Origin of the sequence: Mucilaginibacter sp. UYP27, from assembly GCF_040547175.1 — a bacterium.
Classification (GTDB): domain Bacteria; phylum Bacteroidota; class Bacteroidia; order Sphingobacteriales; family Sphingobacteriaceae; genus Mucilaginibacter.
Genome location: NZ_JBEPPE010000004.1, coordinates 1 through 57,546 on the forward strand (window position 1 = coordinate 1; position 57,546 = coordinate 57,546).

General features: G+C 41.5%; 61 protein-coding genes and 1 pseudogene (1 of these 62 only partly in view). 27 read left to right on the forward strand and 35 right to left on the reverse strand.

Annotated features, from left to right (window positions below; translation table 11 throughout):
* Positions 1-151 precede the first annotated feature (151 nt).
* Entirely contained in the window at positions 152-613 is a 462-nt protein-coding gene (locus ABIB39_RS14130; protein ID WP_354430810.1) for a VOC family protein, read from the forward strand.
* Between the two features lie 129 nt (positions 614-742).
* Here the strand turns inward: ABIB39_RS14130 and ABIB39_RS14135 are convergent, their stop codons facing one another.
* Positions 743-1,534, reverse strand: a complete 792-nt coding sequence (locus tag ABIB39_RS14135) for an alpha/beta hydrolase (RefSeq protein ID WP_354430811.1) — start codon at positions 1,532-1,534, stop codon at positions 743-745.
* A 705-nt stretch (positions 1,535-2,239) separates the two neighbouring features.
* Between ABIB39_RS14135 and ABIB39_RS14140 the strand changes: the two genes are divergently transcribed.
* On the forward strand, positions 2,240-3,220 hold the full coding sequence (locus ABIB39_RS14140) for an SLAC1 anion channel family protein (RefSeq protein WP_354430812.1): 981 nt from the start codon (positions 2,240-2,242) through the stop codon (positions 3,218-3,220).
* A gap of 200 nt (positions 3,221-3,420) precedes the next feature.
* On the opposite strand, the gene ABIB39_RS23305 is transcribed toward ABIB39_RS14140, so the two are convergent.
* The 3 genes and pseudogenes from ABIB39_RS23305 to ABIB39_RS14155 all read right to left on the reverse strand — a co-directional run bounded on the left by ABIB39_RS23305 (position 3,421) and on the right by ABIB39_RS14155 (position 5,316).
* Entirely contained in the window at positions 3,421-3,588 is a 168-nt protein-coding gene (locus ABIB39_RS23305; protein WP_502916205.1) for a transposase, read from the reverse strand.
* Between the two features lie 350 nt (positions 3,589-3,938).
* Positions 3,939-4,205 (reverse strand): annotated as a pseudogene (locus ABIB39_RS14150) (DUF4372 domain-containing protein).
* Positions 4,206-4,725: 520 nt separating this feature from the next.
* Complete coding sequence (locus ABIB39_RS14155) at positions 4,726-5,316, reverse strand: hypothetical protein (RefSeq protein WP_354430813.1); 591 nt, start codon at positions 5,314-5,316, stop codon at positions 4,726-4,728.
* A gap of 597 nt (positions 5,317-5,913) precedes the next feature.
* Between ABIB39_RS14155 and ABIB39_RS14160 the strand changes: the two genes are divergently transcribed.
* Complete coding sequence (locus tag ABIB39_RS14160; protein WP_354430814.1) at positions 5,914-6,465, forward strand: carboxymuconolactone decarboxylase family protein; 552 nt, start codon at positions 5,914-5,916, stop codon at positions 6,463-6,465.
* A 597-nt stretch (positions 6,466-7,062) separates the two neighbouring features.
* Here the strand turns inward: ABIB39_RS14160 and ABIB39_RS14170 are convergent.
* On the reverse strand, positions 7,063-7,332 hold the full coding sequence (locus ABIB39_RS14170) for a hypothetical protein (RefSeq protein ID WP_354430815.1): 270 nt from the start codon (positions 7,330-7,332) through the stop codon (positions 7,063-7,065).
* Positions 7,333-8,595: 1,263 nt separating this feature from the next.
* Between ABIB39_RS14170 and ABIB39_RS14175 the strand changes: the two genes are divergently transcribed.
* On the forward strand, positions 8,596-8,910 hold the full coding sequence (locus ABIB39_RS14175) for a hypothetical protein (protein ID WP_354430816.1): 315 nt from the start codon (positions 8,596-8,598) through the stop codon (positions 8,908-8,910).
* 1,601 nt (positions 8,911-10,511) lie between these two features.
* Here ABIB39_RS14175 and ABIB39_RS14180 read toward each other — a convergent pair.
* The 4 genes from ABIB39_RS14180 to ABIB39_RS14195 all read right to left on the reverse strand — a co-directional run bounded on the left by ABIB39_RS14180 (position 10,512) and on the right by ABIB39_RS14195 (position 11,732).
* Positions 10,512-10,748, reverse strand: a complete 237-nt coding sequence (locus ABIB39_RS14180; RefSeq protein WP_354430817.1) for a hypothetical protein — start codon at positions 10,746-10,748, stop codon at positions 10,512-10,514.
* A gap of 18 nt (positions 10,749-10,766) precedes the next feature.
* The gene (locus tag ABIB39_RS14185) at positions 10,767-10,907 is read right to left on the reverse strand and encodes an alpha/beta fold hydrolase (protein WP_354430818.1); all 141 of its coding nucleotides are present in this window, start codon (positions 10,905-10,907) and stop codon (positions 10,767-10,769) included.
* 451 nt (positions 10,908-11,358) lie between these two features.
* On the reverse strand, positions 11,359-11,493 hold the full coding sequence (locus ABIB39_RS14190; protein WP_354430819.1) for a hypothetical protein: 135 nt from the start codon (positions 11,491-11,493) through the stop codon (positions 11,359-11,361).
* Positions 11,494-11,561: 68 nt separating this feature from the next.
* On the reverse strand, positions 11,562-11,732 hold the full coding sequence (locus ABIB39_RS14195) for a hypothetical protein (protein ID WP_354430820.1): 171 nt from the start codon (positions 11,730-11,732) through the stop codon (positions 11,562-11,564).
* Between the two features lie 247 nt (positions 11,733-11,979).
* On the opposite strand from ABIB39_RS14195, the gene ABIB39_RS14200 reads away from it, so the two are divergent.
* The 10 genes from ABIB39_RS14200 (at position 11,980) to ABIB39_RS14245 (ending at position 20,362) form a co-directional block, all read left to right on the forward strand.
* Positions 11,980-12,837: an SDR family oxidoreductase gene (locus tag ABIB39_RS14200; protein WP_354430821.1), complete on the forward strand. Its 858-nt coding sequence runs from the start codon at positions 11,980-11,982 to the stop codon at positions 12,835-12,837.
* Positions 12,838-12,903: 66 nt separating this feature from the next.
* Positions 12,904-13,485: a Crp/Fnr family transcriptional regulator gene (locus ABIB39_RS14205; RefSeq protein ID WP_354430822.1), complete on the forward strand. Its 582-nt coding sequence runs from the start codon at positions 12,904-12,906 to the stop codon at positions 13,483-13,485.
* A gap of 207 nt (positions 13,486-13,692) precedes the next feature.
* Positions 13,693-14,712 (forward strand): LLM class flavin-dependent oxidoreductase, encoded by a 1,020-nt coding sequence (locus tag ABIB39_RS14210; RefSeq protein WP_354430823.1) that lies wholly within the window; start codon positions 13,693-13,695, stop codon positions 14,710-14,712.
* Positions 14,713-14,944: 232 nt separating this feature from the next.
* Positions 14,945-15,202, forward strand: a complete 258-nt coding sequence (locus tag ABIB39_RS14215) for a hypothetical protein (RefSeq protein ID WP_354430824.1) — start codon at positions 14,945-14,947, stop codon at positions 15,200-15,202.
* 5 nt (positions 15,203-15,207) lie between these two features.
* Positions 15,208-15,465 (forward strand): hypothetical protein, encoded by a 258-nt coding sequence (locus ABIB39_RS14220; protein WP_354430825.1) that lies wholly within the window; start codon positions 15,208-15,210, stop codon positions 15,463-15,465.
* Between the two features lie 315 nt (positions 15,466-15,780).
* Positions 15,781-16,491: a DUF4397 domain-containing protein gene (locus ABIB39_RS14225; RefSeq protein ID WP_354430826.1), complete on the forward strand. Its 711-nt coding sequence runs from the start codon at positions 15,781-15,783 to the stop codon at positions 16,489-16,491.
* Between the two features lie 61 nt (positions 16,492-16,552).
* The gene (locus ABIB39_RS14230; protein ID WP_354430827.1) at positions 16,553-17,164 is read left to right on the forward strand and encodes an RNA polymerase sigma factor; all 612 of its coding nucleotides are present in this window, start codon (positions 16,553-16,555) and stop codon (positions 17,162-17,164) included.
* The gene (locus ABIB39_RS14235) at positions 17,164-18,327 is read left to right on the forward strand and encodes a hypothetical protein (RefSeq protein WP_354430828.1); all 1,164 of its coding nucleotides are present in this window, start codon (positions 17,164-17,166) and stop codon (positions 18,325-18,327) included. Before ABIB39_RS14230 ends, ABIB39_RS14235 begins: the two co-directional genes overlap by 1 nt.
* Before the next feature lie 266 nt (positions 18,328-18,593).
* Positions 18,594-18,671, forward strand: a complete 78-nt coding sequence (locus ABIB39_RS14240) for a hypothetical protein (RefSeq protein WP_354431161.1) — start codon at positions 18,594-18,596, stop codon at positions 18,669-18,671.
* 1,004 nt (positions 18,672-19,675) lie between these two features.
* On the forward strand, positions 19,676-20,362 hold the full coding sequence (locus ABIB39_RS14245) for a Crp/Fnr family transcriptional regulator (RefSeq protein ID WP_354430829.1): 687 nt from the start codon (positions 19,676-19,678) through the stop codon (positions 20,360-20,362).
* 418 nt (positions 20,363-20,780) lie between these two features.
* Here the strand turns inward: ABIB39_RS14245 and ABIB39_RS14250 are convergent, their stop codons facing one another.
* Positions 20,781-21,167 (reverse strand): RidA family protein, encoded by a 387-nt coding sequence (locus tag ABIB39_RS14250; RefSeq protein ID WP_354430830.1) that lies wholly within the window; start codon positions 21,165-21,167, stop codon positions 20,781-20,783.
* A 310-nt stretch (positions 21,168-21,477) separates the two neighbouring features.
* Here ABIB39_RS14250 and ABIB39_RS14255 point away from each other — a divergent pair, with 310 nt between their 5' ends.
* Positions 21,478-21,663, forward strand: coding sequence for a hypothetical protein (locus tag ABIB39_RS14255; RefSeq protein WP_354430831.1), 186 nt, complete (start codon positions 21,478-21,480; stop codon positions 21,661-21,663).
* Between the two features lie 74 nt (positions 21,664-21,737).
* Here ABIB39_RS14255 and ABIB39_RS14260 read toward each other — a convergent pair whose 3' ends face one another.
* From ABIB39_RS14260 to ABIB39_RS14285, 6 genes are all read right to left on the reverse strand, one after another.
* The gene (locus ABIB39_RS14260) at positions 21,738-22,538 is read right to left on the reverse strand and encodes a nucleotidyl transferase AbiEii/AbiGii toxin family protein (protein ID WP_354430833.1); all 801 of its coding nucleotides are present in this window, start codon (positions 22,536-22,538) and stop codon (positions 21,738-21,740) included.
* Positions 22,539-22,540: 2 nt separating this feature from the next.
* Complete coding sequence (locus ABIB39_RS14265) at positions 22,541-23,371, reverse strand: type IV toxin-antitoxin system AbiEi family antitoxin domain-containing protein (RefSeq protein WP_354430834.1); 831 nt, start codon at positions 23,369-23,371, stop codon at positions 22,541-22,543.
* Positions 23,372-23,942: 571 nt separating this feature from the next.
* Complete coding sequence (locus ABIB39_RS14270; RefSeq protein ID WP_354430835.1) at positions 23,943-24,170, reverse strand: hypothetical protein; 228 nt, start codon at positions 24,168-24,170, stop codon at positions 23,943-23,945.
* A 934-nt stretch (positions 24,171-25,104) separates the two neighbouring features.
* Complete coding sequence (locus tag ABIB39_RS14275) at positions 25,105-25,686, reverse strand: TetR/AcrR family transcriptional regulator (protein ID WP_354430836.1); 582 nt, start codon at positions 25,684-25,686, stop codon at positions 25,105-25,107.
* A 69-nt stretch (positions 25,687-25,755) separates the two neighbouring features.
* Complete coding sequence (locus ABIB39_RS14280) at positions 25,756-26,505, reverse strand: SDR family NAD(P)-dependent oxidoreductase (protein WP_354430837.1); 750 nt, start codon at positions 26,503-26,505, stop codon at positions 25,756-25,758.
* A 180-nt stretch (positions 26,506-26,685) separates the two neighbouring features.
* Positions 26,686-27,186 carry a cupin domain-containing protein gene (locus tag ABIB39_RS14285; protein WP_354430838.1) on the reverse strand — a complete coding sequence of 167 codons (501 nt, stop codon included), beginning with the start codon at positions 27,184-27,186 and terminating at the stop codon, positions 26,686-26,688.
* 98 nt (positions 27,187-27,284) lie between these two features.
* Between ABIB39_RS14285 and ABIB39_RS14290 the strand changes: the two genes are divergently transcribed.
* Together ABIB39_RS14290 and ABIB39_RS14295 are read left to right on the forward strand one after the other, a co-directional pair.
* Positions 27,285-28,193: a Nif3-like dinuclear metal center hexameric protein gene (locus ABIB39_RS14290; protein WP_354430839.1), complete on the forward strand. Its 909-nt coding sequence runs from the start codon at positions 27,285-27,287 to the stop codon at positions 28,191-28,193.
* An 84-nt stretch (positions 28,194-28,277) separates the two neighbouring features.
* Positions 28,278-30,995: a hypothetical protein gene (locus tag ABIB39_RS14295; RefSeq protein WP_354430840.1), complete on the forward strand. Its 2,718-nt coding sequence runs from the start codon at positions 28,278-28,280 to the stop codon at positions 30,993-30,995.
* 16 nt (positions 30,996-31,011) lie between these two features.
* Here ABIB39_RS14295 and ABIB39_RS14300 read toward each other — a convergent pair whose 3' ends face one another.
* The 4 genes from ABIB39_RS14300 to ABIB39_RS14315 form a co-directional block, all read right to left on the reverse strand.
* Positions 31,012-31,314: a hypothetical protein gene (locus ABIB39_RS14300; protein WP_354430841.1), complete on the reverse strand. Its 303-nt coding sequence runs from the start codon at positions 31,312-31,314 to the stop codon at positions 31,012-31,014.
* A gap of 124 nt (positions 31,315-31,438) precedes the next feature.
* A complete protein-coding gene (locus ABIB39_RS14305; RefSeq protein ID WP_354430842.1) occupies positions 31,439-31,696 on the reverse strand; it encodes a DUF4342 domain-containing protein in 258 nt (85 codons plus the stop codon).
* Positions 31,697-31,739: 43 nt separating this feature from the next.
* Positions 31,740-32,171, reverse strand: a complete 432-nt coding sequence (gene arsN2 / locus ABIB39_RS14310; protein ID WP_354430843.1) for an arsenic resistance N-acetyltransferase ArsN2 — start codon at positions 32,169-32,171, stop codon at positions 31,740-31,742.
* Positions 32,172-32,219: 48 nt separating this feature from the next.
* The gene (locus ABIB39_RS14315) at positions 32,220-33,995 is read right to left on the reverse strand and encodes a tetratricopeptide repeat-containing sensor histidine kinase (protein WP_354430844.1); all 1,776 of its coding nucleotides are present in this window, start codon (positions 33,993-33,995) and stop codon (positions 32,220-32,222) included.
* A 157-nt stretch (positions 33,996-34,152) separates the two neighbouring features.
* Between ABIB39_RS14315 and ABIB39_RS14320 the strand changes: the two genes are divergently transcribed.
* Positions 34,153-34,575, forward strand: coding sequence for a secondary thiamine-phosphate synthase enzyme YjbQ (locus ABIB39_RS14320; RefSeq protein WP_354430845.1), 423 nt, complete (start codon positions 34,153-34,155; stop codon positions 34,573-34,575).
* A 197-nt stretch (positions 34,576-34,772) separates the two neighbouring features.
* Positions 34,773-35,099 (forward strand): pentapeptide repeat-containing protein, encoded by a 327-nt coding sequence (locus ABIB39_RS14325; RefSeq protein WP_354430846.1) that lies wholly within the window; start codon positions 34,773-34,775, stop codon positions 35,097-35,099.
* 17 nt (positions 35,100-35,116) lie between these two features.
* Here ABIB39_RS14325 and ABIB39_RS14330 read toward each other — a convergent pair whose 3' ends face one another.
* Genes ABIB39_RS14330 through fdhD form a run of 3 tightly spaced genes read right to left on the reverse strand, consistent with a single transcriptional unit; the run spans position 35,117 to position 38,632 of the window.
* Positions 35,117-37,429 (reverse strand): FdhF/YdeP family oxidoreductase, encoded by a 2,313-nt coding sequence (locus ABIB39_RS14330; protein ID WP_354430847.1) that lies wholly within the window; start codon positions 37,427-37,429, stop codon positions 35,117-35,119.
* Positions 37,429-37,779, reverse strand: a complete 351-nt coding sequence (locus tag ABIB39_RS14335; RefSeq protein WP_354430848.1) for a DUF7009 family protein — start codon at positions 37,777-37,779, stop codon at positions 37,429-37,431. Before ABIB39_RS14335 ends, ABIB39_RS14330 begins: the two co-directional genes overlap by 1 nt.
* Complete coding sequence (gene fdhD, locus ABIB39_RS14340; protein ID WP_354430849.1) at positions 37,757-38,632, reverse strand: formate dehydrogenase accessory sulfurtransferase FdhD; 876 nt, start codon at positions 38,630-38,632, stop codon at positions 37,757-37,759. Before fdhD ends, ABIB39_RS14335 begins: the two co-directional genes overlap by 23 nt.
* Positions 38,633-38,730: 98 nt before the next feature.
* On the opposite strand from fdhD, the gene ABIB39_RS14345 reads away from it, so the two are divergent.
* Together ABIB39_RS14345 and ABIB39_RS14350 are read left to right on the forward strand one after the other, a co-directional pair.
* The gene (locus ABIB39_RS14345) at positions 38,731-38,973 is read left to right on the forward strand and encodes a MoaD/ThiS family protein (protein WP_354430850.1); all 243 of its coding nucleotides are present in this window, start codon (positions 38,731-38,733) and stop codon (positions 38,971-38,973) included.
* The gene (locus ABIB39_RS14350; protein ID WP_354430851.1) at positions 38,974-39,393 is read left to right on the forward strand and encodes a molybdenum cofactor biosynthesis protein MoaE; all 420 of its coding nucleotides are present in this window, start codon (positions 38,974-38,976) and stop codon (positions 39,391-39,393) included. It abuts the gene before it with no gap.
* A 58-nt stretch (positions 39,394-39,451) separates the two neighbouring features.
* On the opposite strand, the gene ABIB39_RS14355 is transcribed toward ABIB39_RS14350, so the two are convergent.
* The 10 genes from ABIB39_RS14355 to ABIB39_RS14400 all read right to left on the reverse strand — a co-directional run bounded on the left by ABIB39_RS14355 (position 39,452) and on the right by ABIB39_RS14400 (position 50,104).
* Positions 39,452-40,504 carry a ThiF family adenylyltransferase gene (locus ABIB39_RS14355; protein WP_354430852.1) on the reverse strand — a complete coding sequence of 351 codons (1,053 nt, stop codon included), beginning with the start codon at positions 40,502-40,504 and terminating at the stop codon, positions 39,452-39,454.
* Positions 40,494-41,675: an NTP transferase domain-containing protein gene (locus ABIB39_RS14360; RefSeq protein ID WP_354430853.1), complete on the reverse strand. Its 1,182-nt coding sequence runs from the start codon at positions 41,673-41,675 to the stop codon at positions 40,494-40,496. Before ABIB39_RS14360 ends, ABIB39_RS14355 begins: the two co-directional genes overlap by 11 nt.
* Positions 41,656-42,135: a cyclic pyranopterin monophosphate synthase MoaC gene (gene moaC / locus ABIB39_RS14365; RefSeq protein WP_354430854.1), complete on the reverse strand. Its 480-nt coding sequence runs from the start codon at positions 42,133-42,135 to the stop codon at positions 41,656-41,658. Before moaC ends, ABIB39_RS14360 begins: the two co-directional genes overlap by 20 nt.
* 74 nt (positions 42,136-42,209) lie before the next feature.
* Positions 42,210-43,403 (reverse strand): molybdopterin molybdotransferase MoeA, encoded by a 1,194-nt coding sequence (locus tag ABIB39_RS14370; protein ID WP_354430855.1) that lies wholly within the window; start codon positions 43,401-43,403, stop codon positions 42,210-42,212.
* A gap of 12 nt (positions 43,404-43,415) precedes the next feature.
* Complete coding sequence (gene moaA / locus ABIB39_RS14375; protein ID WP_354430856.1) at positions 43,416-44,405, reverse strand: GTP 3',8-cyclase MoaA; 990 nt, start codon at positions 44,403-44,405, stop codon at positions 43,416-43,418.
* A gap of 87 nt (positions 44,406-44,492) precedes the next feature.
* Entirely contained in the window at positions 44,493-45,671 is a 1,179-nt protein-coding gene (locus tag ABIB39_RS14380) for an aldose epimerase family protein (RefSeq protein WP_354430857.1), read from the reverse strand.
* Entirely contained in the window at positions 45,655-46,737 is a 1,083-nt protein-coding gene (locus ABIB39_RS14385) for a glycoside hydrolase family 43 protein (protein ID WP_354430858.1), read from the reverse strand. Before ABIB39_RS14385 ends, ABIB39_RS14380 begins: the two co-directional genes overlap by 17 nt.
* A gap of 30 nt (positions 46,738-46,767) precedes the next feature.
* Positions 46,768-47,637, reverse strand: coding sequence for an HAD-IIA family hydrolase (locus ABIB39_RS14390; RefSeq protein ID WP_354430859.1), 870 nt, complete (start codon positions 47,635-47,637; stop codon positions 46,768-46,770).
* 11 nt (positions 47,638-47,648) lie between these two features.
* On the reverse strand, positions 47,649-48,683 hold the full coding sequence (locus tag ABIB39_RS14395; protein ID WP_354430860.1) for a hypothetical protein: 1,035 nt from the start codon (positions 48,681-48,683) through the stop codon (positions 47,649-47,651).
* Positions 48,684-48,745: 62 nt separating this feature from the next.
* Positions 48,746-50,104 (reverse strand): glutamine synthetase family protein, encoded by a 1,359-nt coding sequence (locus ABIB39_RS14400; RefSeq protein ID WP_354430861.1) that lies wholly within the window; start codon positions 50,102-50,104, stop codon positions 48,746-48,748.
* 214 nt (positions 50,105-50,318) lie between these two features.
* On the opposite strand from ABIB39_RS14400, the gene ABIB39_RS14405 reads away from it, so the two are divergent.
* Positions 50,319-50,729, forward strand: a complete 411-nt coding sequence (locus ABIB39_RS14405) for a gamma-glutamylcyclotransferase family protein (RefSeq protein WP_354430862.1) — start codon at positions 50,319-50,321, stop codon at positions 50,727-50,729.
* Positions 50,730-50,764: 35 nt separating this feature from the next.
* Here the strand turns inward: ABIB39_RS14405 and ABIB39_RS14410 are convergent, their stop codons facing one another.
* Together ABIB39_RS14410 and ABIB39_RS14415 are read right to left on the reverse strand one after the other, a co-directional pair.
* A complete protein-coding gene (locus ABIB39_RS14410) occupies positions 50,765-51,775 on the reverse strand; it encodes a glutamine synthetase beta-grasp domain-containing protein (protein WP_354430863.1) in 1,011 nt (336 codons plus the stop codon).
* Positions 51,776-52,050: 275 nt separating this feature from the next.
* Positions 52,051-52,572 (reverse strand): hypothetical protein, encoded by a 522-nt coding sequence (locus ABIB39_RS14415; protein ID WP_354430864.1) that lies wholly within the window; start codon positions 52,570-52,572, stop codon positions 52,051-52,053.
* Between the two features lie 266 nt (positions 52,573-52,838).
* Here ABIB39_RS14415 and ABIB39_RS14420 point away from each other — a divergent pair, with 266 nt between their 5' ends.
* The 5 genes from ABIB39_RS14420 to ABIB39_RS14440 form a co-directional block, all read left to right on the forward strand.
* Positions 52,839-54,335, forward strand: coding sequence for a malate:quinone oxidoreductase (locus ABIB39_RS14420; protein ID WP_502916206.1), 1,497 nt, complete (start codon positions 52,839-52,841; stop codon positions 54,333-54,335).
* Positions 54,336-54,483: 148 nt separating this feature from the next.
* Positions 54,484-55,434, forward strand: a complete 951-nt coding sequence (locus ABIB39_RS14425; protein ID WP_354430866.1) for a glycosyltransferase family 2 protein — start codon at positions 54,484-54,486, stop codon at positions 55,432-55,434.
* A gap of 124 nt (positions 55,435-55,558) precedes the next feature.
* Entirely contained in the window at positions 55,559-56,527 is a 969-nt protein-coding gene (locus tag ABIB39_RS14430; protein ID WP_354430867.1) for a glycosyltransferase family 2 protein, read from the forward strand.
* Positions 56,528-56,536: 9 nt separating this feature from the next.
* A complete protein-coding gene (locus tag ABIB39_RS14435; protein WP_354430868.1) occupies positions 56,537-57,265 on the forward strand; it encodes a hypothetical protein in 729 nt (242 codons plus the stop codon).
* A 1-nt stretch (position 57,266) separates the two neighbouring features.
* On the forward strand, positions 57,267-57,546 hold the 5' portion of the coding sequence (locus ABIB39_RS14440; protein ID WP_354430869.1) for a GH3 auxin-responsive promoter family protein. The gene runs 1,220 nt beyond the window's last position; 280 of the gene's 1,500 nt are visible here — the first part of the coding sequence; it begins with the start codon at positions 57,267-57,269; its stop codon lies beyond the right edge, outside the window.

The window sequence follows — 57,546 nt, forward strand, 5'->3', positions numbered from 1 at the left end:
TTGTGCATATAAGAAAGCGTCAGATACTCTCTTAAGATACTGAATTTCAGTATCATGCACAACTTATTTGATCTTTTTTAAACCGCACAACGGGTTAAAAAATGAAAAATTTCAAAGCACTAGCAGCACAAAGAAAAAAACGCATATCACTATGGATCATATTGGGATAAATGTACCTGAAATTGACTTTGCAACTAAATTCCTTCAAGAAGCATTTGGCGCAGAAGTTATATACGAGTCCTACAGTAAGCAGCAACCGCCCTTAAATCTTTCTGGCATTGAAAGCACATTGAACGTAGCCCAGGGAACGAAGATTTACGCATGCCGAATGATAAAAATTGGATACGAACCAATAATCGAACTTTTTGAAATTCATGTTGATGGTCAACGAAATGCCATAATGTCCAGCGATCTGGGATTACAACATTTATCTTTATATACGGATGATATTTTCCAATCAATTCAACAGTTTGAACTGGCCGGTGGAAAAATGTTGTCTGCTCCAAATCCTATTTTATTCCTCATGGAAAAAGGGAACCTTAATTATTTCTGTTATTTGCCCCTGGGGAACTTCAATAGAATTTATTACGTATCCGGAGGGGATGCCGTATGAAGTCAATACCTCATTGCGAAGATGGAAAGGTGGTTTAGAATATATGCTTTGAAGTCTGTTGTATTATCCTTAACCAGTTAAAAATCCCTTAAGCCACATGACCTAAGGGATCTTCTTTCGATAAAATCATTATTGAAATGCCCCTTTTTTCGCAGCTGCAATAATTACAGCGGAGACTTCGGTTGGATGGGTTATAAAAACCACGTGGCTGCCTTTTATTTTAGTAACTATACTTCCCGATCTTTTATACATATTCATCGTAATTTCAGGGTTGATGCTTTTATCATCTGTCGAGGAAATGCCAAATGTAGGTTTGCTTTTCCAAGCTGCTTCAGTAACAGGTGTGCCGAAGGCAGCCCCGGGGATGAATCCTTGTGAAGCGAACATAAATTCTGCAAGTTCCTTGCTTACGTCAGCGCAAAAACCTGCATGAAATTTTGCCTTGTCATAATAAACGTTGCCCTTCGCATCCGGAGGCAGAAGACCGTTTTCTGGCTTAGCCGGCAAACTGCTTGCCCAGGTTACTGTATTTTCGCCGCTATCAGGCTGAAAGGCGTTAACGTAAACGAGGGCAACTACCTTTGGGTTGACCCCTGCCTGTGTAATCACAGTTCCGCCCCAGGAATGACCGACAAGAACTACGGGGCCATCCATTTTGTCGATTGCAAAATTGGTGGCATCAACATCTTCCTTAAGTGAGGTGCAGGGGTTTTGAACAACTGTTACGTTATAACCTTTTTCGGTTAGGATTTTAAATACCCCCTGCCACCCCGAACCGTCGGCTAGCGCACCGTGAACGATAACCACGTTTTTCACGGGATTTCCCTGAGCTTCCACCCTGCCTGCAACACCAAGGCAGATAATTAGTGCCGTCAGCAATAACAGATGTCTTGACCACTTGGTCAGTTTTTTTGTTTCCATTTTAATTAATTTTAAGATTTGTAAACCATGTGATATTATCGAGTAACAGTAGTCAAACCAAAAGCCAAATTGTATTTATCACATATACAGATAATTAAGCAAATTATTAACGAATACATGTCGTGATATTTCGATATTATCTACTTTTTTGTTCAAATATCAATCGGGGAGAAATGTCTTATTGACTGTTTCACAGCCGTTTCGGCCACTAAGGTTTTCAGGCAAGATAACCAGTTAATTTAACGACGACTTTCCTGCAGCCAACACCGCATGTTATAGAATACTATCCTTCACCTTCAATCTCAGCAAATTGGCGGTATTTCAAGCTTAGGTTAGCAATTCGTGAAATATCGTATACAGCACAATCGATTTATTCCAATAAATAACTGATTATCAATTATATAATTTTCGGCACTAAAATTCTTTAAAAATATATGGAGGCATAAGAGATATCCGACTATTCCTTTGTTTCGCATATTGATACCGAAACTATAAAAGGGAATGGCTCTGGGCTCAAGGAATGAGAAAACAGAATTTTGAAGCCAATGGGTTGATGTAAAAATATTCGCAAGAATTGATGACATACAAATCAAAGAGAGAAATTGCCACTGTGGAGTACCGAATTATTTAAAATACGAATATATCTTGTGCTTATCATTATCTCCATATTATTATGACCCTATTAGTATTTAAAACGTGTAAATTATGAAATATAATCAACGACTAAGTTTTCTTGAATTTTTGCCTATAAGCCTCTTTGGAGGCGTTATGGCGTTGTGTGGGTTATGTTTCTCTTGGCGCCTGGCCGCAACGCACTGGCATATGAATTATTTGATAGGTGAATCGATCGGTGTACTCGCCGTTGTAGCCTTTATAACACTAACTGTTACGTATTTCATCAAGTGCTTAAAATATTCGTCAAGCGTAACTAAGGAATTTCAAAACCCGATATCTGTTTGCTTCTTTGCGACTTTCATTATTTCCGTGTTGTTGCTGCCCGGCGTTTTATTGCCTTATTTCCCAAAAACGGCCGAAGTAACCTGGACCGTTGGCGCAGTTTTAATGTTTGCTTTTGCATGGTATGTATTACGGAAATGGTTCGATCAAAGACAGGAGTCGGAAAACGCTGTTCCGGCATGGCTACTGCCGGTAGTTGGAACTTTAGATATACCCATTGTTGGTAACCATTTACCATTAAAGGGCGTTCATGAAGTATCACTAATTGCATTTGGTATAGGATTGATTTTCTCCATCATTCTTCTAACAATTATTTTTTCGAGATTGCTTTTTCAAATTTCTTTGCCTGAATCGGTTCAGCCAACACTTTTGATCTTAACAGGCCCGTTGGCCCTTGCTTTTTCAGTTTACCATGGATTGACTGGTGTGTTGGATCTGTTTGCAGGAGTACTATTTTATTTTAACTTATTTATATTACTGCTATTTGGCAGCAAGATCATGTTAATACCTGCCGCCTGCCCGTTCAAGGTTTCCTGGTGGTCTGTGAGCTTTCCTCTCACTGCTGTTACCTTTTCAACCCTGGTTTATTCAGAATACCACGCAGACCTGGCGCATCAATTATTAGCGATATCAATGCTATTTATTACTACAATAGTGATCGCGTACATTCTTTTCTTAACTATTTATATGATCATCACTCAAACGTTCGCACCACTGATAAACAATTAAGCATATGGTCTGCTCATTAAAAATTGTGGTTATATTTTTTGCAAGCATCATTTTCATTCGCCTTGCAATGATTTTTACCAAGCCTGGTAGCGTGTTGCACATTACACGAAAAAATCAAATCAAAACAATTTATAAAGCAGATCAAACCGTCAATAAGCGACACGTAATATTGCTATGACCAGATACGTGCAGATAGCAGTCTAAACGTGGATATTCACAGCATTTTTCTGATTGTCCCCACAGGATTTGATAGTTAGGTTCTGTTTTATCCATTTAAAGAAAATCTCTATCTGCCATCTGTTTCGGTATAATCTTGTAACTTCCAAAGCGGAGACATCTTTGCCCTGGTAATAAAAGATGAACCACAATTTTGGATATTGTATAACGCCTTACAATCAACATAGGCTTTATCATAAGGTATATTGTCCCCGTAACCAATACATCAAGGACGTTGCTGTAATGATATTTCCATCAGTAACCAGTATAAAGGCAGGTATATTGCTCCTTAAGTCCAATAACGTATGGATTTTGATCACACCAAGTGAATACTTTCCGGGTGCCCAACTGAAAAGTTTCGGGCTTAGGGAATTGTTGTGGAATCCAAAGCGAATACATCGTTGCTGGTATCTACATTAGCAATAGGTTCATTGACATACATAGGCCTCACCTCTCCAATCAGGCAATTACCAAAATCGGCGAATATCTGACAATTCCTGTTTTAATTTGCACGGGACAAGGTAGACTGGTTTACATATTTCCTGATCCCCAAATGGTACAACTTGCTTCCATGGGCCTTGAGGCAAACACCAATATCCCGGAGCGAGTTACGAGAAGTTAACTGGCCAAAGAACAGTTGGATGAACTGCTTCCATCAATTAAAACACCTTGTCCTCAAATCACCGTTATACTTTGTAACGTATTTCTCAAACTTATACCTGTCTATAAACTGCAAAAGTTGCGCAAAAACATATTTCCCTGAATTCATAGCCTTTAAATAAAAAGGCCAAAACTAAAAGGTCAAATCAAATCAAAAATGTCTATAATGTATTTATTTTTAGATATTTAAAACGATTTAAAAAATCTTATCTGTAAACATTGAATATCAAAACCGCATTCGAATAGGCGATCCGAATTTTCCGGGCTATTAAAGGGGTAATATTAAATTGTTTCACATCCTCGGACTATACAAAATCACCTAAAAAAGAGGTAAGCAACTGAGCATAACCGAAAATAATCTTCAATAAAAGCAACTTAAAGGGTAAATTCGCGTCATTTGCCTCCTATCTACGGGAGATCGCTGCAAGACCGGTTGGGAAAAGTTTACCTCTCATCTGGTATGATTAGTTTTTTTTGTATGGATAGCAGGCAGGATTGAACATTCGAATTCAGTAACTCTACCGACACTTCGAGTTGGCGTAGTAATACAGCACGTATTTGTAAATCACCTTCGGAATAACTACCGCCATTTTTAAAAAGCAAATCAAGCGTACGGCTATCCGCCCCATTTAACTCGATACCCGACCATCTTTTTTTATATTTTGCTGTACAGACAACTGGCTATTACCGATATTGAGCTCTTTTCTATTCATTAATTGCCAGCTAAATTCAGGATATTGGTTTGAAAATTGCGGCTCTGTCCAAATATCTGAAAGCAAGTTCCTTTCATATGTAAAGTTTACTTTATTGTGCCCGGACGTCAAAACCTTTGCACCTAAATAGGCAGATAAAATTGCGCCCCCAATAACTATCGTATTTTGGGGCTTGATGTTTTTCACAAAAATGGGTGCGGCGGTAGTTACAGATCCGGCGAATATTGCTCCTATAGTTAAATTATTTGTCCTTTTCTTTTCGTAGCCTTCCAGGTAACCAGTGGCTCTTTTAGTCCTTTCCGTTTCGCAATTAAGCTCTGAAATAAGTTCATCGAAAATTGATTTCACCTCAAATAAATGTTCCTGTAATTGTACCAGTTGTTTTTGGGCGGTTATCTTGTCCGCTGCAGACTGATTTTTTTGAATAATAAATAGCTGTTTGACGAGCGGTAAAATCCCGGTTGCGTTTGCTACCAGAATCTCCCTCCGTGAAATTATACCGTTCAACAATGAGTCATTTTAAATAATGAATCCGGGCTGTTAAAGTAAGGCGTAATTCCTATAAATGCGGCATTAATATTTGAAATGCAATAATAATCCTTTAAAATCAGGCGAAAGTGTGATGCTTGCTTTGTTACAGTACATGAAGTGTTTAGTGTCGAAAAAAACATTAATAAACCGGAGCATCCAAGTAATTTTATCGACTTCATCATTTCCTGCATATATAAGTATTGAATTCAATCCTGCCTTACTTTTGACAACCACCCTCCACCTCTACCTAAACAGGATATCTCTACATTAATACATTATCGAGCCAAAATCTAATTGACTGATTAATAGTGCAATCAATCACATTCTGTAAAAATCAGGTAATGAAATTTCGCAACTTTCCTTAAGAATAATGTTATTTGAACAACTAATATTATTTACACGCTCCATTACTTCATCCTTTTCAACTGTCCGGGAGGTGAATAAAGGGCTTGAAAATAGATGGGATTCAGATGGCTGTTAAACATATAGATCACCTGATTTGTGCAAGCCTAAGACGCTTCCGTCCATGGTAGATGCCTATCCTTCAAGGTATTTTTGAATAAAAACAAGGACATGAAAACCCATATAAATGTACCCTTACCAGAAGAGGTAAGCCCCGAATCCCAGATACTGTTAGAGAATATAAAAAAGCGCGCGGGTAAAATCCCAAATCTATACGCAACCATAGGCCATTCTTCACATGCACTAAAGGGATTTTTAAATTTTGAAGAATCTTTAAATAAGGGAGCCTTCAGCGCCAAAGAACGAGAAGCTATAGCCCTGGTTGTTTCTGAAGTAAATCATTGTGATTACTGTTTAGCGGCGCATACAATTCTTGCCATTAAACATGGATTCAGCAAGGAACAAACCTTATTGATACGCAAAGGGATCGCAAAAGAAATGAAACTCAATACCATTATTCAATTGGCTAAATCCATTGCCGAAAATAAAGGAGAGGTAAGCCCCTTACTGCTCGATTCCTTTTATAATGAAGGTTATACACAAAGCGCTTTGGTTGAGCTGACCGGCCTTGTAGCCGTTCGAGTTTTCACCAATTACGTATATGCTTTGTCTGACATTCCGGTGGACTTTCCAGCTGCCGATGTTTTATTTTATAATAGGTAATGGTACAAATGCAAATTGGTCTAATCAATAATTTCTTATTTCACATCAAGTTTTGATTAAAAAAATTAGAAAAATCTGATGAAAGTACAATAAGCCACCTTAATGGTAATTCATAATTAAAAAAAACCGCTTTACCGCTAAACTGGACCGTCTCTCCGTTTGAATAATCAATTATCAATATCCCAGCGATGGGGTTTATATGAAAATTACCCAGCATATTGAACATGCTGTTGCCCTCATAATCTGGCAACCGGATAGCTCTCTCATCGAGAAATGTTATAAAATCCGTCTCACCGCCCCTGTGCGACATATCCAAATTACCCTGACAGTCTGTACTGCCAACAAATATGGTATCCGCCTTTTCGATCCATAACCTTATTTCTTTTGGTGATTCCCTATGGTCAGCCTTTTCAGTGACCAGTTGCCTACGTTGAATATACTTAGGACAATTCGGGTAAGCTTGTTCGATCTGGATAGGCCACCTTCCACTATCATAGCTGATTTTACCGTTTATACGAACGCGGCAACGTGTCAGTAAATCAATGAAAAGTAAACCTATCCCAGATGTGGTGCGTATATTTTGCGAAAAAACATCGTTTAGGTTGGAAGGTGTGATGCAGGGTCCAGATAAAGTTGTTGATTTTCATCAAATTGCAAAAAACCGGGTTTACCCACTAAAACAGAAGACCATAGCATTCCATCCCTATCCAAGGAAGAAACGTAGAAAAAACTTTGGCTGTGTAAAAATGTCACCGCACTCGCAGACAGCTGATTGCTGATCATACCGCCGTTACGAAGTGCAATATTTCTTTCGCCGGATTGTTCCTGGACAAATTTCTCGACTGAGTGAAATATACTTTTTGACATATAACATATATTTGTTTGGTATCAATTATAGCGAAGGAGAACCCAAAACCCTTTGTGCCCCTAAGCAGTGGCTTAAAGATGGTGCCAGGTTATAAATAACTAACAATCAACATCCTACATAAAACCAATAAAAATACCGCAATGATATTCCGATAATCTTCACATAATGATGAAATATCAATAATAACAATGACGGTCATCAAAATAGTGTCACGTTGCGTATTGCGGCACAAATAGAAAGTTCAGATAATTAAAAAATATCGCCTAATCCCGTATTGTTCAAATATGTATCTCCTTTAGTTGTATAGGCGGTACTGAAAATGGTGATAACGCATCCCGCCATAATAAGTCTTGTTACTATAAAAATAAATGTTTCCATAATTGAGGATTTTTATAAGTGCTACAGATAAGAAATAAAAAGTCCCGTATGAGTTTCTTCTTTCCATTTCTAGGGTTGGTTATTTTAGTTTAAATGATTAGGCAACGCAGTTGAATACAAGTCATCCTACAAAGAAATACCCTCGGCACATAGCCACCAATTTTTCAACGATAAACGTCATTAAAGCTCTTACAGCTAATGATTTTTAGGTGAATCATTGGTTAATTACCTATATAATATATAAAGCAGTTCAAGACAATACAGGTAAATTGCTAATAGCCTACTGACAATGTATTTTATCAAATTCTCGATATAAACATCAGAAATTCGAGAAAGGTATTGTGGTCTTCGGGTAAAAGGCAAACGATACCTTTCGCGGGTATCAACCTGATCATTCGGCGACATTAACATTACTGTTATTGTGACTTGTGTGCTTTCCATAACTGACATTTTCTACTTGAGAATTCTTTTCGGAATGTCTATTCACACAGCGTGCCGGTTTCTTAACTAATTATACTACAATACTTTATGAATCTATCTTTAGTTTTGACCTAATGCTATATCATTGATTGACAGGTATTCGATGATATTTAAACAACAATATACCATTGCATAGCAAGTCAAACCGGTATCGACTATGATAAATTATTGCGAACAGGTTTAAAACTTGTCCAATAGGCGTAGCCACAACCTGAACCGCGTAGTGACATTTCGCTAATGGGTTTGTTATTAGCGATGTACAGTCAGATGAAAAAAAAATGAATTGAATAAATAGCTCATTATCAATAGATTAAAAACTGGCATGTATTTTTAATTGCATTTAAGGGCTGTACAGGTCTGCATTGGCCACAATATTTAATCATGACTAATTAAAACTTAACGATATGAAATATTCAAACACAAAAGCAGAGGTGATCATCAGCTTGCAAAAAAAGGGTTACGACCTTGACTTTACCCTCAATAATGAATTTCTTCGTTGCGTTCAGGACGACGAACTGATCAGCCCCGACGACTTTGAAGTTGCCGAGACCTATTTATTTGAAAGCGAAGATCAACAGGGAATACCTTTTGTAATCTACGCGATAGTTTCCCTGCAAAACGGGATAAAAGGCATACTGATGACCTCCTATAGTGCTTTCACCAAGGGGCTTTCGATTCATCTGTGGTCAAAACTGGCGAGAAAACTTAGTTATGCATAATCAGAATTTAGCTCTGATAAATTTCAGGTTATAAGCCTCTTCCCTGTTCTGTTTTATATAATCGCAGGCTTGTTAAAAATTGCGCAGGCTTTTATACCTAGTTAAGAAACAAAGATAAATGGGTGGGAGAACATTCGCCTTGAATATGATGATTTAAAAGCCCTGTAAAGCAATTTATTACACAATTATTGATTTATTAGGCAGAATTTGAATTTATAAGGGAAGAAATCGGAGGTGGTGTTCGATGAATGGCATATCATTATTCACCAGGTTCAGCTAAGAAATTATGCCAGTTTAGTTGAGTAAAACCGAGCCTTTTATACCTGCTTTATATAAAATCCCAGACGCTCTTATTGACTTTAAATATTCTAATAATGGAATTTATAAAAACTTGCTTTACCTATTGCATATGTTTTTCGACCATCAATATCAACGCGCTGTAGAAATACTTATTGAGGAAATAGAGATCCGGTTAACTTACAGGACATAGGATATCTGAAACAACCAAGTGAATTTTAGTATTACTCCTTAGAGCATTTGTCTTATCAATGATAACTGGTGATGGCCCGCAACTTAAAACGCTGAAGGACGAGCCATGCCTGCTTCAAATTCTTTCAGATTTTCATATCGCTATCTTTATCAATATTTCCCACAATCACGAAGCCGGCTGATAAAAAAAACCTCTTCAAACCCAGAATTTAATATTGACTCATCCCGCTGATCAAATCCATTTTAGTCAGGCCAGCGGAGCAAAGTAAATGACCTTTATTGGGGTGATTACTCGACTCAGTATATCGTGCCGCATTTTTTTATCCAGAATAATACCTCAGAAAAACATCATATCAATTTTTCATTTTATTAAAAAAGAGGGTATTTATGCTTTACTGCTGGTGAAACAGTTTCTGGCACAAAGTAAATTTAAGGTCTACTCTTTCTATTATTCTCAATTTTTTACAGGCTGGCATTCTAATAATTTAAAGTAATGCCGCCACCAACGCTCATGTCGCTATCATAATGACCCGATACCTCAAAATATTTGGAAATGATGTACCTTAACCTTGCTGAATATTCTTTGTCCGTATTACCCATAAGCTTCATGCGGAACCGTTTGGTTATCAATATATCTCACGCCTCAGCTGCAGCCTTAGTTTTGCATTACCGTCGATCCTGGCTTCAGCCAAAAAAAAATGGAAGCGTATATACCAAGCCACCTATGATCGTTTTACGGTTATCTTTATGCTGTCCTGACCAAAAAAGTTCTTACCCTGCTTTTCATCACCAGTTTTACGATGATAGTGAAAACCAAGGTATCCATAAAGCCACTGTGTATTGTCTAAATACCTACCTAAAGTTGTTTCGCTTTCATATCCTTTTGCACTACTCGTACCTAAGCGCCAAGTACTGAGCAGTGCCCATCGAGCATTCACCAGACCTATACGGCCGTAACTACCATCGCTTACGAGTAATACTTTGGCCGTTGCAGCAAACTTCCATCATCGGAACATACTTTTCTCAGGGCTCTAGCCGTATCGCCTAACTGTTGATTTACGGGCGAATTCTTATAACTAAAAATCCTGTCCATTCCCGGCCTAATCAACGATCTATATGTAAGGGCTGATCCGTGTGGTATCGCCAACACCGTTTATATACTGCCACTTGGTAACCGTAATATTTGATATCTTTTTCATCCCATCAATGTTATCTTGATTTTTTGAGTCCTTCCATAGCGCGCGGAAGTGTTTCCAGAACTCTTCCAGCCCTTTATCATACGCAGTGGTGTTTTGGATAATCAGTGCCTGCACTTTTTCGGGATGCATCGTGGTCAACGGGAATCCCATCGGTAATCAAAAGTTTAATCAAACTCCGTGACAGAAGGGCATCGAACTGGCACCATAACCTGGATAATCAGGGGCTACTAGGTGATATTTATCCTGCAGGGCTAACATAAGGTTCCTGAACATGTGCGATGACGTTGGGAATCCATGCAATAGCAGCACGTCGGCTTATCGGGTGAACCCGCTTCCCTATAAAAATTGTTCAACCCTTCGATCTTTACATGCCGTACTTCACCCCTATTACGTCGGGGATTGCGCTCATAATGTTTACCGGCAACAGAAGCGTCAGTATAATATTAGTATTCTTTTCACGAACTACTTTTAAGAGTGTTTTAATTTGAACTCGGTTATATAGATGGCCGCCGTTTGCATCTATTGACTTCCTGGATTCATTATACACCGGCTTATCTCAACAAAACACAATTGAAAATTATGACACCATTGCTCAAATACCTAACAGTCAACCAATCAATTACCAAGGAAGGAGTAGCATCGGGGTCGTTCTTGGAATAACTGTTACGGCCCGCCTGCTGTTTTTTCTGTTCATCGTATTTGGACAGGTTGTCCGGCCAGTTCTTTAGGGCTTAGTTCACCTTTTGCTTTACCATATTATCTACATCTTCCTATCATCCAGGACGATATCGATATTTGCTCTTGCTTCCTTTACTTTCTCCGGGCTGATCTCCTCAATGGTTAATGGTGCTGTGTCTTTCAGTTCTTCGGCTGCAATATCTGGGCATATTTCCACAACTCATCTAACTGGCTTTTGATCTCTCCTTTATGGTGCTTCATACTTTTGCCCATAAAAAGGTGTATTTACTGGCTACCGCCATTGTGCTTGCGGTTGATCGGTTTGGTGTCGATCTTGTCGATGACATCTTTTACGATCCGAACAGGGTGGTTTAAAGGTACCAGTTCATCTAACTTATAAGGTAATAAGGTTAGCTGGTCAGGATCATAAAGCTCAAATACTACTTTCGCCCCCATGACCTTAAAATACGAAATTCTCACTTCAAAACAAAAACAGGCTGCCCTTTTTAAGACAGCCTCGTCGGATTTTGTTACATAATGCTCGAAATAAAACTAACCTGCAAATAACAATCCGGGGTCGCTACGGTGAACTCCAGCTAATAACATTTATTGACAGCTTGATAAAAGTCAAAGTTTTTCTTAACAAAAATCAATGTGCAGATCTTATTAAAGAGGTAATTTTGACTAATCAAAACAACATAAAATGTCAAAAACAATTTTTATAACAGGAACAAGCACAGGGTTTGGGAAATTAACTGCTATAACCCTGGCTGATGCTGGTCATATCGTAATAGCTGGTATGCGCGGAACGAATGCCAAAAACCAAGCAGTAGCAAAGGAATTGTCTACCTTTCCAAATATCGAAGTAGTAGAGGTGGATATTACAGATGACCAATCTGTAAAAAAAGCTTTCGAATACACGTTGACTAAATACAGTCATATAGACGTGCTGGTAAATAATGCGGCTGTTTCAGGTTATGGGGTGCTGGAAGGCTACTCGCTTGATCAGATCAGGCAAATGTTTGAAGTGAACTTTTTCGGAACGCTACGTACCATTTTTGCGGTATTACCCGGCATGCGTACAGCAAAAAAAGGATTGATCATCAATATCACATCAGGTGCAAGTGGTCATACTTTGCCATTCATGATTCCATACCTGGCTTCAAAATTTGGCGTGGAAAGTATCACAGAAGGCCTGCAGGATGAGCTTGCCCAATACAACATTGAAAACGTCAGCATCCAGCCTGGGGTATATCCAACTGAAATGAATACAGGTGCAAAATCTGGTGTAAATGCAGATAAGCCCGATATTATAGCGGAATATGGAGAGACCTCTGCCAAACATTTCGAAGCTATGGGTGCTGCGCTGTTCAGCAAGATGGCAGAATTTAAAATGGATCCGCAAACTATTGCCGATGGGATCTTAAAACTTGTTGAAATGGAAAAAGGCAGTCGCCCATTGCGTTTCCCGCTTGATGCTGTCGCTCAAGGCACTGATCAGGAATTTATCGACTCCCGAGCTACCATTAAAACAAAATGGCTGGCTAAATACAGCGCATAGTTTAACTGTAAAATAATGGCTTATGTTAATCAAATATCCCTAAATAAAAGGGATATTTGGTTAACCATGTTTGAAACATTTCAAAAATACATAAGCGAAAAGGCCAACCTAACGGATGCTGATTATGATAAAATAAAAGCTGTCTCCATCATTAAAAAACTTCGCAAAAAGCAGTATTTATTACAGGAGGGTGATGTTTGGAAATACAATGCCTTTGTGATTAGAGGGCTCGTACGATTTTATAGTATAGATCAAAACGGGCGGGAAAACATTGTAAGTTTCGCCAAAGAGAACTGGTGGACCGGTGACCGCGCCAGTCTACTTACCGGAGAGCCTTCTAAAAATAATATTGATGCCATTGAAGATACAGAATTGATATTGATCACTAAAACAAATTTCGATTTGCTTTGCAGGGAGATAACGGCTTTTAACGATATGGTGAATGCCATCCTCAACAAAAGTTTTATTACCAGTCAAAACAGGATTCGTACTGTTATTGCCTATACAGCCGAACAAAAATACCTTGATTTTGTAAATAAATATCCTGATTTGTCAGTTCGGCTACCCCAAGCTATGATCGCTTCTTATTTAGGGATCACGCCAGAAACCCTAAGCCGTGTAAGAAAGGAAACCGTAAAAAAGCATTAATCAGCGGGGTTATGATTCGAATCTGGGCAAAAGATGATTTAACCTGACTTATAGTGATGTGTCAACTTACACAGCATTTTTTGGAACTTGATAATTGGAGCAGCAATGAAGTTATATGATTGATAGGATGTAAATATTAAACTTCGTGCTGGCAAATCATTACAGTAGGTTATTTTGCATATCACTAATTACGATTAAAATAAGACAATGGAAATAGGAATAGACAGTTTTGCTTCGGCTATGTACGGGAGCAATACACTTAGCGCTACAGACTCAATGCATCAATTGCTGGATAGAATAGTTACTGCAGACCAGGCGGGGTTAGACGTTTTTGGTATCGGAGAGCACCATAAAAAAGAATTCCTGGACTCTGCCACGGCAGTAATACTAGCCGCAGCCGCATCGAGAACCAAACAAATTCGCCTGACCAGTGCGGTCACGGTATTAAGTGCCGCCGACCCGGTACGGATATTCCAGAATTTTGCCACCTTGGACCTGATATCCAAAGGACGTGCCGAATTAGTAGTCGGACGCGGGTCATCTGTCGAGGCATACCCGTTATTCGGGTTCAGCTTGAATGATTATGACGCATTATTTAAGGAGAAACTGGATTTATTGATTAAAATACGCGACGAGGAGTTCGTGACCTGGTCGGGCCGATTTAGGCCCGCTTTGGATAACCAACCCGTCTATCCCAGGCCATTGCAATCAAAACTACCCATTTGGCTGGGCGTAGGTGGCACCCCAGAATCGTTTCAGCGTGCCGGGAGATTTGGCCTTCCGTTGATGGTCGCTGTCATCGGGGGCGAAACACACCGTTTTCGTCCACTGATAGATATGTACCGGGAAGCAGGCCGAAAGGCTGGATTCACTCCCAATCAATTAAAAGTGGGCCTGCATTCACCCGGCTACACGGCTGCGAGTAATGAGCAGGCGGTGGCAGAATATTATCCAGGATATGCAGAGCTATGGACAAAACTTGGCCGCGAACGCGGCTGGCCTGCCGTAACAAGGGCGCAATTCGATTCTCTTACAGCGCCTAAAGGGGTGCTTGTTGTCGGCGGACCTGAGCAGGTGGCAGAAAAATTACTCCGCCATAGCGAGGCTTTGGGTGGGATTGACCGTTTTACTTTTCAAATGGATAATGCAGGTCTTACCCATGAGCAATTAACATGCTCCATTGAGTTAATTGGTACTAAAGTTATTCCGCTGATTAAAAGTAAATGAGCCTTGACCCGCAGGTGTATCTAAGGGCAGCCGAACTTAACATAAGTTGAAGCTTTACATTAAAAATATGGTTTGCCCGCGTTGAATAAAAGCAGTGGAACAGAGTTTGCAAACGTGGGTGCAAAAGTGATATGTGTGCCTTTGAGGGAAGTGTTGCTAACGGAGCAGCTTTTAGAGGAGAAATTGAAGGGATTTAAGAACCAATTAGTACCGTTAGGCTTTGAACTGCTGGATGACAGCCTTAAGCAGCAGATCGATCAAATCTACTATTATTACTCATATCCATTACCTGGGAGACAAGAAATTTAATTTCCCGGAAGTCTTGGCTGACGAACTGCATAAAGATTACTCCGTTTTGAGTAATCTGTTTTCCGAAAAGGAACGGATCACCATCGAACAAAACGTCATTAACCAAACGATAGAAAAAGTAAAGAAATCATTGGCTTATAATGAATTAAGTCTGAATGAAATCCCCTACCGGCTAAACTAACCAGTGTGGCACATTTATCAGCACAATTTAAAAATGACATTGTCGCCAAAAAATTCAGGCCAAGAGGTTGCCTGTATTCCTATGTGGAACTGGCCTTAGGTTTGGCTTATGCATCAAATTATCAAACCGTGATCACCAGTTATGCAACCCTTCGGGTTATGACGGTCAGCATTGTGGGTGTATTACAAAGTGTGCTTAACAAGCGCAAGATCAAATGTGCCTGCCTGGGCGCGGTATTTAACTTGCCGATGAGCACGGATTGAAGATGAGCTGATGATCGGCATGAGCGTGGCCATGTTGCTGATCATGTTACAATACCGACCCATTAGATCTGGATTAATTGAAAATTTGTCGACGATCATTCACGCACAGCCATAATACATCAAACCATTGATGGTTACAACAATGACCGGGATTACCATTAAGTATTAAATGGATCAATCGATACTGGTAACCAGGTGGGCACCAGGTAGGATCGCAAAGAATCCGATTAAAGTTTGATTTATATCTGTTAACGCCTGTTGCCTTTACATTTCGAGGCTCGTTATAGGGAGTAAATCAAAAAAAATTCAATACATATGAAACAATTCAAAAACACCTCATTCTCTATTTTAAAAACTGTAGTAGCATTATTTGCTGTAGTATTAACCATCACTGCCTGTAACAAAAACAATGAAAACACTCCTGCTCCGGGTGTTGCCGGCCTGGCTCTTATTCATGCTGCCCCAGGGACGCCGGAACTATCATTCCAGGTAAACGGTATTAAAAACAATATTAAGGCGCTGACTTTTGGCAAATTCATCAATTATGGCAACATTTTAGAAGGCACGTATTCATTAACAGTAACGAAAAAGGATTCAACAAAAGTCCTGGCAACAACATCTTCTACTTTTAAAAATGGCAAGATCTATTCTTTATTCATTGCTGATGTGCCTACTAAAACTGGCCTGACAGTTATTGAAGATGACCTGACCAGCCCCGTGGCAGATAAAGCCAACGTAAGGTTTGTTAACATGAGCCCTAATGCGGGTATCCTTGACCTTTCAATCACAGGCCAGGCTACACCGCTATTTACTAAGACTGCATTCAAAGCCGCCACGGCATTTTTAGCCGTATCACCGGGCACTGAAGTAAATTTCCAAATCAATGAAAATACGAAAACAGAAGTGCTTGCTAAAATTGAAAAAGTGAAGATCGAAAAAGGAAAAATCTACACGATCTGGGCTAAAGGCCTGAAGGCAGCCACAGACTCGACCAAGCTATCGATTGGCATGATCACCAACAAATAATTAAATTTTATAATCTGAAACAGCCATTCATCAATCGCTTGATGGATGGCTATTGTTTTCAATGAGATCCAAAGTCCTGTTCTCTCCGTTCATCCGGCCGGCAAAGGTTAAACCTATCAGGAAACTGGAGGAAATACTTGCGGGGTGTTTGGCGAACGATGAAAATTCCAAAGAGTGGCTTTACAGATCATTTTACGGTTACGTAAAGGGGGTCGTGATCAGGTATCATAAAGAACCCTTACAGGTGGAGGAACTCGTCAACGATAGTTTTATTAAGGTCTTTTACCGTCTGCACACTTTTATTTATTCGACAGACAGCGAGGACTTACCGAAGCTTTTTAAAGGATGGATGGCCAGGATAGCCTCGAGAACGGTGATTGATCATCTCCGGGTCGCTAAAAATCATTGGAGGTTTGAGGAGATTAACGAAATACACGCCCCGGTAAACGCCGTAACCGTGCTGGATAAAATGAACGTAAGTGACATTTTGAGTTTATTAAATGAACTACCTCAATTGCAGCAGGTGATTTTTAATATGTATGAAATCGAAGGGTTCAAACATGAAGAAACTGCAACGTCCTTGAATATTCCTGTAAAGCACAGCCGCGTATACCTGGCAAGAGCCAAGGAACGGTTGCGCGCCCTGTACTTAAATCAAATTAAAGAATCTTGATGATGAACCAGGAATTGATCGAACATTTAAAATTCCAGTTAGGGGAACTGGAGGTGGATTACCGGGACGGGGCTTGGGAGACCTTCAAAAGAAAAGAATACTATAACCAAAGAGTAATTTATTGGCGACGAGTGCTCAGCGCTGCGGCAGTTCTTTTGTTTCTTGGGCTGCTCATGCCCGGCCAACTAGACAAAGCAGAAAGAATTAAGACTGGTGGGAGTTACTTGTCTTCCATTTCAAAACCTACACAGACAATTAAGCACATCGGGCAAGCAACAGTAAATACTCAAAATTCAAACTTTAAGGTAGATGAGAAGGCTAAACTTACGGTTGAACATTCGAAAACCTTTCCGGCATCGGCTGAAAACGATATAATGGCATATGTAGTTGCCGCAGCAAAAAAAATAGCTCCCCCGCTTTCCAAACAGGCTCAAACAGCAAGTCCGTTAACGGCTATCTCCGGAAATAAAAGTAGGAAAAATATGACAATGGCGGAGTTATTCGCAGACGACTCTAATGAGACCACAAACTTCACGAAAGGAGCCACTACATTAAATAAATGGACTTTTGGTGTTTCTTTAGGGCAGGCGATGGACACCCGTTCAAAAGCGGACTTAAGCATCGGAACGCATGTAGCCTATGCTATAAACAGCAAAATTTCTATCTCCTCTGGGCTTGCATTTAGTCAGTTGGGCGGGGCAAAGAAATATGGCTTGACTGATATCGCAGGCAGGACCGGCAAACTTCAAAGTGGCTCACAGGTTAACTTATCAGGCATAGAGCTGCCTGTAGAGGTGCAAATAAGTACCGGCAAACAAATTTATGCGCGGGTTGGCTTATCTGCTTTTGCAGTGATAGCACAGCGTCAAACGATAGATTATAGTGAACAGAAAATAGTCTCCACTAATTTTATTGACGAGAACGGCGCTCCTCAAACTGACTTGGTCACTTCCAAAGAAGTATCTACAGAACTCGTCGGTGGTGGAAATTCAAAACAGACTAAAATGATGGCATTCTATAACCTGTCTTTGGGGTACCAGCAAAAGATAAGCAAGCGAAATACCATCGCGCTGGAACCTTATGTTAAAGTACCACTGGTTAGCTATAGCGAGCAGCAATTGAACCTGATTCAAGGCGGGCTTCGGATCAAATTGGGCTTTTAATTCTAGTAAATGATTCTACTTTATGTTTAAAAGGTAAACTTTCCCGATTAGTTTTACAGCATTACAATTTTTGCCACTTGGTTTAAGCTAAAAATAAAAAACACAGGGAAAGATATGTTTATGTGCATATTTTATCACTCGAAACTATTTTTAACATATGGAAAAGTATAGCGCACTAAAGGAATTGATAACGAACGCAGAACATGATGCCGGAGCATTTACGGAAAAGGCAACAAGGGGCTGAAGGTAACAGGCTACGAAAAACCATGCAGGATGTTAAAGTTACAGCAACCGAAGTCCGGAAAGAGGTCACTGATAAGAAAAAACCAAAGTATGGTTTTTAGAATAAGGCATTTATAAATACTAAATTATTAGTATAATAATACCGAACGAGGTATTAATAACAAATAAGATGTTTAAAGGACTAAACATAATAGATTTTTTTGAAAGGTTTGCAACGGATATGAGAGCGCGGTAGAATACCTGAAATCAAAAGGGGTTAAAGTACTTGGCGATCCATTCCTGATGCCTTCAGGAGATACCGAAGGTAAAAACTGGGTATATTTCATGAGCCCATAGGGTTCAAAGTTGGAACTGGTGTTCTACCTAAATGGAAAATGCTATCAAATACATAGTACTAAAACGATATGGTGGTCTCCTAAAGATGCGGCCGTAAATCATGTTCAAAGCGCCGCAATCAGTGAGGAAGCAGTCAATTCAATCGTTGAGCGCCACCTTTTACTTTGGAACGAGATGGATGAAAGCAAACGTCTGCTTATTATTAAAGAGGTCTACGCAGAAAATATTGAGATGGTAGATCGTCATTTTGCATCGCCCGTCTACATTGGCAGGTGGGCTCGAAGGAAAGCCCTGCAGCCGTTACCGGTATGGATTTGTTTGTAATCGTAAACAGTAAGGCTTCCAAATTACATGTGTTTGTTGATCCTGCAAAATAAACGCTCAATCTTTGGATTACAACCTAATGAAGAGAGTAAAAGATCTTAACAATGCTTTTTCCCTACTTTTTTAAAACTGTTTATTATAATAGATAAATATTAAAAACAGCCATTTTAGATGATCCAAAATTCGTTTACCTATTTAAGAAAAGAAATTCTTAAGCTGCGCAGTTTATTAAGGTAAATAGCCCTGCGTATAAAAAAAAGATCGACAATCCGATCAGCTTTTTATCGCTATACTCTTGAGATATCATTAACATGAATTCTTAAAGCGATATATCGTTAATCTAAATTGAACCTTATAAGAACTAACTATTTAATAATCAGATGTTCATATTTGCGGCCTGAGATTTGAACTATTGCTATTAGCATACGTTATAAAATAAGACCCTATGAATACTAACACAATCACTACATCAGTTTCTTTAGCCTCAGTAAATCCGCTGGCTGATCGTTTAGCCATTCAAACATCCTCCGCACTTGTTTTAAAGCCACTGATCGATCACAATAACTGGATGTTCTTTAAGTACATTCAGGCGGTAACCGGGCAGGCATTAAATGATGATGAAGAAAGGATAATCAGCAATAATTTGAAAATAAAGAAGCTAAGGAAAAGACAGTTTTTCTTACAAGCTGGCGACGCCTGCAGATATCTTGGGTTTATTGTTAAAGGTGCAACAAAGATGTATTCCATTAACGAACGGGGACAGGAATCAATCATAACATTTTGTATGGAAAATGATATCATTACAGATATGGAGAGTTTCCTAGACGGAAAAGAATCCTGTTACCATATAGAGGCGCTTGAGGATTTAGAGATGGTGGTATTTGAGCGCAATCAACTTTTTCAGTTATTGGTTTCGGTTCCCGCCTTAAACCTGATGTTTTGTCAATTTCAGATGCGTCAACTGATTGACTCTCAAAAAAGGATTAATGCATCTTTAAGCATGAATGCTGAAGAGCGCTATATGGATTTGCTAAGTTCAAGGCCTGATTATTCTCAGCGTTTTTCACAAAATATGCTGGCTTGTTACCTTGGATTAAAGCCAGAAACTTTATGCCGTATTAGAAAGCGTTAATCAATTTTTTCAATCCTGGTCGATTAGCACTGTTGCCAGTTGAATTGATTGATCATATCTGCCAGGGAATTGGAAGGACTCCATATGAAATACCAAGAAGGTTTCTGGGAACATTTTCAACAGTGCCGCCAAAAAAAAGAAAGGTTTATTTGGTTTCCTGCGTCTTGGCATGCGGCAATTCGGCTGATTATTTCAGAAGCCCTTGTTTTTATTCCCAGGTTACTGCCGTACGTACGTTGTTTTAGGCCCAGAATTACAATTTATAAATTGCTTATGCCCGGATAATAAGCTTAATAAATAGAGATCGTCTGCCTTATTGCTGAAGAATCGTATTCATTCGTGTTTTTTTCTGGTTATTTCATAGGAATGTTTATCCCCCATCAAGAATTAATTAAAAATTCTTTTCCTCAATATCTAGTTACATGTCTGAAACAGCTATCCCATCGATTTCTACTAAAAGCAAAGGTAAAGCCAGGGCAGAAACAAATACTAGTGTGGACGCATTTTTGTTGCCCAGGCTAAGTTCTTCACGGATTGCGTTAAAAACAACACGATCCTCCGGATTAATCAGATATACGGTCGACTTAACCAAGTCGGAGATTTGCATATTTGCTTCCTTTAAAATATTGGTAAGGTTCGCAAAAACGGCACGTGTCTGCGCTTCGATGCCATCTGGGATACTGCCATCTTCTGCCATGCCAATTTGACCAGCTATATACAATGTACGCCGATTGCCAACCACTTCAATACCATGATGATATGTTTTTGGTTTTTGGGTTTGCTCCGGATTATGGATGATTTTCATGTTGAATTCGTTATGGCTAATCTCTTGCTTAATGTTTTCGATTCCTGATTATTTTATTAAATTTTATTGACCACTATAACTATCTTTTAACCAGAGTTTCTATTTGTACCATAATCCCTTAATCAAAAACGATAACTTTATATGATCATTAGTCGAGTAACTCAACAAATCTTACAAGTCAAAGCACGTTTATGCATCCGCCCTGTCGAAACCTACCGTTTCTCGGTAAGTTAATGGTGAAACTGACACGTTACTTCTAAAAAAGCGACTGCAATAAAATTCATCATTGAATCCCAATTCGAGACAACTAATGGCCGATATTTACCTTGGTGAGTTCATGCGCCTGTTTTCGCACTTCTCCTTCCGTGAATCACTGGAATGGAGAAAGCCCAACGACCCGCCAAAGCCACTGAGAACAGACGACTGGTGGAAAGATAGTTTTGGTGACACGCCGCGCTTTTCCAGAAGGAAGTTCTTTGCATTGTTAACCGAATAACTATTTACCTTGGATTGGGTAAAACCAAACGCCCCGCGTCCGGAGCAATATTTTTGGTTGGGTTATTACCCGCTTTATTTCAGATGTCTTTTCGTCTTTCGAAAAACTTCTTCAAATCTATCAAGATCGTGTATTTGGTTCTGAAGCTTTTTAACCCAATCCTTACCAAATACGCCTTCTTTTGAAAGTACCTTTTTAGCAAATTCAGCTGGATCATGCTTGTGTCGCGCCGCCTTCTGCTCAAATGCTCCCCAATGTTCGTTCAGATCCATTCTTTCGATTTCCATAAAATACCAGAAATCGTAGAAGTCCCGTGGTTCCGTTCTTCCCATAAGTGCGGCCATTTTTTCGATTAGCACCTCTGAGAGCGGATAGCATTGTAATTCACAAGAAAGATCTTCCATATCTGAATAATCTGTAAACAACATTTTTTGCACCGGTTCGTATACCAGTACTTCGCCACGGGTAATATCCACTTTAATATCGCGGCTTCCTATATTGCCGCCTAATGGCCCAATATAATCAACGTAGAACTGCGAACTTCCGCTTGCTGCATGAATATTTGTCTCCTTCATTTGAAGGGTTATATTCGTCTCCTCTTTCACCCATGCGAACACTTCATTGAAATATCCGACCAGATCTTCATGAGTTAAGCTGTAGTCCAATAAGGTAAAATCCAGGTCCTCCGAAAAGCGATAATCGTCAAAATAGCATTTCTTTAAAACAGTACCCCCTTTAAAGGTCAATGCCCTTTTTAATATATTGTGGTCAGCTATAGCTGTCAGTACCCAGGTTAAAACGTAATCCTTTTCGATTTGACGGTCATTGACGCGATTTTCAGCTGCTCGCTTATTGATTTCTTTCGGAGTGATCATGGTTAGGTATAAAGGGGTGACAAAATTGACTGTCTATCTACGTTTTCCTGTATGTGCCAGCGCGAATTCATTTTACCGGCCCTGGGCCGATTGGGTTCTAATAGATAATAGGCTTTGACTTCCTTCTTTTGCAATTGTTCGCTGATCGGGTTAACGATATCTAATAACTCCAGCAGGTAACCGAGGCGTTTAAATACGGCCAGGGTACCAAATTTTTCAAGGTAGACCAACATTTTTGAGTAATCGAGTTTATCCTTAATTTTATACAATGCTTTGGCAATTTCCGTAATTCCTCCGGCATATTCCGGTTTATATAAAGCATCAACAAATGTTTTCTCCAGATCAGAACAGGCTACTTTGTGAAAACTGTCTACCCATGTATTTTTTCCGCCAAAGAAATGTTCCTTGTTATGGTAAATAAATTGGAACGTCACATCTTTTATTTTCAATGTTGATGGCTTAATTTGCTTATCCACTACAATCTGTTCTGATAAGGCCGGTTGGGTAATCAGGCTATGGATCTGCATTGCGGAATAATATCCTATATAATGCCTGGCATTTCCCACCAGGTATTTGGCCAGCAGGTGCCAGTCAGGCATAAATTCATCAGCCGGTGTTTCGTAGGGAATTACATAAAACAAGCCGTCCTTAATACGCATTAATAGTCCCCGGTTCACCATCGCGCCTACTAATTGGCGGACTGAAAACTTCGTTGCCGCGGGTAGTCTTTGATAAGCCTCGCCCAAGGTAAATGCTTTCACATCGTCACCATGGAGTAAAGCAAGCAACTGAGCTGACTGTTTATTTAATGTTTTATCTTTTATATCCTCCATGTCATGCTAAAAGTCACACCTAAGATACGATATATAATTAAGCTAATTTAAATTATATATCGTATCCCAAATGATTTTTCATAAATCACAGAACAGATATAAAGTATAATAAACAATACAAAATGCTATTCAGGAAAGCGATTTTATTATGCTGCACCTGGCATAAAATGAACGACTCAAAGCGGTCATGCAAGCAAAATATTTGCAATTGGTGAAACCTACAATTTAACCGGCATGCACTTCTTGCGGACCTCTGATTGAAGAAACTGGCTTGATTGAAATTTTTTAAGGAGGGAATGGCGGGAACCGCGCTTCATATATTTGATAAGAGCTGCTTGATGAGCAGCATTCGTTCAAAACGTTGGAGAACGTTTGGGTTACGCCGCCTACCGGATGTGTAACGGACGCAACTTATCCGGATGTCCCCGGATACGGTTAAAGCCATTGAGGAATGGCCGGAATAATAGCATAATAGAAAAGCCCGTACATTGCACTGCCGGGCTTTTCAAACCTAAACCTTATCACAAGTTGGCAAGAAGCCAACGTAAATAGAACTAAGATAGTTAAAATACTATCTGTTTGGATCACGGTATTGTATCCGCATGTGGCTTTGGAACAAACGTTCGCGGCTTTGACGCTCGGCCGCTTTTTTGGAGCGGCGGATATAACCCCAAACGAATAAGCCCCAGATGCCTAAGGCTACTGCAAAGGCCGGAAACGGATTTTTCAGATTCAGCGCGGCCATAAAAGCGCCGGTTGAAATAACACAGGTCAGGATGAAATAGATCGTCGTTTTCATAACATTCAATACTTAAAAATACTAAAATAGTTAGTTATCTGCAAGAATTTCCTCAACTTATTTCGACGATGCGGTTAAGTAACCTGGCCTGCTGTGATAACTTAACAATTAGAGTTATTTGCTATTGCGTCATTCGTAGAGTAAAGGACTTTTTAAAATGTAAAACGCTGATTACCAACATACAAGATTGAATGTTCGCAAATCTAACTCTCCGCCAAAGGTAAAATGAGAAAAACGCGCTATTCGTAGCGTCCAAGTTCAAAAAGCACCAACAATGTCCTCAGTGAAGCGGAAACGCAATAGGTTCAAAACCCTAGCTGGTCCAAACATTATTCATATCCCGCGCTTTGATTAAGAAACTTTGGCTAAACCATTTAGATTAAACATTTTTTGTATTACCTTTGAAAGTCGTCGGAATATTCGACAATATGTTTATTGAATGATTCGTTGAGTAGTTTAAAAACTACTTTATAATAAATTGATAATAAGGTATTTACATAACGGGTTCGATTCCCGCTCTGAGTACAAAGCCCGATGCATGTCCGCATTGGGCTTTTTTGTTTTAGGTTCGAGCCCTATCATTTACCCATTGTAACGGTATTTGGAGATCGTTATGTAAACGACCTATATATGTACGATGTGTTCACGTTCACGCGTGAACACTCATGTCTTTTTTATAAAAATCTGATAATCAAATGTTTAATTTTTAGACAAGTCTAAAAATTAAACTAATTACCTGTTACATAGGTTTTTATGATTACCATCATTATTATATTGTCATCAAAAACTATCAGATAACACCATCTGGACACATGGATGCCGGTTTGTTGGTTACAACAAATATTTTATCATTTTGGCAAATAAGGTAGAAAAATCAATCGTATAAAGCTTGTACAATACAGCCAGTGATAGGTATTATCACCACAAAACTACCCTACCCCAACACCCCCACCGCCAAATTAATAATATCGTCAAACACCTCCCTATCGGTGGTTGATTTGGCGGTTACCTGGATGCCTTTTACGGTATTGAACAGAAACCTGGCTAAGGCACGCGCGTTTTGTGGGTTAGTAATCTCGCCGCTCTCCTGTCCTTTCTGGATCACACGGAAAAACGCGTCTTCCACGTTCTGGTCGTTCTTTTGGATCATGTCGCCAACTTCCTTATCGTGCAGGGCTACTTCCACCTCGGCATTTACAATAAAGCAGCCTTTTTGGCTTTTATCGTTCAACAGGTTATCAGCAATAAATTTAAGTAATTCTTTTATAGTTTCTTTAGCAGGTTTCCCGCCTTCAATAATTTGCACAAACTTGCCGGTATTGGTACACTGATAACTTTCCAGCGCCTTAATAAACAGCGAGTGTTTATCGCCGTAGGTATCGTACAAACTGGAGCGGCTGATGCCCAGCCCATCTACCAGGTCTTGCATAGACGTAGCATTATACCCCTTTAGCCAAAAAAGGTCAACAGCTTTCTTCAGCACTTCATCCTCATCAAAATCTTTCGTTCTTGCCATAACAGAAATAGCTTTGCTTAATTTTAAGCAAAGCTATTCATTTTAAAATACTTATTTAAAAACCGGGGATTATCTCACACCGCCACCTGCAAGCAGGGTTTCGTTTGTTAACCAGCGAGAATCTTCTGACGCAAGGAAAACCGCGATCAAAGCGATATCTTCCGGCTGACCTATACGGCCCAGTGGCGTGGTTTTAACTGCTTCGTGATGGAAATCGCTACCGATAAAACCTGCGGTGTGCGTACCTTCGGTTTCTACCATGCCGGGGTTTATGGAGTTTACCCTGATATTTTTAGCACCAAGCTCTTTAGCCAACACGTGTGTAATAGCATCGACAGCGCCCTTTGTAGCGCTGTAAACAGCACTGCCTACCGGGGTAATTGCACTTACTACCGACCCAATATTAATAATGCTGCCACCACTTGTATTAAAGTTTGCTACCGCCGCTTGTGTGGTTAACAATAAACCAAGTACGTTCGTATCAAACTGTTTGTGGAAATGCTCCTCACTGATCTGCTCAATAGCTCCAAACTCATATACACCGGCATTATTTACCAGGATGTCTGTAGGGCCAAAGGCTTTAGTGGTTTCATCGAACAAACGGGTTACGTCAGCTGTGTTTGATACGCTTGCCTGCACCGCTATGGCTTTACCACCTGCCGCTACTATCTCGCTTACAACTTTATCGGCACCCTCTTTAGATGATGAGTAATTTACTACTACCGATGCGCCTGCTGCTGCAAGGCTTTTGGCTATGCCCGCGCCAATACCTTTAGAGGCGCCGGTTACTACTGCTACTTTATTTTCTAACTTTTTCATTTTGCGTGAGCGATTAATTTTTGTTAATTGGAATAATCGTTCCGCAAATATATACCAATAACGGAACAACCGTTCCGTTATTTTAAAAGATCATTTTGGGATGACAAATAGGGCAAAAAAAACGCCTTTAGTTTAAATAAACCGAAAGCGCTTTTAGCCAATAAATTGATATACAGTAACCTATCCCAAATAGTCAGGCGGGAATAACTTTTGCCCGTGCTTTTCAGCAATGGCGGTAAATTTCTTTAAGGTTTCTTCGTCCATGGGTTTTGGGGGGATAAATTCACCGGCTTGTACGGGTTTGCCAAGTTCAAGAAACATCTCTTCGAGCCCGGCAGGTACTACCGTGCACAGTAGTTTGGCCAGGTTGTCTGATTTGTTTTTGAAACAGTGTACAATACCACCTAAAGGAATGTTTACGAATGCGCCTTTGGTGGCGATGAAAGTTTGCTCTTCGGTCTTTACTTCTACCTCCCCTTCTATCACATAAAAAGATTCTTGGAACCCCGCGTGCGCATGTGGCCCGGGCCCGCCACCAGCAGGTACCGACATTTCTATCACTGCAAACTCGCCATTGGTTTGCTTGCCGCTCACCAGTATCCGATAAATGCCGCCAGCTACAGAAAGGTTATCACCATCTTGCGGGCCGGTTGCTGTTAAAACGTTGTTTGAGTTTTCCATAATAGTTAAGCTACAAAAAGCTCTCCACTTATCGTGAAACATCACGCAAGCACCGTCTAATAACATAGATTTAATATATTGCAGCACATATCACGATCATGAAAAAGCCCAATGCCATTTCCCGTAGAAAATTCATTACTGCTTCGGCTCTCTCCGCCGGGGGGTTAGCTTTACTGTCAATCAAACCTGCCTTTGCACATGGTCTATTATCGGTACAAAAGCGATATACAGTACAGCAGGTTATCGATCTGATATTAAATGAAGGTAACCTTACCCCCATTGCCAATACCGTGGATACTTTAAAATCCGGCGACGGCAATATGGTAGTCACCGGGATTGTTACCACCATGTTTGCTACGGTTGATGTGATCAAACAAACCGCTAAGCTTGGCGCCAACTTCATTATAGCACACGAGCCTACCTTTTATAATCATTTAGACGACCCGAACTGGGTGAATGATAATAATGTTGTAAAACAAAAACAAGCGCTGCTTAAAAAATATGGCATTACCGTTTGGCGTTTCCACGATTATATCCACAGCCTAAAACCTGATGCTGTGGAGTATGGCGTGATGAAAAAGATGCAATGGCTACCCTATTGGAAAGCCGACAGCCCAACCTTTACCATCCCAAAGATTAACCTGCAACAAATTGTACAAAACCTTAAAACAGCATTGGGCATTGCGCACCTGCGCGTTATTGGCGACCTGAAACAATCTTGCAGCCGCGTTACCTTTTTACCGGGCGCACCGGGCGGCAAAATGCAGGTTGGCTTTGCAGAATCTGATAAGCCGGATGTACTGATTGTAGGCGAGCTATCTGAATGGGAAACTGCCGAATATATCCGTGATGCGCGGCTATTAGGATCAAACATCTCGCTCATTGTATTGGGCCATAACTTTAGCGAAGACCCTGGTATGGATTATTTTGTTGATTGGCTAACACCAAAACTTACAGGCGTAAAAATAACCCACCTAAAATCCGGCGATCCATTTACGTGGATGTAGGGCAAAATAGCCCTTTTTGATCAAATAACATTGTTTTTTTAGGGATTATATATACCTTAATGGCTTAAACCATATCACGCCTTTATGAGCCAATTAGCAGGTAAACCAAACACGCCGGGTTTTGTACTTAACATCATAGAACCCAACCAATGGCCATCGGTTGCTGTGCGGTATTCTTTTAATACCATAGATGCAACACCTAACCTGCAATTCAATTTCGCATTCGATGGCAGCCAATATGACGGCGCTGAAACGGAAAAAATAGAGCTTGACCTTGCTACATTTAAGATCATAAACGATCAGCTGAACTGGCAGTATACAACCGACGACGCGCCGGATGTATCCATAAACACATTACAATATTGGGCCACATGCAGCATTGCCCCTGGCGAGCATTTGATATTTGGCACCGAACAGCTCCGCGCGTTAAAGAACTACACAAGCGTTATTATATCCTGGTTGGAATTATTATTGATTCCCGGTGAAGATGGATTTCCGGACAGTCCTTCAATCATGGCAACATCGCTTCCAATAGAAGGTGAATATGAAACTCAGGATATATTTGAACTTAATGTAACTATTTGTGTCGCCCGTACCGCCTCAAATGAAAAACAGCGTTTTATAAACATCTTACCCGATTTGACTAAAACCAATCAGGTAACTTTTGCCGGGAATTTTGAAAACGCTTTTGCAACTGGTGATAGCAAACTAAAATTGGCCACCGGTTTAAGCGCGTCTAACGGTAATAACGCTAACCAACTTTGGGTTATCCGGATGGCAGATGCCGCAGATGGCAAAGGCATTTATTACGACGTATTAAACGATAACCCCGTGGCCTTCGCGCCAACCCCGCTTTCAACGTCCTTGTTTAACGGAAATGTTGGAATCAGAGAATATATAAGCAAAATAGGGATAAATTGGAATGACGCAGGTGTTAATACAACTGTTGAGCAGATAGACCCTGACAAATGGCTGCAAATGTTTTTGCTTGGTATTGATGATGTACTATCGCCCGCTAATACCGCAGTGATAGAAACCATAACAAATACCTACAATAAAATAGATAGGTTCTCCGTGTTAAAGGACTTGCTCGACGCAAGGTCTGTCATTGTCGAAAAATTATCGGAGTTGCTTATACAGGTTGTACCTGAACAAACCGGCGACTTAACTAATGCCCGCCAACAGTTAAAGGATCAATTGCATAACAGCATGTTTAACTTTTACAAAGGCACAGCTACCATTCAGTTTAAAACTATTGTAACCGTTACAAACATCATTGGCAGTTTTGAATTACTGGGCACTGTAACACCTACCGGGAAATCGAACGATGCTACCTTCTCAAATGCCCGCATCAAAAATGATACTGAAGGTTTTATGTCATTCACCGTTTTTGCCAATGCACCTGCCGAACAGGGTTACCTCCCTGTAAATGTAAACTATCAGCTTAATAGTCTACTGTACACTGTAAATGAAAACACAGCCGTAACGCTTAGTTTGTTAATAGAACCTGCGGCTAAGCCCCTATCTGTAAATGCACCTATGGTGATACGCAATTATCCCATACCGGCGCAAATTGTTAACCAGATTATAGATAAAACAAATCCAGATCCGGTAAAGTCAGAAGATGCCAAAACATACAACTATAATTACGAATTTAATAATCATCTTATAGCACAAGATGTTTTAGAAACCTACATTACGCTTAACCCGGCTAATAAAAATATCATCGGGTTAATAAGGCAACCTGTAAATAGCCTGTTAGAGAGCCTTGCACAATTCATTAACAGCTACTCGATTATAAAGGCAGATCTGGATGAAAACCTTACACTTATTAATGATACCACTGATATATATACCAACGCTTACAGCGTTGCCGTGTCGGCGCTAACTACTTTTAGCGAACTGGCTAACCATGTAAAGGACGCGTTAGCTATTAACAGGAATGTTACAGCAACTACTAATCCCCCTATCCCTAAGGGCTATATTTTCAAATTAACAGCGGGACCGGTTAGCCCGGTAATTGATCCCCGCTTAATAATAACGGTAAGTGCCACTAAAAATGACATTGGCAAATATCCTTTACCGACAATTTCGATAGATGGATATGCCATGATGCTGCATCAAAACATGGCTAATGAAACTGTTGTGAACGCTTCTTACACCTACCTAAATGCAAATGGGGAACCTTTATTAATTAGCACTGAACAAGGCCCTTTAAAAGTGACCGTTGCCGGGTTTGATGTTTTAGAGGTAATAAAGCTATCAACCGCCACTATTATAAGCCGTAATAAAAACCTCCTGCCAGATGCACAGAACGGCTATTTTAAAACAGATGAGAGATTTGTGTACAGTACACCTCAAAATAGCTTCCCGCCCATAGAGCCATCATTGGATTGGAGCGATACTGAAATAAATATGGCTAACAACGACGCTATAACATATAGAGCAAGTTTAAAGGAACATCTATTATCGATGTTTAACCAGCTTTTGAGTAATGTATCGCAGATGTATAGCTTATCGGTGGCTATCAATTACGAATACAATTTAATTGAAGGTGACACTGTGCCGATGATTAATATGCCTGTGCTTCTAGCACAAGAAATGGAATTTAACGCTGCCGGTAGCGCTGAACTGGCCAAACATTTTGAAGAGGCTTTAAAAAACTGGCAGGAATCTACCATTACAGAGCAAACTGCAGGGGCGCGGTTTATTTTTGATGTTTCGATATTTACATCGCTTAGGTTAAACAGGCAACTTTTGCACATGCAAAATATCTATTTAAACCTAAGCGATATAATTTAACTATAATGGGCGACTACTAATAAACCGCGTCGGGCGCGTTATAGTCAAATATAAAGTCAACTATTTTTTTCAATTGAGGCATCTTTAACTTAGTGCCTTTGTACTCCCATTTTTCTTTTTCTGTATCTATACTTATTTCGCCCAGAAAGTTAGGGTCGTTGCTATCGGTTGGCTCGTGAGGGGCATCTTTGTAAGATAACCTGCTTAAGAATTTGGCGGCAAATATTTTATATGCGCCCGTGCCCCAAACACCTCTTTCGCTTACAATTTCAACATGTTGTTCAGGTTCGTTTTCTGTACCTACTTTTAAGATTACCATATCGCTTTAAGATTATAATATTATGACAATTGCTTTTTGAAGTTGTTTCAGATATTTTAAATTTCTTACCTCAATTTCTATGCGAATAAAACCATTATCAGTTTAAATAATCATTAACAATGTGTTATTTAATCTCCTCTTCATCTACATCTCTTTCAACTATCAAACTGCACTCGCCAACAAATATCGCCATCGCACCAACTGCAGCCAGTACCGGCGCAATTACAACGGCTACCAAACCTATATTTAACGGGAAACTCATAAGCTCTTTACCGTGTTTGTCGCTTATGGTTATTCGGTTGATGTTGCCCTCTTCTATAAGTTCTTTGATCTTATTTACCAGGTCCTTACCGTGCATACTGAATGTTTCTTTCTTTGTCATAAGTATTAGATACACTAACAACCAATTAGTTACAAAGATTTTACTATAGCGATTTTTGCATAGCTGTTGCAGATTCCGGGCATACCTGAGTAAATTCTGAAGATCGCTTAACAGGATCGGGAATGTCCATCCGGGCTATATGCTCATATCCTTTATTTTCAAAATAATCTTTCGCTGTTTCGGTCAACAGATAAATTGCTTTAAGGCCGGTTTCGGATGCTAAGGCCTCTATCCTACTCAATAGTTGCGCGCCTATGGCTTTATTGCGGTAAAGCTCATTTACCGCTAAAGATCGTAACAGACCGTATTCGTCATAAATTTCCAGGCCCGCTACACCAACAACCCGGTTATCCTGAACAGATACAAAAAAGTTTTCTAATGTATCGGGCAGATCACCCGTAGGCAAAATTGTTGAGGTTAACAGATTTATCACTTCATTTCGGTAAGGCTGTGCCGGTTTAATTTCTGTGTTCATATATATTAAGCAACTTGAGCAATAGTTTTGTTTGAGCAATAACTTACCCTACGAGGCAATGTTTATTAAAGGCAACTCGATAACATAGGTAACGCCTTTGCCTGGTGTAGTATCGATATCTAACGAGCCGCCAATGTAAGCGATGCGCGATTCGATGTTTTTTAAGCCCAGGCCCTTGCTGGTTTTAAACAATTTGTTTTTATCAAAACCAACACCGTCATCAACTATCATCAGCGTTAGTTCGGTATCGTGGTTTACCAGTTCAATGTGGATGTTCTTAGCATAGGCGTGCTTAAATATGTTAGAGATAATTTCTTGCACGCTACGGTAGATCATCAGCGTGGTTGTTTTATCAATGGCGATATCATCGGTATTCACCCATTCGGTATAGATGTTTACCAGGTCTTTATTATTCAATCGGTGAATGAACTCCTCGATAGCTTCCCTTAGATTTTTATTGAGGATGTAAGGCGGCATCATACTATGCGACAGGTCGCGCACCTCTTTTATCGAGTCGTCCAGCATTTTTAGGGCCACCCCTCCATCGTCTTCGAGGCTGGTATCTAATTGAGAAAACTCCAGTTGGCGGCGCGCACTGCAAAGCAATTGGCCAATACCATCATGTAGTTCGCGGGCAAGGCGTTGGCGCTCATTTTCTTCGGCATTCATAATAGCCTGGGTGCGCAGATGCTCTTCCTCCAACATCGCCTCGCGGAAACGGGCTTGTTGTTTAATGCGGTAGCGATTATAACCTAAATAAAATATAGCAGCCGAAAATATCATCGTAGCTAATAATGCGTAAATACCGATCCGGTTGCGGCTTAACTCTGCATTTTGTTCTTTTGATTGCGCGATAAGCAGTTTGTTTTGCTGCTCTTTCTTTTCACTTTGGTATTTGGTCTGCAACTCCTCAATATCTTTATTCCTCTTGGCGTCCAAGGTTTTTTGGGTCATCTCCAAGTAAGTGTTTTGCGCTTCAAAAGCTTCTTTATACTTGCCCAGCATTTTATAACTGGTTGCCAGCTGGTTAAAAGTGTAAGTTTCCAGTTCGTTATATTTTAGATTCTTCGCCTTTTTTCCTGCTTCAATAAAGTACTTTACGGCATCTGCAGGCTTTTTTTTCTTAAGGTATAACTCGCCAATATTGTTGATAGCTATCGCCTCCCCTGTTTTATCGCCCACACCTGCACGTAGTTGTTTGCTTTCGTTCATGGCTTTTAGCGCGTCGTCATATTTGCCGGTTTCAGATAGTGCAGATGCAAGGTAGTCTAAGCTGTATGACATCCCCACCTTGTCATTAGCTGTTTTATAGATGCCGTAGCTCTTGCGGAAATATACCGCTGCACTATCCATTTTACCTGCATCTAAAAACATCAATCCACGGTTATTAATTGCCGTACCTAAACGTGTTTTATTTTTAATAAGCAGCGAATAAGCTACAGCTTTTCGGCTCATTTCATCTGCTACTTTAAGCTTTTTTAGACGCAGATATAGTATCCCCATATCCGAGTAAAGTTCGGCAAGGCCGCTGGTGTCGTTTACTGCCTGATACAAATTTTCGGCATCTATATACCAACGCAGCGTTTTATCATGATTGCCTGATAGGTAGTTACCCATCCCTATCATAAATGCAGCTTCGCCCTGTAGTTTTACTTGCCTGGTTGCTTTTGCCCTATCGTATGCCTTGGTAGAAAAAGCGATAACCTTGGCGTAGTTGTTGGTTTTATTAGCCCGCGCCGAATCGAGTAACTGGCGGATGTTTTGTGCCGATGTGCTAAGGCAACCAGAAATAATAAGTAGTACAGTTAGGGGGATACGGTACATGGCGACAGTTAATATTGACTGAATGTAAATATTATAAACCCCTGATAACCTTTTTATTATCAAAATACTACATATGTAGTATATCAAAAAGCGCGATTTTATCTTTTTAAGAACCTGATGCCCCCTCGGCTTGTATTATTATATATCTTGGTACCGTATGAAAATATTTCAGCAAACGCTGGACATCCCACAAAAACGGCGGGGTTTCCATATCATCACCTACGAAGTCTCAAACGCATTGCCCGAATTGGCGCAGATAAAGGTGGGCATTTGCCAGGTATTCATCCAGCATACCTCGGCATCGCTCAGTATCAATGAAAACGCCGACCCAACGGTGAGGCAAGATTTTGAAATGTATTTCAACAAGGCTGTACCCGAGAACGACCCCGATTACCGCCACGATGATGAGGGACCGGATGATATGCCGGCACACCTGAAGGCGGCGATGCTTGGTTGTTCGGTTCAGATCCCTATCCGCAATGGCAGGCTGGCACTTGGCACGTGGCAAGGGATCTATTTATGCGAACACCGTAATCACGGCGGCACCCGCAGATTAGTGATTACCGCCTGGGGCGAATAGAGCTTTGAAAATTATTTTATGACGAAAAAAGTCGTTTATTGCCTTGTTTTTGGCGCAATTATACCGTGCATACTGCGGCATTTTTGTGACCTTTATACTGATTAACAAAAAATATTGTAACGGAATTAGTAGAGATCATAAACACCCAAAAACAGCTGAACGTTTACGAGGCGCTCCTTACAAACTCAACCATCCGCATGGCATGTATAAACGGGATGGTGATGGACAATGTATCAGCAACCGGGCTTAAAATAAGTGATGCAAACCTCAGCGACCTTGAAATAAACGGCGCGCAAATGGGTGGTGCTAAAATACATAACGTTGGGATGCCACCAGAAGGCCACCCCAATTATGATCCAAACGCCAAACAACGCCCGCTTAAGTTTAACGACTGTAATTTAGAAGGCAGTGCAATTGCCGATTGTAATTTAAGCGGGGTGGCAATCACAAATTGTAACCCTAAAGGCATGACCATTAATGGTATTTTGGTGGACGACATGTGGGGAGCGTATAAGAAAAGATAAATTCTTGATAACATGTTTTAGGTATGCTTCTTTATCTTTATAATAACCAACTTACTTGTAGGGCAATTGCTTTTCTCTGCTACGCTGTTTATTGGCACTAAAACGTTTCCTTCGGGGTAATAGGTTGCAGTATTACGTTCCGGGATATCATAAGGCACTATGATGAACAGACGGGCAACACGTTCAATATCATCGTGATGATTGAAAAGGTCTACCTTGTCACCCTGCATCAAACCGGCTTTGGCAATATCTTTGGGGTTCATGAATATCACCCTTCGTTCATTGTGGATGCCGCGGTACCTGTCTTCCATGCCATAAATTGTAGTATTAAACTGGTCGTGGCTACGTATGGTGGTCATCATGTATTCATCATCAGCAAGCTTATGCTCCGTTAGCTGCGTGATGGTAAATGGTGCTTTATCTTTAAATTTCTCGGTCTTGAATTTACCTTCCCGTGCGGCATTGGGCAAGTAAAAACCGCCGGGCAGGCGTACACGTTGATTGTAGTTCTCAAAGCCCGGTATAACCTTGCCGATCTCATCGCGGATAGCATCATAGCTGTTGGCAAACTTGTCCCAGTCTATAACCGTACGATCCGCCAATGTCGCTTTAGCCATTTCGCAAACTATCTGCGTTTCGTTAAGTAACTCTTCAGACACCGGTTTCAAAATCCCTTTAGACATCTGCACCACCCCCATTGAGTTTTCGCAACTAATGAACTGGTCTTCGCCGTTTATGACATCCTTATCGCTGCGGGCAAGCGTAGGCAGGATAATGGCTTCCTCGCCATGTACCAAATGGCTGCGGTTAAGTTTGGTGGATACATGCACGCTCAGTCCCAGTTTGCGCATGGCCGCGGCTGTAAAAGTAGTATCCGGCGTAGCGGAAAGGAAATTACCGCCCATGGCGAAAAACACCTTCAGCTTACCCTCTTGCATAGCTTTTATTGATTCCACGACGTCAAAGCCGTGTTTGCGCGGAGGTTCAAAGCCATATACTTCTTTTAGTTTATCAAGCTGCTTTTTATACGGCTTATCGTATATCATCATGGTACGGTTGCCCTGTACATTGCTATGCCCACGAACAGGGCACAATCCTGCACCCGCTTTGCCGATGCTCCCCTTTAACAACGTAAGATTAACGACCTCCTTAACTGTGTCTACCCCGTTTTTTTGTTGAGTGATGCCCATTGCCCAGCAGATGATAATCCTGCTTTTATGTTTGATAAGGTCGGTGGCTTGTTTTACTTGTTCCAGAGGGACACCTGCAGCTGTACAAAGCGCCTCTACATCAAAATGCTTTACTTTCTCAATAAAATCATCATAACCAACAGTATTTTTAGCTATAAATTCATTGTCGAACACTTTGCCTGGTTCCTGCTGTTCCGCATCGTACAAAAGCTTTTCTATCGCTTTCAATAATGCCATATCGCCGTTTATCTTAACCTGCAGATACACATCGGCCAATTGGGTTTTGATGCCCATAATTCCTTTTGCCGTCTGCGGATTTTTAAAACCCATCAACCCTGCCTCGTGCAAAGGGTTAACAGCGATAATTTTGGAGCCTTTATTTTTTGCCTTCTCTAAAGCGGTAAGCATCCTGGGGTGGTTTGTGCCGGGGTTTTGCCCCATAATGATAATCACATCCGTATCGTAAAAATCATTCAGAGTAACGGTTCCTTTGCCTATGCCGATAACGTCAGCCAGGCCTACGCTGGTAGATTCGTGACACATATTGGAGCAATCGGGCATGTTGTTGGTGCCATACTCACGCACAAAAAGCTGGTAAACAAAAGACGCCTCGTTACTGGTACGCCCCGAGGTATAAAAGGCCGCTTCGTCTGGCGAGGCGAGGCTATTTAGCTTATCACCTATTTTATGAAATGCATCGTACCACGTTATTTGCTGGTAATGAGTGCCACCTTTGGGTAGATACATAGGCTGCGCAATGCGACCTTTTTTGCCAATTTCCATATCATCCAGCCTTGCCAGATCGGCAACCGAATTTTGGGCGAAAAAGTCAGGTGTAAGTTTCTTAGTTGTTGCTTCTTCTGCTAACGCTTTAGCGCCATTCTCGCAATACTCAGCAATTGGCGAGCGGTCGTCGTCAGGGTCAGGCCAAGCACAACTGGAGCAATCGAACCCACCTTTCTGGTTCATTTTAAATAAGGCCCCGGAGCCACGTAAAGCACCTGTTTCTTCTAATATATCAGCAAAAGCAGCCGTTACAGCAGGGATTCCTGCCGCCCATGTTTCGGGCTTGGTAACCTTTAAATGATGCAGCTTTTCGGGGTTCTCTGCCGCCGGTTGCTCTTTGGTTTCTTTACTCATCACTTTGCCGCTAAAGGGTTAGGGTAATTATCGGTTTGATCTTCTGCCACCTCGTCTAAACAAACAAAGTCTTTCTCCACCAGCAACTGCGTGCCATCTCGCATGGCGCTAAAGCCCACCTGCTCGGTGTTTGTCCATTCGCCGGCTATTTTGTTAGGCACTAACAACGTAATTATATTGTTTTTGAAAGATGCGGAAAGGTTCTCCTCTGCGGGGCGTTGCAAGATATAAATAAGCACGTCGTTGCCTATTTGTACCTTTTCTTTAAAAATGCCATCCTGAGCGAAAGCCGCGACTTCACTGCGGGTAAGCCTATATCGTAATCCGTTATTTTTGATCCTGATCTTCATAACTGGGTATTAAAATGCGCTGGGGCGCGTTATAAATATTAAAGCGTGGCCCGCGTAAAAAGCCGGCAAGCGTAATGTTAAATTCTTGAGCTAATTGAACGGCCAAACTTGATGGCGCACCAACCGCGGCAATAATATTGATGCCCGCCATTGCAGCCTTTTGCACCAACTCAAAACTGGCCCTGCCGCTCAATAATAGCACCGTATCGTTTAGTGGAAGCTGATGTTCTTTGATGGCTGCGCCGATCAGCTTATCCAACGCATTGTGCCTGCCCACATCTTCGCGAAGAAAAAGCAATTCACCACTTGGAGTGAATAATGCCGAAGCGTGTAGTCCGCCGGTATAGGCAAATACCTTTTGATGATCTCGTAATTTTCCAGGTAGGGTTATTAATATTTCTGTTGAGATAAAGTTACCATTCGTTTGTATATCAGTATGATTACTTACTGTACGTATAGCATTTATTGAGCCCTTGCCGCAAACCCCGCAACTGGATGTCGTGTAAAAATTGCGTTCGGTATTTTGCAGGTTTGGAAGGACGTTTTCTGATAGTGATATCTGTATCACATTCTCGCGGTTCTCCGCGCATGCTATAAAGCAATGTTCGGCTGTTTGTATGGCAGATATACTTTTAATGATACCCTCGGTGAAAAGGAAACCTGTCGCCAATTCTGCATCGTTACCGGGAGTGCGCATAGTTACCGATATGTTTTGGATTTTACGCTCGCCTGCCGGGCCATATTCCAGGCGAATCTCTAAAGGTTCCTCGATAGCTATCGCATCCGAAAAGTCTTCGGAATCGCTATCTGTCACCCGGGTAACCTGTAAGTGCTGTACAGCATTGTTGGCCATAATCAAATATACAATTCAGCAGTAAAGATTGTTCGGTTAATTTCGCAACCAAATTGTGTAAATGCAGGTTATGAACAAGATTGTTGCATATTTGCATCATGGAGATAACGGTGCTCGCATTCGGCATTGCCAAAGATATTTTCGGGGGGCCATCTATAACGGTTGATTTAGCCGCGGCTGCTACCACTGCTGACTTAAAAAGCAGTTTAGAAACGCAATATCCGCGACTGAAAAAGCTTGCCAGCTATATGGTTGCCGTAAATAACGAATATGCAGAAGACGGCGGACTATTAAGACAACGTGACGAGGTGGCGATTATACCACCGGTAAGCGGAGGATAAATGCAAACCCAAATAGAAATACATTCCGAACCTTTAAACACCCAGCAATGCATTGACTGGATAATGTCGCCAGAATCCGGAGGGATCGATGTTTTTATTGGGACGGTGCGTAATGCTACCAAAGGCCGCACGGTATTAAAACTTGAATTTGAAGCATATAAGCCGATGGCGATCAAAGAAATGCGAACGATAACCAAAGAGGTTTTGGAGCAATGGCCGGTACAAAGGATACTTATCCACCACCGGGTGGGTACACTACAAATCGGCGAGATACCGGTAATTATCGCAGTATCTGCCGCGCACAGGGATGCCGCATTTGAGGCTTGCCGATACATCATTGATACCCTAAAACAAACGGTACCTATCTGGAAAAAGGAGTTTTTTGACGATGGCGAGGTTTGGGTAGCTGCGCATCCATAGTTGTGATCGTGGAATAACTGCGCCCTTGCCCGTCGCTACGCTCGTCGAAGTGACACAGTTATCGGTTCCACCCTCCCAATCCACCTTCCAACGAATACGCTTTTACTCCCGGCAATTTCTGTAGAAGTAATTTAATAGCTTCCGCGCTTCTTTTGCCTGATGAGCAATAAAATACGTAAGTTTTGTCATCCTGAAATTCATCGAGGTTATCTTCTAATTCATCCAATTCGAAGTGCATGCCGCCGATGTTGTATTCGTCACGTTCCTGGTCGGTGCGAATATCTACTAATTCGAGCGTACGACTTGCTATACCTTGTTTAGTTTCCGCAGCAGAAATGGTCGGGATTTCTGAATGCTGCGCCAAAGCGGAGATCTTTGTTTTAGTTGATGCACCAAGTTTAATGATGCGGCTTTGCATAGTTTGGGCGTCAAATATCAAAACTTTTCGTGTAAGTGCTTCGCCTGTGTAGGTAATAAGCTTAATTACCTCATTAGCTTGCATACAACCAATTATCCCCGCCAGTGTAGGTATTACGCCTCCCACTGCGCAATTTGGGATCTGTGCAGCATCTACCTGTTGATATAGATCCCGATAGTTAGGCGATGATGTACCATCCGGGTTCTTTGTATTCCAAACAGCAACCTGCCCTTCATATTGATAAATAGCGCCGTAAACCAAAGGCTTGCCTAAAATCACCGCGGCATCATTGAGTAAATATCGCGTTTCAAAATTGTCGGTACAATCAACTATAACATCGTAGTTGTCAATTATTTGAATTACGTTATTTGAAGTTGTTTTATCAGTAAACGGTATCAACCTCACATCCGGGTTTTGCTTTTGCAGGCGTTCGCAAGCTACTTCGGCTTTTAGTTTCCCTACGTCATCCGGGCCGTATAAAATCTGCCGATGAAGGTTACTTACTGATACTGTATCAAAATCGGCAATGCCGATGGTGCCTACTCCACTTGATGTAAGGTATTGCGCGGCAGGGCAGCCTAAACCACCTGCACCTACAATCAGCACTTTTGCCTGTTGCAACAAAGCTTGCGCGGTTTCGCCAAAGCCGGGCAAGGCCAACTGGCAACTATATCTCAACAGATCAGGGTGCATTGTTGGTAGCTGTTTTTTGATGGAGGAAGCGTTTGATCCTCTCCAGTTCTTCGGGTGTGTTTACGTTTGCCAACGCCTCCTGGTCAGGCGCTATCAGCACATTAACATCGCTGTTAATAAGCACCTTACGCGGACAAGAATATCCCTGTGCTAAAAATTGAAGTAAAACAGGATAACTTTTTGGCTCATAAATAGTTATCAATGGTTCAGGAAAGTCTTGATAGTTACTTTGATATGCGGTTGCAATGGTTGCCATGTTGCGGTTATCAACCAAATACTGTATCACATTCGCATCCACCAAAGGCAGATCGCATGCAACAACCAGCCATGCTGCATCAGGCTGATCGCGAAAAGCTGAGAGGATAGCACCGTAAGGCCCAAGGCCGGTAAAGGTGTCGGGCAAGGTTAAATAATCCGTATCGACCTCTTTTTGCTGTTCCGCATCCCGGCAAGAAATATATACCTGATCGCAATGCTTTTTAAGCAGATCGGCCAGGTGATAACGTTGCTCCTTACCGTACCAATTTAATGTCCCTTTATCAGTGCCCATACGGATGCTTTTACCTCCGGCCAATACCAGGCCGTTTAATATGGGCTTGGTTTGTTGTAGTTTTTCCCTGAAAAAGTCTATAATTCGAAGCGTATCAGTATTCAAGCTCAACACAGGTATCTTTTCCCAATTAGGGATAGCATCTTTTATAAAATCAAACACACCTTCTGCATTTTCTGCAAAAAGAAAAAGCTGCACATTGGTAAGCTGCCCTTCCCGCTTTTGCAGCGATGCTTTCTTGTCTGCATCAATTATTACCACCTGCGCCTTACCTCGCTGATGATTGCCATTTACCAAAACCAAGTCCATAGCCGAGAATAGCTCCCGCTGTTTAAAAGCCGTTAATGGAGCTTTATAATTAAGCTGAGCATGATTTAACTGATCAGTATATTCTAAGGCCGCACCGCTTGCCAATTTGCCCGGCAGGGCTACCATATCATCGTTATGTGATGTATCCGCGTAAGCGCATTCATATTGCGGCGTAAGGGCGGTTATTACCTGATTGGCCAAAAACTTGATAACCGTGCATGGTCCGCCCATTATCGCCCATTCGTTACGGGCAAAGTTGCCATTAGCCGGCCGTGTTATATTGGTGTGTTTTTTATGTTCGTTTAAAGTCACGCTTACCCCCTGTTTTTGAGATCAGTTTGGTTTCTTTTATAACAATGTCGTGGCTTAGAGCTTTACACATATCGTAAATGGTTAGTGCTGCAATAGAGGCACCAACCAGTGCTTCCATTTCTATCCCTGTTTTAGCGCTGATGCTTGCCGTGCATTCAATAACCACTTCATTGCCGGCAGATAACGCAATAATAACCTTGCAGTTATCCATCCCCAACGGGTGACAAAGCGGGATCAGATCACCTGTTTTTTTTGCAGCCATAATACCGGCGATAATTGCCGTTTGAAACACGGGGCCTTTTTTGCTATGTAATTCGCCATCTGCCAAAAGCTGTAAAACCTCATCTGGCAAAACCACAATACTTTGCGCGGTTGCCGTGCGGTGTGTAACCTGTTTTTCGGAAACATCCACCATTGCTGGGTTATTGTCTTTATCTAAATGACTAAATTTTGATTCCACTGATACTAATTTTTATCGCAGCGTTGTTTAAATGATTTCACCGTTGCGTTTAATTATTTTACACAAATCCCGGTTCAGAAGTTCCACACCTTAAATACCTCTCCCGCTTTAAACTCATTGCGCTCTAACGGCAGTTCCATAAAGGCGTCGGTATCTGCTAAGTTAGCAAAATCGCCGGAGCCATTGCCTTCTATCGGTGTGGCAGATAATATCCCCTGTTCTGTAAAATTAAGCTTTACCTGTAAGAAATATTTTAATGGTGGTAAAAAGGTATAATCCCTGGCAAGTTGGGCATACACAGGTTGCTTTGCCGGTAAGCCGAGTGTTGCATTTAACCATAACAGGAAATAGCGGTGCACGCACATAAACGTAGCCACCGGGTTACCCGGGAACGCAAAAACAGGTACACCATTATCATGCCTGCCAAACCAAAAGGGCTTGCCCGGGCGTTGCTGCACTTTATGAAACAGCTTTTTCACCTGCATACCCTCAAGTGCCTGCGGGATGTAGTCAAATTTACCCATGCTGATGCCACCGCTAAGTAGTATCACATCGTAGTTTTGCAGGCAATGGGCTATTTGCTGTCTGGTTATTTCGGGATCATCCGGGATGTGAAGCATATCGGCATCCAATCCGCATTGTTTTAAGATGGCTTTAACTGTATAATTATTCGACCTGCGGATTTGGTATTCGGATGGGCTATCAGCTACATCCACCAATTCATCACCCGATGATATGATCATCACCCGCGGCAATTTTTTAACTAATAATGTTGCTTTACCAACAGATGCCGCCAGGCTTATAATAGCCGGGGTTACCTGCTGATTAGTAGCCGCAACAACCTCGCCGTGCCTTTTATCTTTCCCTTTTGAATGGACATTTTGGTATTGCTTTACGTTGTTAACCCGTAGTTTGGCAATTCCGTTTTGTATATCCAGATCCTCGTAGCGGATAATAGTATTAACAGTTGATGATAAGGCTGCCCCGGTCATGATCTCGATACATTCATCGGGGCTTTCAATATCCACAGGTTGTTCGCCAGCTGCCTGGGTTTCTTTAATTTTGAAAATGTTTATCCCCTCTTCAATGGCTTTATAGGATATCGCGATACCATCCATGGTTACGCGGTTGTAAGGTGGCAGGTCTCTGTCGGCTTTAATATCCTCCGCTAAAACATAGCCTAAAGCCAGCTCAAAAGGCACGGTTTCGGTACCGTAATCATTTAATTGGGCAAGTACTATATTTTCGGCTTCTTCTACCGTTATCATATTGTTGAGTTATTAACCGCCGATTGTAGCCATCGATTCATGGAAGTTCGGGTTCTCTAAACGTTTACGTTCGGCTTCCCAGCCATCTTTTTCGCGCACATTAAACGCTTGCCTTAATGTGGCCTCGATTTTTATATCATCCATACCCAGGCGCATCAGATCTTTAATATTAAGCACCCCATCATCGTATAAACAATTCTTAAGCGTGCCCTGCGGCGTTATGCGGATGCGGTTGCAGGTGCCGCAAAATGTACGCGAATACGCTGCTATGATACCTACGCTGCCCTGATGCCCCGGTATTTGGTAGTTGTATGAAGTTGAAAATTGCGGGTCGGCCATTTTTTGGATCTCCGGGAAAGTTTTTCGGATCTCATCAAAGATCCTTACATAATCCCACACGATACCGCTATGGCTGTGCCCGTCGCCATTAAAAGGCATTTCTTCAATAAAGCGGACACTCACCGGCAAGTCTTTGGTTAATTGCACCAACGGGATGATGTCCTGTGTGTTTTTCCCCTCCATCACCACGGCATTTATCTTTACCTCGATATCGTGTGCTAATAAGGCGTGCATGGTTTGCATTACACTGGCAAATTCATCACGGCGGGTTATCGTAAAAAAGCGGTTCGCATCCAAGGTATCAAGGCTCAGGTTAACAGACCGCACGCCTATCGCTTTTAATTCGCTTACATGTGGCGCGGTTAAAACTCCATTTGTTGTTAAACTAAGCTCTTTTAAACCGTCGAGTTTTGAAAGAGCGGTAAGCAGCTGCATAATATCCTTACGTACAAAAGGCTCGCCACCGGTAATGCGGATCTTTTCGATCCCCATTTTTACCAATAACGTACAAGCCTGCAGCATTTCTTCGTAGGTCATCAGCTCCTTTCGCGATAGCCAGTCCAATCCCTCCTCGGGCATGCAGTAAAAGCAGCGCAGGTTGCAGCGGTCGGTAACGGCCAGCCGCAGGTAATTGATCTTTCGCCCGTGGTTATCTAAAAGCATTTGATAGTTTAAACGTAAAAGAGACGCGATTGTCGCGTCTCTGGTGCAATTTAAATAAAGGACGCGAAGTATTACGCCTTTAGGAAGTTATTTTACCACCGAAAACTTGTATATCGATTGTGTTTTATAGGTCTGGCCAGGTTTTAATTCTGTCGACGGGAATGTTGGTTGATTTGGAGAATCCGGGTAATGCTGTGTTTCCATTGCAAAGGATGTACGGAACTCATCCTTCTTGCCGCCTTTCATCGCGTTTTGGCTCTGCATAAAGTTACCGCTGTAAAACTGCAAAGCGGGCTCTTCGGTAAATACTTCCATCTTGATGCCGCTTTTGTCGCCAATAACGGTAGCGATGGGTGTGGTGATATCGTGTTTGCTTAGTACAAAGTTATGGTCGTAACCTTTACCGTCTTTTAGCTGCACATTTTCAACGTTGATGCGCTCACCTATTTTGGTGGCCTTTGTAAAATCGAAAGGTGTACCGGCAACTGCCTCTACTTTCCCAGTCGGAATCAATGTGCTGTCAACAGGGGTGTAATTATCGGCAGCAATTTGTACCAAGTGATCTAATATAGTACCACTACCTTCTCCATTAAGGTTAAAAAACGCGTGATTGGTTAAGTTTACTACGGTCGACTTATCTGTAGTGGCCGAGTAGCTAACCTTCATAGCGTTATCGTCAGTTATCTGATAGGTAACTTTAACATTAAGGTTACCCGGGAAACCGCCTTCCATATCTTTAGCTAAGTAACTTAACTCTAAAGTTGCGCTGTCTATCTGTTTGGCATCCCAAACCACTTCCTGGAAACCCGGGTGGCCGGCATGTAGCGTGTTAGGTCCGTTGTTCGTAGCCAGGGTATATTCCTTACCATCTAACTTAAATTTACCTTTAGCAATGCGATTGCCGTAGCGGCCAATAGTTGCGCCGTAATAAGGTTCTTTAGAACCTATAAAACCGTCTACACTTTCAAAACCCAAAACCACATCAGTCGGGTTGCCATGCTTATCGGGCACCAATAAGCTTACAATACGGCCGCCATAATTGGTTACCGCGGCTTCTACCCCATTTTTGTTTTTAAGGATATATAAATGCGCTTGCTTGCCATTGATGTTTTTTTCGAAAGCGGCTGCAGATGGTAATTTGGGTGTAGCTGTTGTACTGTCGGTCATGGTTGATGTAGTTTTTTTAGCAGATTGGTCGCAGGCTGCAAATAGCATGCTGCCTGCAAGCGCGAGCGCCAAAGTTGGTTTATTAAATGTGTTTCTCATAAAATTTATAATTATTGGTTTTTTTTTTGCTTTGCGATGGTATGGCTAATACTATATTTTCTTTAACCGGCTCACCAAAATTTGGCGACCCATCTTTGTTCCAGGTAAATTTTTGCATTCTTGGCGAACGGAAGCCTCCACAGCCCTGCCCCGGTTTTGAATTTGCATGATAAATGATCCAATCTTCCGTCCCATCCGGAGATTTGAAAAACGAATTATGCCCCGGCGCATACACTCCATTCTTAATTGAACTTTTAAAAACCGGTTTTGTTGATTTTTTCCACGACCGCACATCCATTAAATTGCTATTGGCTGATGCCGTGAGCATACCAAGGGCATAAAAATCTGTCCAACAGCCGCTGGCCGAGTAGATAAGAAATAGTTTATTGCCGTGCTTCAGCACCTCGGGTCCTTCATTCACATTTACATGCGGCGGGTTGCTGTTCTTGCCCAGATCGCCAAATTTTTCCCAATCATAAAGCGGACTGGAAATCTTGACCCGTTTACCGTCTATTGTCCATGGGTTTTTCAATTTTGCAATGTAAATATCCTGTTGGCCGTTATAGTCGCCCTGCCATCCCGCCCAAATCATGTAAAGCTGGCCTTGGTGCGTAAACACCGAACCGTCGATTGCCCATTTGTTGGTATCGTCGCCCACCTGGCCTTTAAACGTCCATTCGCCTTGCAGCGGGTCGGGCGATGAGTTTTCTATCACATACATGCGGTGGTGGTTGTTGTCGCCATCGTCGGCAGCAAAATACATGTACCATTTACCTTTTAAGTAATGTAGTTCGGGTGCCCAAAGCTCTTTTGAATACTGCGTTGCTGCTGGCGGTACCCAAACTGCTTTGCGCTCGGCAGCTTTTAGATCGGCCATATTTTTTGTTCTCCAAAGCACCAGGCTATCCCGCGAGGTGTTTGTGTAATAGTAATACCCACCACGGTATATTACCCAGGGATCCGGGCCCGATGATTTTAACGGGTTGGTAAATGTTTTTTGCTGGCTTAAGGCCGGTACTGCATGCAATATTAAAATTGTCAACAATACACTTAAAGTTTTTCTCATAGGTTTAACATTATAGGCCACTACATTAGGTCATAAAGCTAATGCATCAGGCCCTAATACGGCGCTATCACAAATAAAGGTTGGCACAATGCCGGTTGCCTCAATACGGTTTTGGTAATCAGTATGTTGGGTATTCCCCGTTAGCACCAATACGGTATCCAGCCCAAATTTATTACCACCGATAATATCTGTTTGAAGGGTATCGCCCACCATTACAATTTGCTTTTTGCTAATGGTGCGGTACTCCCGTATTAGGTCATAAGCAAACATAAACATTTGCGAGTCGGGTTTACCAAACCTAATAAACCTTTTTCCTACAATAGTCTCTATCATTTGCGCCAAACCACCAATTGCGATACCTACATCGGTTTTTGACACAGGATAGGCATAATCTGTATTGGCAACTATAGCAGGAATGGTACGTTTACGTAGCAGGTTAACGGTTTTATTTAGGTCTTCAAACCAATCAAAACCTTCATCATCCATAAATATCAGGGCATTTACCTTATCGATATTGGTGCTGTTCACATCCCTGACGGGCAGGGTTTTAAGTCCCGCACTTTCAATATAATGCGCCGACTCTGAAGTACCCAAATAAGCTACATATCCGTCATTTACCTTTAGCTCCAGATACTCCTTAGTTAACTGGCCGGATGAAATGATTCTGTCGGACGTTACGGCGTAAAGGCCCTTATCATGGTATGATTGAGCAAGTTGCCCGGGGCTGCGCGATGCATCGTTGGTTACAATATAATATTCTTTATTTTGTTCTTTGAGGTACTCAAAGGTGCGCTCTATTCCCGGCACCAGGCCGCTGTGGGTTTTAAGCACGCCAAATGCATCAAAAAATATGATTTCGTAACGGTCTATTATCGATTTAAAATCCTCAATGCGTTTCATTCAGTGTATAATTATAATCCTAAAGCTTTTATAATTACCTCGGCGTCGAAATCCCTGTCTACCGATGGCAGGTAAATCTCCATTGCCTCAGCCTGTAGTTTTTTGGCGTATTGCTCGTTAAAAAAGTATTTACCATCTTTTATTACGTAGTTGAGGATAAAGAAGCGGTATGCCTCTTTTAGAAAACGGATCTCATCGGCAGTAACGGGGTTTACCTTGTGATACTCTTTCAAAAAGGTAATAAACCTATCCTCCATCATCGGCCCAATCACATAACTAAACACGGTACGGTCGCCAGCATCCGATACCACACGGCTAAAAAAGTAAAAATCCAGCAAACGGTAACTCATCCTGAACCAATCGTAATCCCATCGTGAGTAAAGGTCAAGATCAGGCGTTACCGAGAAATTGCCGATGTTCCAATCGATAAATACCGGGATGATCTCGAACGAGCTCATGTTGTACCGCGACCTGTTCTTTAAGAACTGCTCGCAATGATATTTCAAAAGATCCACCTGCATGCGCGAGCCAAACTTGCGTTCGTCTTTTTCCAGTTGGCGTTGCAGGTCGTAAATATCGGTACGCAGTGTTTTGGATGATTTTGGCAGCACATTCTTTATCCGAGAACATGCTTTGTGGAACTTGCCCAGTTGCGAGCCAAGCTTCCTGATCATATCATCATCAAGGCGGCGGGGCATGCTGTCCATTATCCTTGTTGGATTATAAAACACTACCCAGGCGTCGTTTTTGCCCTGTTTATAGCGATAAACATAAACACGGTTGTTTTTCAATAACGATTTAGACAGCAGGTTCTCGAATGGATAAAGCAGGTTGTTTGACAGCGACTGGATAATACGGTGATCTTCCTTAAAATGCTCAAACTTACCAAAGAAGGATAGTTTAGCTATAATAATATCCTCGTCGTCAAAAGTAATGCGGTACACGTGGTTGGTAGAAACCATCGCGCTGATATCAACGATATCTCTAATAGTTTTAGATTTGTCGTACTCTGCCCAAGCAGATCTTATAATAAGATGAAAGTCCATTACCGGGATTGGTTTATAATTGCATAGATACTAAAAGTTTATTTTAACTGCAGTCAAGACAATTAAATCGACTCAAAATACCTTTTCAGCTCCCAGTCGCTTATGCTTTTGGCGTATTGGCGGTGTTCCCACAGGCGGGTTTGAGTAAAGTGTTGCACAAAACCTTCGCCGAACAGTTCTTTAGCTACTGCTGATTTTTGCATAGCGGTGGCGGCGTCAAACAGGTTGGCATACAGGCTGCCGTTTGTTTTGTTTTGATAGCCGTTGCCAACAGTTGCTGCAATACCAAGCTTCATCTTATTTTTAATACCGTACAAACCCGAAGCAAGCGCTGCCGCAATAGCCAAGTATGGATTAGTGTCCGATCCGGGGATGCGGGTTTCCAGTCGAGTGTAGGCTTTGGAGGTATTGATAACGCGCAGAGCGGTTGTGCGGTTGTCTACACCCCAGGTAATGGTAGTTGGCGCCCAGGCACCTTCTACCAGGCGTTTATAACTGTTAATGGTTGGTGCGTACATCGGCAGCAAATGCGGCATACAATACAACTGCCCGGCAAGGTATTGCTTATGCAGTTCGCTCATTTTGTTTACGTCGTTACCGTCATAAAATAGGTTATCGCTTTGGTCTTTAGTCCACAAACTCTGATGGACGTGGCCGCTGCAGCCGGGCAATTCCTGGTTCCATTTGGCCATAAAAGTGGCGCTGATGCCGTGCTTGTAGGCAATTTCTTTAACGGCGGTTTTAAATAAAACAGCTTTATCAGCAGCATCTAAAGTTTCTGAATGCATAATCGCCGCTTCGTAAACACCAGGCCCGGTTTCGGTATGGATGCCCTCTATCGGGATATTGAATTGGGTAAGCATATTAAACAGGTCGTAATAAAAGGCGCTGTTTTGCGAGGTGCGTAGTGTAGAATATCCAAACATCCCCGGCGACAATGGCTCCATATTAGCAAACCCTTTTTGTTGCAGGCTTTGCGGCGTTTCCTTAAAGTTGAACCATTCAAACTCCTGCGCAAACTCGGCATGGTAACCCATATCATCGCACTGCTTTACAATTTGCCTGAGCAAGCTACGCGGACAGGCCGGCAAAGCATCGCCTTTGGGGCCGGTATAATCCGCCAGAAAGAATGGGATATTATCCTCCCAGGGCACGTTACGCATGGTAGATAAATCTATATAACATTGCTTATCCGGGTAGCCACTGTGCCAGCCGGTAAGCTCCACATTATCATAAGTAAGATCGCCGCTATCCCACCCAAAAACCACATCGCAAAAGCCGTATCCGCTTTGCAACCCGTCTAAGAACTTCTGCGTGCTGATCACTTTGCCACGCAAAATGCCATCGATATCGGCAAAGGCAAATTTTACTTTTTGAATGTTGTTCTCTTTGATATAGGTGATAACCTGTTCCGTATTCATGGTAAGTGGTATAAAATGCCAATTTAAGCAAGATAAATAATATGTGGGGGATTATATTAAAATCTACTATCTACTCAGCCGTCATTGCTTCGCTCGACTACCCTCTCTTCGCCTACGGAAAGGAGTGCTAAGGATATTTTCACCCTCTTTGCAAAGCAGAGAGGGTCGCGCACGTAGTGCCGCGGGGTGAGTAAATTTCGCTAACTTTATTCCCATGACCCATCTCCTTTTCGTTTACGGTACCCTCCTACAACCCGGAAACCCGTTTGCCAATTACCTAAAACAAAACTGCAAATACGCATCTATGGGTAAGATAAAAGGTGTGCTTTACGATACCGGGGAATATCCCGGGTTGATTATTGGTGCCGAGGCTCAAAGCTTTGTCCACGGCAGCATCTATAAACTTCATCACCCCGAACGAAACCTTAAAGTAATTGACGATTACGAAGGCGTTGGGCCCGGGCAGGAACAGCCTAACTTATATATCCGGAAAATACAATCTATCGAAACACAAAATGGCGCTGTTGATGCTTGGGTTTACCTATATAATCTTTCGGTAAATGGTTTGCCCATAATAGCACCAGGCAATTACACCGAGTATATAGCAAAAAAAATCCCCCGGTAATTAAACACGGGGGATTAGTAAAGAGGTATAGGGTATTAAACTTTTGCTGTTTTTACAGTTTTGATTATAACTGCTGCTACTTTGTAAGGATCGGCAGCCGAGTTAGGGCGACGATCTTCTAAGTAACCACTCCAATTGTGATCTACCGCGTATAACGGGATACGGATAGATGCACCACGGTCAGATACTCCGTAGCTGAAATCGTTAATAGATGCTGTTTCGTGTTTACCGGTTAAACGTAGTTCGTTGTAAGCACCGTACACAGCAACACACTCTGCAACCGCAGGGCGGAACGCCTCACAAACTGCTTTAAACTTAGCTTCGCTGTTGGCTGTACGTAACAAAGTGTTAGAGAAGTTAGCGTGCATGCCAGAACCGTTCCAGTCTAATTCACCTAACGGTTTGCAATGCCAGTTGATAGCAACACCATAGCTTTCGCCGATTCTTTCTAATAGGTAACGTGCAACCCAAATCTGGTCACCAGCTTCTTTAGCGCCTTTAGCGAAGATCTGGAATTCCCATTGGCCTGCGGCAACCTCAGCGTTGATACCTTCAACATTTAAGCCTGCTTCTAAACAAGCATCTAAGTGTTCTTCAACAATATCGCGGCCGTAAGCGTTGTTAGCACCTACCGAACAGTAGTACGGACCCTGTGGGCCGGGGTAACCACCCTTAGGGAAACCAAGTGGTTTGTTAGTTTCAGGGTCCCAAAGGAAATACTCCTGCTCAAAACCAAACCAAAAATCGTTATCATCATCCTGGATAAGCGCACGGCCGTTAGACTCATGTGGCTGTCCTTTCGAATCCAAAACCTCGCACATTACAAGGTGTGCATCTTTACGCTGTGGATCCGGGCAAGTAAATACCGGCTTTAAAATACAATCTGAAGAACCACCCGGTGCTTGCTCAGTTGAGGAACCATCAAAGCTCCAGTTATCCAAATCTTCTACTTTACCGCTAAAAGATTTAACAATTTTTGTTTTACTACGCAGGCTTTGGGTTGGTTTGTAGCCATCAAGCCAGATGTACTCGAGTTTAGTTGCCATTTTAATGATTAATTTGTAATTTTTTTAAGTTTAAATATTAGTTACCTATAAGATCAGTCATAGTTTACACTGCGAATTTAAATTATTTTTATAAATTTCATAGCAATATTTATAAATTTTATAAAAATTAACAATAAATCACTTAAATAATTCAGAAATCCATTAAACGACTACTATTTTGATGTACTAATAAGTTATGCTTGCATAATAATTACACATAAAACAAAAGCGGCGCAACCAACTTAATGATTACGCCGCCATTTTTCTTATTTAAACTATTTACTTGAAGCTACGCCCCAAAAACATTTATTTCTTATCAATTTAAGATCCTGTTCGCTAATTTTCTCATCAATAATGGCATCTTCGCTAACAAAAGACAATCTTGATAGCTTATTATTGTAATTAAACGTTGCAATTTTATTTTTAACGGCAACGTTTTCAATTATATCTATTTTAATACTATTAATTGCCGCGTTTTTAACATCAACAGTATCGGCATCCTTGCTTCCGTTATCCCAATTAACAACGTAACTTATTTTATCGGCCGGTTTATTTGCTATAACCTTTTTATAATCTCCGGTTGCCTGTATAACCTTTATCAGGCATTTAACACAAGGGTCGGCAACGGTTGCGTTACCATAATTTTTTTCCGGATTGTTAAGCACGCTGTCTTTTTGGCCGTTTATGGTTACAGCCGTTTTTCCATCTGCTGATGTTGGCTTAGGCTTATTATTTTGGCAGGCTGCCATCATAACAATAATTGCCGGGATTATTAATTTAACGATCGACTTATTCATACCTATTATAATTGTTTTGTTATAACACGCACACAAGCAATTTGTGTTATAGTAAGCATAACAGGCAGTTACAAAAACCTGCTTGTACTATGAGGCTTTTTATAGAAATTTTAGTAAAATTGCCTTCTGAATATCATATAGTAATTACACCGCAGTGTCGCGACTCCATTGCAATGAGTGTAAACTTTATATCATTTAATTAGTTTACAAGAGGTATAATCAGTCAAATAATTTATTTGAATGTATCTTTAGCATTCAATAGTAACATGAATAACGGCAAAGTTTTTAACACAACGGTTGATGTAGTTTTGGTTGGCGCGGGTATTATGAGCGCAACACTTGGGGTGATGCTTAAACAGCTGCAGCCCGATCTTACGATAGAGATATTTGAACGACTTGATACCGTTGCCGCCGAAAGTTCTGACGCGATGAACAACGCCGGTACAGGGCACTCTGCCTTTTGCGAACTTAACTACACCCCGCAGCGTAAAGATGGCTCGATAGAAATTGTAAAGGCGATTAAAATTGCCGAGCAGTTTGAGATCACCAAAGAATTTTGGTCGTTTTTGGTCGAGAACGGTTATGTGGATTCTCCGCAAAGCTTCATCAGCAAAATACCGCACATGAGTTTTGTTTGGGGTGATGACAATGTTGATTACCTTAAAAAACGCCGCGACGCATTGGTACAGCATCACTTTTTTAAAGGCATGGAATATTCTGAAGACCATGCGCAAATTAAGAAATGGGCACCATTGATAATGGATGGCCGCGATGGCGGGCATAATGTGTCGGCTACATTTATGGATATTGGTACAGATGTTAACTTTGGTTCGCTTGCGCGTAGCTTAGTTAGCAAGCTACAGCAAAAACCGGGCGTTACATTAAGCCTTAACCATGACGTTAATGATATTAAACGCAACAAGGACAACAGCTGGAAAATAAAAGTAAGCGACCGCATCAGTGGAAATAAACGCGAACTGAACGCCAAATTTGTTTTTGTAGGCGCAGGCGGAGGTGCATTGCACCTCCTGCAAAAAACAGGCATACCAGAGAGCAAGGGCTTTGGCGGCTTCCCGGTGAGCGGGCAATGGCTGGTTTGCAATAACCCGGAGATTATTAAACAGCACGAGGCAAAAGTTTACGGCAAAGCATCGGTAGGTTCGCCACCAATGTCTGTTCCACATTTGGATAGCCGGATGATAGATGGCAAAAAAGCGTTGCTTTTTGGGCCTTATGCGGGCTTTTCTACCCGTTTCCTTAAAAAAGGCTCGTTGTTTGATCTTTTTACATCTATTAAATTAAATAATATTTTACCATTGCTGGCCGTAGGGCGCGATAATATGGCACTGACCAAATACCTTATTAGCCAGGTTCTGCAATCCCCTACCGATAGGCTTAAAGCTTTGCAGGAGTACTTTCCTGCGGCTAAAGCGGATGAATGGGTGTTAGACATTGCAGGCCAGCGTGTGCAGATCATTAAAAAAGACGCTAAACATACGGGTGTGCTCGAGTTTGGTACCGAGGTGGTAACAAGTGCAGATGGCAGTATCTCCGCGCTGTTGGGTGCATCGCCGGGCGCGTCAACATCTGTACCTATTATGGTTGATCTGATAACCCGTTGCTTTAAAGATAAAGCCCAAACGGCTGCGTGGCAAACTATATTTAAAAAGATGATCCCATCTTACGGTCAATCGCTAACTACCGACGAGGCACTGGCCGATGCTACAAGGGCAAGGACAAGTAAGGTATTAGGGTTGGTTTAGAAAAAAAAAATACATTTACGATACTTTCTTTTAAGCAGTTGTCTCTTAGCAAGATATTTAGATTTGATTTTGCGTTTGATGAATGTTACTTAATCAATCCGTAATTTTTATATTTTTGCAGATACCCTTAAAAAGGTTTACTCCATAAATGAATATATCAGTAGTAGTACCACTTTACGATGAGGTTGAATCGTTACCTGAGCTTACCTCCTGGATAAGCCGCGTAATGGCCGACCATAATTACACCTATGAAATTATCCTGGTTGACGATGGCAGCAAGGACGGCTCCTGGGACATGATCGTGAAGTTGAAAGAGAATAACCCGTTTATAAAGGCTTTTAAATTCAGGCGCAACTATGGTAAATCTGCAGCTTTAAACATTGGTTTCGAAGCTGCGAAAGGCGACGTAGTAATTACAATGGATGCCGACCTGCAAGACAGTCCGGATGAGATCCCCGTACTTTACCGCCGCATTACCGAAGATAAATATGACCTGGTATCGGGCTGGAAGGCAAAACGTTACGACCCATTAACCAAAACCATACCCACCAAGTTATTTAACGCCGCTACACGTAAAATGAGTGGCATTAATAACCTGCACGATTTTAATTGCGGGTTAAAGGCATATCGCAACGCCGTTGTAAAAAACATTGAGGTTTATGGCGAAATGCACCGCTATATCCCGGTTATTGCCAAATGGGCGGGCTTTACCAAAATTGGCGAGCAAGTAGTAGAGCACCGTGCCCGCAAATACGGCAAAACCAAATTTGGGTGGACAAGGTTCATCAACGGCTTTTTAGACCTGCTATCTATATTTTTTGTAGGCAAATTTGGCAAACGCCCTATGCACTTTTTTGGCGCAATGGGTACATTGAGTTTCTTCGCCGGTATTGTGATAGCCATTTGGCTGATATCAGAAAAGCTGTACGACCTGGCACACCGTATTGTGCCACGGCAACCCACCGATAACCCGCTATTTTATTTCGCTTTAATAGCGATTATACTGGGTTCGCAGCTATTCCTTACCGGCTTTGTAGCCGAATTGGTATCGCGCAATTCGCACGACAGGAACAATTATCAAATAGAAGATACTATTTAGAGGTGCAAATGAGAAGATAATGCAAATGTGTAATTAGCTTCCCATCTAACATCTATACTCACAACATCAACCGAATTATACATCTGCACATCTGCATATTTGCACATCTGCACATCTGATAAGAATGTTTTTTTCCATCATCATACCTTTATATAACCGCCCACAAGAAATTGCCGAGCTACTGGCTACACTAACGCTGCAAACCTATAAGCAGTTCGAGGTTTTGGTTATTGAGGATGGCTCTGTTGAACGTGCCGAAGATATTGTGAAAGGATTTGAGGGAAAGCTCGATATCCGCTATTTTGAAAAACCCAACGAAGGCCAGGGCTTTACCCGCAACTTCGGCTTTGAACGCGCCAAGGGCGATTACTTTGTAATATTTGATTCGGATTGTTTGATCCCTGCGGACTACCTGCAGATAGTAAGCGATTCGCTAAACACAAACTGGCTGGATGCTTATGGCGGGCCAGATGGTGCACATGAATCGTTCACTCCTTTACAAAAAGCCATCAGCTACTCCATGACCTCCCCTTTCACCACGGGAGGCATCCGTGGTGGTAAAAAAGGGATCGGGCAATTCCATCCGCGCAGCTTTAATATGGGTATATCGCGCCAGGTTTGGGAAAAGGCAGGTGGTTTCATCATCACCCGTTTAGGCGAAGATATCGAATACAGCATCCGCATCCATTCGTTAGGGTATAAAATCGGGCTGATTCCCGAGGCCATTGTTTACCACAAGCGCCGCACCGATTTTTTGAAGTTTTACAAGCAGATCCATTTTTTTGGGCGGGCGCGAATCAACATCTACAAATTTTTCCCGGCAACGCTTAAACCGGTACATTTTTTCCCGGCGATAGCCACGCTTGGTTTTATGATCATCATTATTGCCAATATAGCGCAATGGCCGTTAGCCATGTTGTTAAACATAATGTTGGGCGTTTACATTTTGTTGATATTTTTTCACTCTCTTATTAAGAATAAATCAGCAAAAATCGCATTTTTGAGCATCATAGCTGCCTTCACACAACTCACGGCCTACGGGTTAGGATTTATGCAGGATTTTTGGAAGCGTGTAGTGTTAAAAAAATCTTAAAAACGTAATATGTATCACCCGTTCTCTGTTGCAGATACCGTAAAGGCTGCATGGGATATCTTCAGGAAAAACTTTGTAACTATAATAGTTTACTCGGTTATTTCATTCTTTTTGCTGGGGGTACTTGGCCTTGTAATCAGCCTCATTTATTCTCCCGGTGATTTTTGGGGAACAATGGTCGTAACATTTATTCTTATTTGGTTACAAGCCTATACTACCCTTGGGCTTTATAAATTGATTTTTACGGTTATTGATAGCGAGTATTATGAATTTGAATTTATACAGGTTATCCCAAAGGCCAAGATGGTTTGGAGTTACCTTGCAGTTGTTTTCATGTTTGCTTTTGTTGTAACCAATGTTGGCATAGCGGTAGATTATTTAGAAGAGAGCCCTACCATACAACTCATTGTAGAATTGGTTGCTGGCGTGTTGGGCCTATACCTTGCCCTCCGTATTATGTTTTTTAACACATTTGTGGTAGATGATGCATCAGGCCCTATAGAGTCTATCAAACAAAGTTTTGAACTTACAAGGGGTTATATATTAAAGGTAGTTTTAATATTAGGTATCATTATTTTATTGATAGCCTTACCTGCAAAACTTTCTCAATACTATCCGCTTATATCCTTAACCATATTGTTCACTTACCCTTTTGTAAACATTGTTTTAGCGGTTACCTATCGCAAATTAATTTACAGCCACCAGGATGTAGATGATGATATTGCCGAAACCAACTAATATGGGTTTAAAAGCAGCTTTAAGCAAGGTATTTGCCTGGTATGTAAATGAGCAGTTAAATACCATAAGGCAAAATGCTGTAGCATTACAGCAAAAAACTTTTAGCAACCTAATCCATGACGCTAAAAATACCGCTTTCGGTACCGACCATAATTTTACTGCGATTAAAAACTACGAAGATTTTAAAAAGCAAGTACCTATACGTGACTATGAAGAACTGCGCCCTTATATAGACCGCGTGGTAAACGGCGAAGCCAACGTTACATGGCCGGGCAAACCCG

Bases quoted from the DNA above. Each gene is read 5' to 3' on its own strand.
- ABIB39_RS14130 (WP_354430810.1), top strand. From the start codon at position 152: ATGGATCATATTGGGATAAATGTACCTGAAATTGACTTTGCAACTAAA.
- ABIB39_RS14135 (WP_354430811.1), bottom strand. From the start codon at position 1,534: ATGGAAACAAAAAAACTGACCAAGTGGTCAAGACATCTGTTATTGCTG.
- ABIB39_RS14140 (WP_354430812.1), top strand. From the start codon at position 2,240: ATGAAATATAATCAACGACTAAGTTTTCTTGAATTTTTGCCTATAAGC.
- ABIB39_RS14160 (WP_354430814.1), top strand. From the start codon at position 5,914: ATGAAAACCCATATAAATGTACCCTTACCAGAAGAGGTAAGCCCCGAA.
- ABIB39_RS14170 (WP_354430815.1), bottom strand. From the start codon at position 7,332: ATGTCAAAAAGTATATTTCACTCAGTCGAGAAATTTGTCCAGGAACAA.
- ABIB39_RS14175 (WP_354430816.1), top strand. From the start codon at position 8,596: ATGAAATATTCAAACACAAAAGCAGAGGTGATCATCAGCTTGCAAAAA.
- ABIB39_RS14180 (WP_354430817.1), bottom strand. From the start codon at position 10,748: ATGGGATTCCCGTTGACCACGATGCATCCCGAAAAAGTGCAGGCACTG.
- ABIB39_RS14195 (WP_354430820.1), bottom strand. From the start codon at position 11,732: ATGGGGGCGAAAGTAGTATTTGAGCTTTATGATCCTGACCAGCTAACC.
- ABIB39_RS14200 (WP_354430821.1), top strand. From the start codon at position 11,980: ATGTCAAAAACAATTTTTATAACAGGAACAAGCACAGGGTTTGGGAAA.
- ABIB39_RS14205 (WP_354430822.1), top strand. From the start codon at position 12,904: ATGTTTGAAACATTTCAAAAATACATAAGCGAAAAGGCCAACCTAACG.
- ABIB39_RS14210 (WP_354430823.1), top strand. From the start codon at position 13,693: ATGGAAATAGGAATAGACAGTTTTGCTTCGGCTATGTACGGGAGCAAT.
- ABIB39_RS14215 (WP_354430824.1), top strand. From the start codon at position 14,945: ATGACAGCCTTAAGCAGCAGATCGATCAAATCTACTATTATTACTCAT.
- ABIB39_RS14225 (WP_354430826.1), top strand. From the start codon at position 15,781: ATGAAACAATTCAAAAACACCTCATTCTCTATTTTAAAAACTGTAGTA.
- ABIB39_RS14230 (WP_354430827.1), top strand. From the start codon at position 16,553: ATGAGATCCAAAGTCCTGTTCTCTCCGTTCATCCGGCCGGCAAAGGTT.
- ABIB39_RS14235 (WP_354430828.1), top strand. From the start codon at position 17,164: ATGATGAACCAGGAATTGATCGAACATTTAAAATTCCAGTTAGGGGAA.
- ABIB39_RS14240 (WP_354431161.1), top strand. From the start codon at position 18,594: ATGCAGGATGTTAAAGTTACAGCAACCGAAGTCCGGAAAGAGGTCACT.
- ABIB39_RS14245 (WP_354430829.1), top strand. From the start codon at position 19,676: ATGAATACTAACACAATCACTACATCAGTTTCTTTAGCCTCAGTAAAT.
- ABIB39_RS14250 (WP_354430830.1), bottom strand. From the start codon at position 21,167: ATGAAAATCATCCATAATCCGGAGCAAACCCAAAAACCAAAAACATAT.
- ABIB39_RS14255 (WP_354430831.1), top strand. From the start codon at position 21,478: ATGGCCGATATTTACCTTGGTGAGTTCATGCGCCTGTTTTCGCACTTC.
- ABIB39_RS14260 (WP_354430833.1), bottom strand. From the start codon at position 22,538: ATGATCACTCCGAAAGAAATCAATAAGCGAGCAGCTGAAAATCGCGTC.
- ABIB39_RS14265 (WP_354430834.1), bottom strand. From the start codon at position 23,371: ATGGAGGATATAAAAGATAAAACATTAAATAAACAGTCAGCTCAGTTG.
- ABIB39_RS14270 (WP_354430835.1), bottom strand. From the start codon at position 24,170: ATGAAAACGACGATCTATTTCATCCTGACCTGTGTTATTTCAACCGGC.
- ABIB39_RS14275 (WP_354430836.1), bottom strand. From the start codon at position 25,686: ATGGCAAGAACGAAAGATTTTGATGAGGATGAAGTGCTGAAGAAAGCT.
- ABIB39_RS14280 (WP_354430837.1), bottom strand. From the start codon at position 26,505: ATGAAAAAGTTAGAAAATAAAGTAGCAGTAGTAACCGGCGCCTCTAAA.
- ABIB39_RS14285 (WP_354430838.1), bottom strand. From the start codon at position 27,186: ATGGAAAACTCAAACAACGTTTTAACAGCAACCGGCCCGCAAGATGGT.
- ABIB39_RS14290 (WP_354430839.1), top strand. From the start codon at position 27,285: ATGAAAAAGCCCAATGCCATTTCCCGTAGAAAATTCATTACTGCTTCG.
- ABIB39_RS14295 (WP_354430840.1), top strand. From the start codon at position 28,278: ATGAGCCAATTAGCAGGTAAACCAAACACGCCGGGTTTTGTACTTAAC.
- ABIB39_RS14300 (WP_354430841.1), bottom strand. From the start codon at position 31,314: ATGGTAATCTTAAAAGTAGGTACAGAAAACGAACCTGAACAACATGTT.
- ABIB39_RS14305 (WP_354430842.1), bottom strand. From the start codon at position 31,696: ATGACAAAGAAAGAAACATTCAGTATGCACGGTAAGGACCTGGTAAAT.
- arsN2 (WP_354430843.1), bottom strand. From the start codon at position 32,171: ATGAACACAGAAATTAAACCGGCACAGCCTTACCGAAATGAAGTGATA.
- ABIB39_RS14315 (WP_354430844.1), bottom strand. From the start codon at position 33,995: ATGTACCGTATCCCCCTAACTGTACTACTTATTATTTCTGGTTGCCTT.
- ABIB39_RS14320 (WP_354430845.1), top strand. From the start codon at position 34,153: ATGAAAATATTTCAGCAAACGCTGGACATCCCACAAAAACGGCGGGGT.
- ABIB39_RS14325 (WP_354430846.1), top strand. From the start codon at position 34,773: ATGGCATGTATAAACGGGATGGTGATGGACAATGTATCAGCAACCGGG.
- ABIB39_RS14330 (WP_354430847.1), bottom strand. From the start codon at position 37,429: ATGAGTAAAGAAACCAAAGAGCAACCGGCGGCAGAGAACCCCGAAAAG.
- ABIB39_RS14335 (WP_354430848.1), bottom strand. From the start codon at position 37,779: ATGAAGATCAGGATCAAAAATAACGGATTACGATATAGGCTTACCCGC.
- fdhD (WP_354430849.1), bottom strand. From the start codon at position 38,632: ATGGCCAACAATGCTGTACAGCACTTACAGGTTACCCGGGTGACAGAT.
- ABIB39_RS14345 (WP_354430850.1), top strand. From the start codon at position 38,731: ATGGAGATAACGGTGCTCGCATTCGGCATTGCCAAAGATATTTTCGGG.
- ABIB39_RS14350 (WP_354430851.1), top strand. From the start codon at position 38,974: ATGCAAACCCAAATAGAAATACATTCCGAACCTTTAAACACCCAGCAA.
- ABIB39_RS14355 (WP_354430852.1), bottom strand. From the start codon at position 40,504: ATGCACCCTGATCTGTTGAGATATAGTTGCCAGTTGGCCTTGCCCGGC.
- ABIB39_RS14370 (WP_354430855.1), bottom strand. From the start codon at position 43,403: ATGATAACGGTAGAAGAAGCCGAAAATATAGTACTTGCCCAATTAAAT.
- moaA (WP_354430856.1), bottom strand. From the start codon at position 44,405: ATGCTTTTAGATAACCACGGGCGAAAGATCAATTACCTGCGGCTGGCC.
- ABIB39_RS14380 (WP_354430857.1), bottom strand. From the start codon at position 45,671: ATGAGAAACACATTTAATAAACCAACTTTGGCGCTCGCGCTTGCAGGC.
- ABIB39_RS14385 (WP_354430858.1), bottom strand. From the start codon at position 46,737: ATGAGAAAAACTTTAAGTGTATTGTTGACAATTTTAATATTGCATGCA.
- ABIB39_RS14390 (WP_354430859.1), bottom strand. From the start codon at position 47,637: ATGAAACGCATTGAGGATTTTAAATCGATAATAGACCGTTACGAAATC.
- ABIB39_RS14395 (WP_354430860.1), bottom strand. From the start codon at position 48,683: ATGGACTTTCATCTTATTATAAGATCTGCTTGGGCAGAGTACGACAAA.
- ABIB39_RS14400 (WP_354430861.1), bottom strand. From the start codon at position 50,104: ATGAATACGGAACAGGTTATCACCTATATCAAAGAGAACAACATTCAA.
- ABIB39_RS14405 (WP_354430862.1), top strand. From the start codon at position 50,319: ATGACCCATCTCCTTTTCGTTTACGGTACCCTCCTACAACCCGGAAAC.
- ABIB39_RS14410 (WP_354430863.1), bottom strand. From the start codon at position 51,775: ATGGCAACTAAACTCGAGTACATCTGGCTTGATGGCTACAAACCAACC.
- ABIB39_RS14415 (WP_354430864.1), bottom strand. From the start codon at position 52,572: ATGAATAAGTCGATCGTTAAATTAATAATCCCGGCAATTATTGTTATG.
- ABIB39_RS14420 (WP_502916206.1), top strand. From the start codon at position 52,839: ATGAATAACGGCAAAGTTTTTAACACAACGGTTGATGTAGTTTTGGTT.
- ABIB39_RS14425 (WP_354430866.1), top strand. From the start codon at position 54,484: ATGAATATATCAGTAGTAGTACCACTTTACGATGAGGTTGAATCGTTA.
- ABIB39_RS14430 (WP_354430867.1), top strand. From the start codon at position 55,559: ATGTTTTTTTCCATCATCATACCTTTATATAACCGCCCACAAGAAATT.
- ABIB39_RS14435 (WP_354430868.1), top strand. From the start codon at position 56,537: ATGTATCACCCGTTCTCTGTTGCAGATACCGTAAAGGCTGCATGGGAT.